This is a genomic window from Paracoccus denitrificans, from assembly GCF_900100045.1.
GTDB lineage: Bacteria > Pseudomonadota > Alphaproteobacteria > Rhodobacterales > Rhodobacteraceae > Paracoccus > Paracoccus denitrificans.
The window spans coordinates 1-54,375 of sequence record NZ_FNEA01000010.1 but is presented as its reverse complement, the minus strand read 5'-3'; the positions used below and the strand labels follow the sequence as shown (position 1 = coordinate 54,375).

At 66.8% G+C, this 54,375-nt stretch carries 55 protein-coding genes (1 of these 55 only partly in view); 14 read left to right on the top strand and 41 right to left on the bottom strand.

Translation table 11 applies throughout. The annotated features are described in order from the left end of the window. The 3 genes in view from BLT64_RS10400 to lpdA are tightly spaced (at most 57 nt apart) and all read left to right on the top strand, a layout consistent with a single transcriptional unit that may run on beyond the window. Window positions 1-3: the final stretch of an MFS transporter gene (locus tag BLT64_RS10400; RefSeq protein WP_011746958.1), read on the top strand. The gene continues 1,248 nt to the left of window position 1, outside the view; 3 of the gene's 1,251 nt are visible here — the last part of the coding sequence; the start codon falls outside the window, past its left edge; its stop codon occupies window positions 1-3. Between the two features lie 57 nt (window positions 4-60). Then, the gene (locus BLT64_RS10395; protein WP_011746957.1) at window positions 61-642 is read left to right on the top strand and encodes a DUF924 family protein; all 582 of its coding nucleotides are present in this window, start codon (window positions 61-63) and stop codon (window positions 640-642) included. A gap of 45 nt (window positions 643-687) precedes the next feature. Continuing rightward, complete coding sequence (gene lpdA / locus BLT64_RS10390; protein WP_011746956.1) at window positions 688-2,079, top strand: dihydrolipoyl dehydrogenase; 1,392 nt, start codon at window positions 688-690, stop codon at window positions 2,077-2,079. Window positions 2,080-2,165: 86 nt separating this feature from the next. Here the strand turns inward: lpdA and BLT64_RS10385 are convergent, their stop codons facing one another. After that, complete coding sequence (locus BLT64_RS10385; RefSeq protein ID WP_011746955.1) at window positions 2,166-3,335, bottom strand: M20 aminoacylase family protein; 1,170 nt, start codon at window positions 3,333-3,335, stop codon at window positions 2,166-2,168. Between the two features lie 98 nt (window positions 3,336-3,433). Further along, window positions 3,434-5,263: an ABC transporter ATP-binding protein gene (locus BLT64_RS10380; protein WP_011746954.1), complete on the bottom strand. Its 1,830-nt coding sequence runs from the start codon at window positions 5,261-5,263 to the stop codon at window positions 3,434-3,436. A 220-nt stretch (window positions 5,264-5,483) separates the two neighbouring features. On the opposite strand from BLT64_RS10380, the gene BLT64_RS10375 reads away from it, so the two are divergent. From BLT64_RS10375 to BLT64_RS10365, 3 genes are read left to right on the top strand one after another with little or no spacing between them, the layout of a single operon-like run. Beyond that, window positions 5,484-7,184, top strand: a complete 1,701-nt coding sequence (locus tag BLT64_RS10375; RefSeq protein ID WP_011746953.1) for a peptide ABC transporter substrate-binding protein — start codon at window positions 5,484-5,486, stop codon at window positions 7,182-7,184. 7 nt (window positions 7,185-7,191) lie between these two features. Further along, the gene (locus BLT64_RS10370; protein WP_011746952.1) at window positions 7,192-8,199 is read left to right on the top strand and encodes an ABC transporter permease; all 1,008 of its coding nucleotides are present in this window, start codon (window positions 7,192-7,194) and stop codon (window positions 8,197-8,199) included. Beyond that, window positions 8,192-9,163 (top strand): ABC transporter permease, encoded by a 972-nt coding sequence (locus tag BLT64_RS10365; RefSeq protein WP_011746951.1) that lies wholly within the window; start codon window positions 8,192-8,194, stop codon window positions 9,161-9,163. The genes BLT64_RS10370 and BLT64_RS10365 overlap by 8 nt, the downstream gene beginning before the upstream one ends. An 85-nt stretch (window positions 9,164-9,248) precedes the next feature. Here BLT64_RS10365 and BLT64_RS10360 read toward each other — a convergent pair whose 3' ends face one another. Genes BLT64_RS10360 through BLT64_RS10350 form a run of 3 tightly spaced genes read right to left on the bottom strand, consistent with a single transcriptional unit; the run spans window position 9,249 to window position 11,418 of the window. Then, window positions 9,249-9,884 (bottom strand): thiamine diphosphokinase, encoded by a 636-nt coding sequence (locus tag BLT64_RS10360; RefSeq protein WP_011746950.1) that lies wholly within the window; start codon window positions 9,882-9,884, stop codon window positions 9,249-9,251. A gap of 17 nt (window positions 9,885-9,901) precedes the next feature. After that, on the bottom strand, window positions 9,902-10,114 hold the full coding sequence (locus BLT64_RS10355) for a DUF2842 domain-containing protein (protein ID WP_011746949.1): 213 nt from the start codon (window positions 10,112-10,114) through the stop codon (window positions 9,902-9,904). A gap of 11 nt (window positions 10,115-10,125) precedes the next feature. Next, on the bottom strand, window positions 10,126-11,418 hold the full coding sequence (locus tag BLT64_RS10350) for an adenylosuccinate synthase (protein ID WP_011746948.1): 1,293 nt from the start codon (window positions 11,416-11,418) through the stop codon (window positions 10,126-10,128). A gap of 387 nt (window positions 11,419-11,805) precedes the next feature. Here BLT64_RS10350 and BLT64_RS10345 point away from each other — a divergent pair, with 387 nt between their 5' ends. Both BLT64_RS10345 and BLT64_RS26345 read left to right on the top strand, forming a co-directional pair. Next, window positions 11,806-12,027: a hypothetical protein gene (locus BLT64_RS10345; RefSeq protein WP_011746947.1), complete on the top strand. Its 222-nt coding sequence runs from the start codon at window positions 11,806-11,808 to the stop codon at window positions 12,025-12,027. A gap of 20 nt (window positions 12,028-12,047) precedes the next feature. Then, on the top strand, window positions 12,048-12,293 hold the full coding sequence (locus BLT64_RS26345) for a hypothetical protein (RefSeq protein ID WP_011746946.1): 246 nt from the start codon (window positions 12,048-12,050) through the stop codon (window positions 12,291-12,293). 139 nt (window positions 12,294-12,432) lie between these two features. Here BLT64_RS26345 and BLT64_RS10340 read toward each other — a convergent pair whose 3' ends face one another. The 4 genes from BLT64_RS10340 to recA all read right to left on the bottom strand — a co-directional run bounded on the left by BLT64_RS10340 (window position 12,433) and on the right by recA (window position 17,535). Then, window positions 12,433-13,227 carry a class II glutamine amidotransferase gene (locus tag BLT64_RS10340; protein WP_011746945.1) on the bottom strand — a complete coding sequence of 265 codons (795 nt, stop codon included), beginning with the start codon at window positions 13,225-13,227 and terminating at the stop codon, window positions 12,433-12,435. Between the two features lie 66 nt (window positions 13,228-13,293). Further along, a complete protein-coding gene (locus tag BLT64_RS10335; protein WP_011746944.1) occupies window positions 13,294-13,584 on the bottom strand; it encodes a DUF1330 domain-containing protein in 291 nt (96 codons plus the stop codon). Then, entirely contained in the window at window positions 13,581-16,238 is a 2,658-nt protein-coding gene (gene alaS / locus BLT64_RS10330) for an alanine--tRNA ligase (RefSeq protein WP_011746943.1), read from the bottom strand. Before alaS ends, BLT64_RS10335 begins: the two co-directional genes overlap by 4 nt. A 226-nt stretch (window positions 16,239-16,464) precedes the next feature. After that, window positions 16,465-17,535 (bottom strand): recombinase RecA, encoded by a 1,071-nt coding sequence (gene recA / locus BLT64_RS10325; RefSeq protein ID WP_011746942.1) that lies wholly within the window; start codon window positions 17,533-17,535, stop codon window positions 16,465-16,467. A 243-nt stretch (window positions 17,536-17,778) separates the two neighbouring features. On the opposite strand from recA, the gene BLT64_RS10320 reads away from it, so the two are divergent. Then, a complete protein-coding gene (locus BLT64_RS10320; protein WP_011746941.1) occupies window positions 17,779-18,363 on the top strand; it encodes a hypothetical protein in 585 nt (194 codons plus the stop codon). 23 nt (window positions 18,364-18,386) lie between these two features. Here BLT64_RS10320 and BLT64_RS10315 read toward each other — a convergent pair whose 3' ends face one another. From BLT64_RS10315 to BLT64_RS10295, 5 genes are all read right to left on the bottom strand, one after another. Continuing rightward, window positions 18,387-20,429: an ATP-binding response regulator gene (locus BLT64_RS10315; protein WP_011746940.1), complete on the bottom strand. Its 2,043-nt coding sequence runs from the start codon at window positions 20,427-20,429 to the stop codon at window positions 18,387-18,389. Window positions 20,430-20,486: 57 nt separating this feature from the next. Beyond that, window positions 20,487-21,638 (bottom strand): RsmB/NOP family class I SAM-dependent RNA methyltransferase, encoded by a 1,152-nt coding sequence (locus BLT64_RS10310; RefSeq protein ID WP_011746939.1) that lies wholly within the window; start codon window positions 21,636-21,638, stop codon window positions 20,487-20,489. A 75-nt stretch (window positions 21,639-21,713) separates the two neighbouring features. After that, the gene (locus tag BLT64_RS10305; protein ID WP_011746938.1) at window positions 21,714-22,517 is read right to left on the bottom strand and encodes a lysozyme family protein; all 804 of its coding nucleotides are present in this window, start codon (window positions 22,515-22,517) and stop codon (window positions 21,714-21,716) included. Window positions 22,518-22,841: 324 nt separating this feature from the next. Next, window positions 22,842-24,290 (bottom strand): IMP dehydrogenase, encoded by a 1,449-nt coding sequence (guaB, locus tag BLT64_RS10300; protein ID WP_011746937.1) that lies wholly within the window; start codon window positions 24,288-24,290, stop codon window positions 22,842-22,844. Between the two features lie 69 nt (window positions 24,291-24,359). Beyond that, on the bottom strand, window positions 24,360-25,331 hold the full coding sequence (locus tag BLT64_RS10295) for a TDT family transporter (protein ID WP_011746936.1): 972 nt from the start codon (window positions 25,329-25,331) through the stop codon (window positions 24,360-24,362). Between the two features lie 166 nt (window positions 25,332-25,497). Between BLT64_RS10295 and BLT64_RS10290 the strand changes: the two genes are divergently transcribed. Beyond that, window positions 25,498-26,655 carry an OmpP1/FadL family transporter gene (locus BLT64_RS10290; protein WP_011746935.1) on the top strand — a complete coding sequence of 386 codons (1,158 nt, stop codon included), beginning with the start codon at window positions 25,498-25,500 and terminating at the stop codon, window positions 26,653-26,655. 200 nt (window positions 26,656-26,855) lie between these two features. Here the strand turns inward: BLT64_RS10290 and murD are convergent, their stop codons facing one another. From murD to BLT64_RS10245, 9 genes are all read right to left on the bottom strand, one after another. Then, a complete protein-coding gene (gene murD / locus BLT64_RS10285; RefSeq protein ID WP_011746934.1) occupies window positions 26,856-28,256 on the bottom strand; it encodes a UDP-N-acetylmuramoyl-L-alanine--D-glutamate ligase in 1,401 nt (466 codons plus the stop codon). A gap of 82 nt (window positions 28,257-28,338) precedes the next feature. Continuing rightward, the gene (gene mraY, locus BLT64_RS10280; protein ID WP_011746933.1) at window positions 28,339-29,421 is read right to left on the bottom strand and encodes a phospho-N-acetylmuramoyl-pentapeptide-transferase; all 1,083 of its coding nucleotides are present in this window, start codon (window positions 29,419-29,421) and stop codon (window positions 28,339-28,341) included. Beyond that, window positions 29,421-30,806 (bottom strand): UDP-N-acetylmuramoyl-tripeptide--D-alanyl-D-alanine ligase, encoded by a 1,386-nt coding sequence (locus tag BLT64_RS10275; RefSeq protein WP_011746932.1) that lies wholly within the window; start codon window positions 30,804-30,806, stop codon window positions 29,421-29,423. Before BLT64_RS10275 ends, mraY begins: the two co-directional genes overlap by 1 nt. Continuing rightward, complete coding sequence (locus BLT64_RS10270) at window positions 30,803-32,272, bottom strand: UDP-N-acetylmuramoyl-L-alanyl-D-glutamate--2,6-diaminopimelate ligase (protein ID WP_011746931.1); 1,470 nt, start codon at window positions 32,270-32,272, stop codon at window positions 30,803-30,805. Before BLT64_RS10270 ends, BLT64_RS10275 begins: the two co-directional genes overlap by 4 nt. Window positions 32,273-32,301: 29 nt before the next feature. Continuing rightward, window positions 32,302-34,107, bottom strand: a complete 1,806-nt coding sequence (locus BLT64_RS10265; RefSeq protein ID WP_011746930.1) for a peptidoglycan D,D-transpeptidase FtsI family protein — start codon at window positions 34,105-34,107, stop codon at window positions 32,302-32,304. Continuing rightward, complete coding sequence (ftsL, locus tag BLT64_RS10260; RefSeq protein ID WP_011746929.1) at window positions 34,104-34,487, bottom strand: cell division protein FtsL; 384 nt, start codon at window positions 34,485-34,487, stop codon at window positions 34,104-34,106. The genes BLT64_RS10265 and ftsL overlap by 4 nt, the downstream gene beginning before the upstream one ends. Beyond that, window positions 34,487-35,455: a 16S rRNA (cytosine(1402)-N(4))-methyltransferase RsmH gene (gene rsmH / locus BLT64_RS10255; protein ID WP_011746928.1), complete on the bottom strand. Its 969-nt coding sequence runs from the start codon at window positions 35,453-35,455 to the stop codon at window positions 34,487-34,489. The genes ftsL and rsmH overlap by 1 nt, the downstream gene beginning before the upstream one ends. A gap of 1 nt (window position 35,456) precedes the next feature. After that, window positions 35,457-35,966: a division/cell wall cluster transcriptional repressor MraZ gene (gene mraZ / locus BLT64_RS10250; RefSeq protein ID WP_011746927.1), complete on the bottom strand. Its 510-nt coding sequence runs from the start codon at window positions 35,964-35,966 to the stop codon at window positions 35,457-35,459. A gap of 640 nt (window positions 35,967-36,606) precedes the next feature. Further along, complete coding sequence (locus BLT64_RS10245) at window positions 36,607-37,710, bottom strand: Mrp/NBP35 family ATP-binding protein (protein ID WP_011746926.1); 1,104 nt, start codon at window positions 37,708-37,710, stop codon at window positions 36,607-36,609. A gap of 330 nt (window positions 37,711-38,040) precedes the next feature. Between BLT64_RS10245 and BLT64_RS10240 the strand changes: the two genes are divergently transcribed. Together BLT64_RS10240 and BLT64_RS10235 are read left to right on the top strand one after the other, a co-directional pair. Further along, complete coding sequence (locus BLT64_RS10240) at window positions 38,041-38,271, top strand: DUF1127 domain-containing protein (protein WP_041529762.1); 231 nt, start codon at window positions 38,041-38,043, stop codon at window positions 38,269-38,271. A 548-nt stretch (window positions 38,272-38,819) separates the two neighbouring features. Then, window positions 38,820-39,593, top strand: coding sequence for a 23S rRNA (adenine(2030)-N(6))-methyltransferase RlmJ (locus BLT64_RS10235; protein WP_011746924.1), 774 nt, complete (start codon window positions 38,820-38,822; stop codon window positions 39,591-39,593). Here BLT64_RS10235 and BLT64_RS10230 read toward each other — a convergent pair. Genes BLT64_RS10230 through gatC form a run of 4 tightly spaced genes read right to left on the bottom strand, consistent with a single transcriptional unit; the run spans window position 39,581 to window position 42,517 of the window. After that, on the bottom strand, window positions 39,581-40,207 hold the full coding sequence (locus BLT64_RS10230) for an N-acetylmuramoyl-L-alanine amidase (RefSeq protein WP_011746923.1): 627 nt from the start codon (window positions 40,205-40,207) through the stop codon (window positions 39,581-39,583). The genes BLT64_RS10235 and BLT64_RS10230 overlap by 13 nt on opposite strands. Then, entirely contained in the window at window positions 40,204-40,728 is a 525-nt protein-coding gene (locus BLT64_RS10225) for a hypothetical protein (protein WP_011746922.1), read from the bottom strand. The genes BLT64_RS10230 and BLT64_RS10225 overlap by 4 nt, the downstream gene beginning before the upstream one ends. Before the next feature lie 23 nt (window positions 40,729-40,751). Continuing rightward, complete coding sequence (gene gatA, locus BLT64_RS10220) at window positions 40,752-42,233, bottom strand: Asp-tRNA(Asn)/Glu-tRNA(Gln) amidotransferase subunit GatA (protein ID WP_011746921.1); 1,482 nt, start codon at window positions 42,231-42,233, stop codon at window positions 40,752-40,754. Further along, a complete protein-coding gene (gatC, locus tag BLT64_RS10215; RefSeq protein ID WP_011746920.1) occupies window positions 42,230-42,517 on the bottom strand; it encodes an Asp-tRNA(Asn)/Glu-tRNA(Gln) amidotransferase subunit GatC in 288 nt (95 codons plus the stop codon). The genes gatA and gatC overlap by 4 nt, the downstream gene beginning before the upstream one ends. 131 nt (window positions 42,518-42,648) lie before the next feature. Here gatC and BLT64_RS10210 point away from each other — a divergent pair, with 131 nt between their 5' ends. Beyond that, window positions 42,649-43,341: a metal-dependent hydrolase gene (locus BLT64_RS10210; RefSeq protein ID WP_011746919.1), complete on the top strand. Its 693-nt coding sequence runs from the start codon at window positions 42,649-42,651 to the stop codon at window positions 43,339-43,341. Here BLT64_RS10210 and BLT64_RS10205 read toward each other — a convergent pair. From BLT64_RS10205 to BLT64_RS10150, 13 genes are all read right to left on the bottom strand, one after another. Next, window positions 43,338-44,171, bottom strand: coding sequence for an urea carboxylase-associated family protein (locus BLT64_RS10205; RefSeq protein WP_011746918.1), 834 nt, complete (start codon window positions 44,169-44,171; stop codon window positions 43,338-43,340). The genes BLT64_RS10210 and BLT64_RS10205 overlap by 4 nt on opposite strands. 225 nt (window positions 44,172-44,396) lie before the next feature. Then, window positions 44,397-44,558, bottom strand: a complete 162-nt coding sequence (locus tag BLT64_RS26820; RefSeq protein ID WP_157137424.1) for a hypothetical protein — start codon at window positions 44,556-44,558, stop codon at window positions 44,397-44,399. A 129-nt stretch (window positions 44,559-44,687) separates the two neighbouring features. Next, window positions 44,688-45,467, bottom strand: a complete 780-nt coding sequence (locus tag BLT64_RS10200; RefSeq protein ID WP_011746917.1) for a succinate dehydrogenase iron-sulfur subunit — start codon at window positions 45,465-45,467, stop codon at window positions 44,688-44,690. A gap of 70 nt (window positions 45,468-45,537) precedes the next feature. Beyond that, window positions 45,538-45,864, bottom strand: a complete 327-nt coding sequence (locus BLT64_RS10195; RefSeq protein ID WP_011746916.1) for a hypothetical protein — start codon at window positions 45,862-45,864, stop codon at window positions 45,538-45,540. Further along, complete coding sequence (locus BLT64_RS10190; RefSeq protein ID WP_011746915.1) at window positions 45,864-46,220, bottom strand: hypothetical protein; 357 nt, start codon at window positions 46,218-46,220, stop codon at window positions 45,864-45,866. The genes BLT64_RS10195 and BLT64_RS10190 overlap by 1 nt, the downstream gene beginning before the upstream one ends. Further along, a complete protein-coding gene (gene sdhA / locus BLT64_RS10185; RefSeq protein ID WP_011746914.1) occupies window positions 46,220-48,022 on the bottom strand; it encodes a succinate dehydrogenase flavoprotein subunit in 1,803 nt (600 codons plus the stop codon). Before sdhA ends, BLT64_RS10190 begins: the two co-directional genes overlap by 1 nt. A 9-nt stretch (window positions 48,023-48,031) precedes the next feature. Then, complete coding sequence (gene sdhD / locus BLT64_RS10180) at window positions 48,032-48,421, bottom strand: succinate dehydrogenase, hydrophobic membrane anchor protein (RefSeq protein ID WP_011746913.1); 390 nt, start codon at window positions 48,419-48,421, stop codon at window positions 48,032-48,034. 16 nt (window positions 48,422-48,437) lie between these two features. Further along, window positions 48,438-48,830: a succinate dehydrogenase, cytochrome b556 subunit gene (gene sdhC, locus BLT64_RS10175; RefSeq protein ID WP_011746912.1), complete on the bottom strand. Its 393-nt coding sequence runs from the start codon at window positions 48,828-48,830 to the stop codon at window positions 48,438-48,440. Between the two features lie 312 nt (window positions 48,831-49,142). Further along, window positions 49,143-50,177: a MaoC family dehydratase gene (locus BLT64_RS10170; RefSeq protein WP_011746911.1), complete on the bottom strand. Its 1,035-nt coding sequence runs from the start codon at window positions 50,175-50,177 to the stop codon at window positions 49,143-49,145. Between the two features lie 9 nt (window positions 50,178-50,186). After that, window positions 50,187-50,393, bottom strand: a complete 207-nt coding sequence (locus BLT64_RS10165) for a DUF1737 domain-containing protein (RefSeq protein WP_011746910.1) — start codon at window positions 50,391-50,393, stop codon at window positions 50,187-50,189. Window position 50,394: 1 nt separating this feature from the next. After that, entirely contained in the window at window positions 50,395-50,946 is a 552-nt protein-coding gene (locus BLT64_RS10160; RefSeq protein ID WP_011746909.1) for an NnrU family protein, read from the bottom strand. A 45-nt stretch (window positions 50,947-50,991) separates the two neighbouring features. Further along, a complete protein-coding gene (locus tag BLT64_RS10155; protein ID WP_011746908.1) occupies window positions 50,992-51,831 on the bottom strand; it encodes an HpcH/HpaI aldolase/citrate lyase family protein in 840 nt (279 codons plus the stop codon). An 80-nt stretch (window positions 51,832-51,911) separates the two neighbouring features. After that, window positions 51,912-52,646 (bottom strand): sulfite exporter TauE/SafE family protein, encoded by a 735-nt coding sequence (locus BLT64_RS10150; protein ID WP_011746907.1) that lies wholly within the window; start codon window positions 52,644-52,646, stop codon window positions 51,912-51,914. Window positions 52,647-52,831: 185 nt separating this feature from the next. Here BLT64_RS10150 and mdh point away from each other — a divergent pair, with 185 nt between their 5' ends. Further along, window positions 52,832-53,794, top strand: a complete 963-nt coding sequence (mdh, locus tag BLT64_RS10145; protein WP_011746906.1) for a malate dehydrogenase — start codon at window positions 52,832-52,834, stop codon at window positions 53,792-53,794. 59 nt (window positions 53,795-53,853) lie between these two features. Here the strand turns inward: mdh and BLT64_RS10140 are convergent. Next, the coding region (locus BLT64_RS10140; protein ID WP_367888671.1) for a calcium-binding protein at window positions 53,854-54,375 on the bottom strand (522 nt) is incomplete at its 5' end.

The following is a 54,375-nucleotide window of genomic DNA, read 5'->3' as shown; positions in this document are numbered from 1 at the left end:
TGACGGGGTTGCGGCAGGCGGCATGCTCTGCAACCATCCGGGAAAACGGAGGGCGCAGCCATGACCGACACCGTGACACCCGAGGGCATCAACCGCTTCTGGCTCGACGAGGTCGGCGAGGAGGGCTGGTATGCCCGCTCGGACGATCTGGACGAAACCATCCGCCAGCGCTTCCAGCCGGCCTGGGCGCGCGCCGCCGACCTGGTGCCCGGCTGGGCCACGACGCCCGAGGGCGCGCTGGCCGGGCTGATCCTGACCGACCAGTTCCCGCGCAACATGTTCCGCGAGGATGCCCGCGCCTTCGACACCGACCCGCTGGCCCGCAGCCTTGCCCGCGAGGCCATAGCCAACGGCTTTCACCTGCGCATCGAACCGCCCGGCCGGCAGTTCTTCTACCTGCCCTTCGAGCATTCCGAGGATCTGGCCGACCAGGAGCGCGCGGTCAGCCTGTTCGCCGAATTCATGCCCGGCGAGAACCTGCGCCATGCCGAGTTGCATCGCGACGCCATCGCCAGGTTCGGCCGCTTCCCCTGGCGCAACGCGGCGCTGAACCGCGTGCCCACGGCGGCGGAAAGCCGCGTGATGGAGGCCGGCGGCTATGGCGCGCTGGTCTCGGGCAAGCTGTCGCTTGCTGACGTCTGAAAATTGGTTTAACGCTGAACTATCTTTTCTGATAGGGGGACATCCATGGCGCAGAGCTTTGACATGGTGGTGATCGGTTCCGGCCCTGGCGGCTATGTCTGCGCCATCCGCGGCGCGCAGTTGGGGCTGAAGGTGGCCTGTATCGAGCGCGAGCATCTGGGCGGCATCTGCCTGAACTGGGGCTGCATCCCGACCAAGGCGCTGCTGCGTTCGGCCGAGGTCTTTCACCTCATGCACCGCGCCAAGGAGTTCGGGCTGTCCGCCGACAAGATCGGCTACGATCTCGGCGCCGTGGTGCAACGCTCGCGCGGCGTGGCCAAACAACTCGCCGGCGGCGTCGGCCACCTGCTGAAAAAGAACAAGGTCACCGTCATCATGGGCGAGGCCAGCCTGACCGCCCCCGGCAAGATCAGCGTCAAGACCGACAAGGGCACCGAGGAAGTCACGGGCAAGGCCATCGTGCTCGCCACCGGCGCCCGCGCCCGCGAATTGCCGGGACTGGAGCCGGACGGCGACCTGGTCTGGAACTACAAGCACGCCCTGCAGCCGCCGCGCATGCCGAAAAAGCTGCTGGTCATCGGCTCGGGCGCCATCGGCATCGAATTCGCCAGCTTCTTCAACACGCTGGGCGCCGACACCACCGTGGTCGAGGTCATGGACCGCGTGTTGCCGGTCGAGGATGCCGAGATCTCGGCGCTGGCCAAGAAACAGTTCGTCAAGCAAGGCATGAAGATCCTGGAAAAGGCGGCGGTCAAGAAACTCGACCGCGCCAAAGGCAAGGTCACCGCCCATATCGAGACCGGCGGCAAGACCGAAACGCATGAGTTCGACACGGTGATCTCGGCCGTCGGCATCGTCGGCAACGTCGAAAACCTCGGGCTGGAAAAACTGGGCGCCAAGATCGACCGCACCCATGTCGTCACCGACGAATATTGCCGCACCGGCGTCGAGGGGCTCTATGCCATCGGCGACGTGGCCGGCGCGCCCTGGCTCGCGCACAAGGCCAGCCATGAAGGCGTCATGGTGGCCGAACTGATCGCCGGCGGGCACCCGCATCCGATCAAGCCGAATTCGATCCCCGGCTGCACCTATTGCAACCCGCAGGTCGCCTCCGTCGGCCTGACCGAGGAAAAGGCCAAGGCCGCCGGCTACGAGGTCAAGGTCGGCCGCTTCCCCTTCATCGGCAACGGCAAGGCCATCGCGCTCGGCGAACCCGAGGGGCTGATCAAGACCGTCTTCGACGCCAAGACCGGCGAGCTTCTGGGCGCCCACATGGTCGGGGCCGAGGTGACCGAGCTGATCCAGGGCTATGTCGTCGGCCGCACGCTGGAGACCACCGAGGCCGAACTGATGGAGACGGTCTTCCCGCACCCGACGCTGTCGGAAATGCTGCATGAGGCCACGCTCTCGGCCTATGGCCGCGCCATCCATTTCTGAACGGCAAAGGGGCCTCGCGGCCCCTGATTTCTCCGTTTCACAAATACTCTCGGGGGTCCGGGGGCAGACAGCCCCCGGTCCGGCCGTCACGCCAGGATCGGCATCCGCGCCTCGACCATGCCGGCATACCAGCTCGACCCGGCCGGAATCGCATTGTCGTCGAAATCATAGGCGGGGTGATGCACCATGGCGGTGTCGCCATTGCCGACGAAGATATAGGCGCCGGGACGTTCGTTCAGCATATAGCTGAAATCCTCGCCCGCCATCAGCGGCTCCATCTCCATGTTCACCTCGCCCGCCACCTGGCGCGCCACCTCGGCCGCGAACCCGGTTGCTTCGGGGTGGTTCATCGTCACCGGATAGCCGCGGTCGTATGTCACCTCGGCCGCGGCGCCGAAGGCCGCGGCGGTATGGGTGGCGACGCGCTTGATGCCCTCTTCCAGCTGGTCGCGCACCTCGGGGGCAAGGCTGCGGGCGGTGCCCTTCAGCTTCACCACCTGAGGGATGACGTTATGCGCGGTGGAATCGGTCTGCACCACGCAGACCGAGATCACGCCGCTTTTCAGCGGATCAACATTGCGCGCCACGATGGATTGCAGCGCCACGATGATCTGCGCCGCGACCAAGGTGGTGTCGATCGCCTCATGCGGCTTGGCGGCGTGCCCGCCCTTGCCGGTGACCACGATGTCGAACTGGTCGGCGGCGGCCATCATGGCACCCTCGCGGATGGCAAAACTGCCGGTCGGATAGCCGGGCATATTGTGCATGCCATAGAATTCCTGGATGCCCCAGCGATCCACCAAACCGTCCTGCACCATGGCCAGGCCGCCTGCCCCGCCCTCTTCGGCGGGCTGGAAGATCACCACGGCGGTGCCGTCGAAATTGCGCGTCTCGGCCAGGTATTTCGCCGCGCCCAGCAGCATGGCGGTATGGCCGTCATGGCCGCAGGCATGCATGACCCCCGGATTTTTCGAGGCATATTCCGCCCCGGTCTGCTCGTTGATCGGCAGCGCATCCATGTCGGCACGCAGCCCGATCACCCGGCCGCTGCTGTTGCTGCGGCCCCTGATGACGCCCACCACGCCGGTGCGGCCGACGCCCTCGTTCACCTCGTCCACGCCGAAGCCGCGCAGCAGCTCGGCCACGCGGCCGGCGGTGCGGTGGACCTGATAGTCGAGCTCGGGATTCTCGTGGAAGTCGCGGCGCCAGGCGGTGATCTCGGGCAGCAATTCGGCAAAGCGGTTCTTGACGGGCATGTGACGATCTCCTTCGGCCGGCAGGTTACGCCTTTCGCACCGCACCGCAAGGCCGCGCAGCCGGGCGCGCGGCATTGCGTGGCGCAGGTGCCCGCGCCTTATCCATGCGTCGCCGGCTCGGCCAGCACCAGATGGCCGGGCGCCACCTCGCGATAGACCGAGGGCGCGGGCACATGGCCGACGGGATGGATCGGCGAGGGGATGGGACGAAAGCGCAGGTCCTCGCCGATCTTGCGGCGGCGCGGATCGGCGACCGGCACGGCGGCCATCAACTGGCGGGTATAGCCGTGCTGCGGGTTCTCGAAGACCTGCCTGCGGGTGCCGATCTCGACGATGCGGCCCAGATACATGACGCCGACATGATGGCTGACGCGCTCGACCACCGCCATGTCATGGCTGATGAACAGCATCGAGATGCCAAGGTCGCGCTGCAATTCCATCAGCAGGTTCAGCACCTGCGCCTGCACCGAAACGTCCAGCGCCGAGACCGCCTCGTCGGCGATGATGAGCTTCGGGTTCAGCGCCAGGGCGCGGGCGATGGCGATGCGCTGGCGCTGGCCGCCCGACAGCTCGTGCGGGTAACGCTTCATGAAGCCGCGCGGCAGTTCCACCCGGTCGAAAAGCCGGGCGATGCGGTCTCGGCGCTCGACGCGGTTGCCGATGCCGTAGTTCAGCATCGGCTCCTCGATCTGGTCGAGCAGGCGCATCTGCGGGTCGAGGCTGGCGAACGGGTCCTGGAAGATCATCTGCATGTCGCGCCGCGCCTTGCGCAGATCAGATGCACCCAGGGCCAGGATGTCGCGCCCGCCAAGGCTGACCTGGCCCGAACTCGGCTCGACCAGCCGCAGGATCGAGCGTCCGGTGGTGGACTTGCCGCAGCCCGATTCGCCCACCAGCGACAGGGTCTCGCCGGCATTGACGGTAAAGGAGACGTCCTCGACCGCATGGACCTGCGCCACGGTGCGGCGCAGGATGCCGCCCTTGACCGCAAAGCGGGTGCAAAGGTTCCTGACCACCAGCAGCGGCGCGGGCGCAGGCGGGATCACGGGCTCGGGCCGCGCCACCTGCCCCTCGCGCATCAGCCGCATCGGCTCGGGCGCATCGCGCCCGGTCATCTCGCCCAGCCGCGGCACGGCGGCAAGCAGCGCCTGGGTATAAGGCTCGCGCGGGGCTTCGAAGATCTGGCCGACCGGGCCTTCCTCGACCTTGTTGCCGCGGAACATGACCACGACGCGGTCGGCCATCTGCGCCACCACCGCCATGTCATGGGTGATGAACAGCACCGCCATGCCGGTCTCGCGCTTCAGGCGGTCGATCAGGGTCAGGATCTCGGCCTGGATGGTCACGTCCAGCGCCGTGGTCGGCTCGTCGCAGATCAGCAGGCGCGGGCGGCAAGCCATCGCCATGGCGATGACGACGCGCTGGCGCATCCCGCCCGAAAGCTCGTGCGGATACTGCCGCAACCGCCGCTCGGGTTCGGGGATGCGCACCTCGTGCAACAGCTCCGGCGCGCGGGCGCGGGCCTGGGCGCGCGTCAGGCCGCGATGCACGATCAGCCCCTCGGCCAGCTGCTCGCCCACGGTAAAGACCGGGTTCAGCGCCGTCATCGGCTCCTGGAAGATCATCGCGATCTCGTTGCCGCGAATGTCGCGCATCGCGGCGGGCGGGGCCTTGGCGAGGTCGATCTCGTCCCGCTCGCGCTGGAACAGCAGCCGGCCATTGGCGATCTCGCCGCCGCCGAATTCCACCAGCCGCATCAGCGACAGCGAACTGACCGATTTGCCCGAGCCGGATTCGCCCACCACGCAAAGGCATTCGCCGGGCCGGATGTCGAAGGACAGATCCTCGACGCCCGTGACCGGGCCGTCATGGGTCTGGAACTCGACCCGCAACCCCTCGATCCTGACCAGCGGCTTCGTGTCCAGCATTCGCGCCCCCTGACCATCGCTGCGGCATTCAGGCTAATGCGCCGCCACCGCATTGCAACCTGAAACCGGGACGGAAACTTGTTTCTTGCTTTTCAACCGGGACCTGTCTGAAACTCGGCGCATCCGAGGGACAGCAAGACCGGGGAAACGGCAAAGGCAGAAGACCACCAAAACCGGCAGCACCAGACGTCCCGCGCAAATCCACCAACAGGAGAGAGCGATGAAACTGAAAACCCTGATGCTGGGCGCGGCGGCCACCGCCGCCATGGCCCCGGCCGCATTCGCCGAGCGGGGCAGCGACGGGCAGGTCAATGTCATCATGTGGCAGGCGCCCTCGACGATGAACCCGTATCTGTCGGCCGGCACCAAGGACATCATCGCCGGCAGCGTAGTGCTGGAGCCGCTGGCCAGCTTCACCCCCGAGGGCGAGGTGGTGCCGCGCCTGGCGGCCGAGATCCCGTCAGTCGAAAACGGCGGCATTTCCGAGGATCTGAAGACGGTCACCTGGAAATTGCAGCCGGACATAAAATGGTCGGACGGCACGCCCTTCACCGCCGAGGACGTGGCCTTTACCGCGGAATATTGCATGAGCCCGAACGGCGGCTGCGCCCAGCTTGCCAAGTTCGAGGGCGTCGAAAAGGTCGAGGCGGTCGATGAGCTGACCGTGCGCGTGACCTTCGTCTCGCCCCGGCCCGATCCCTTTTCGGCCTTCGTGGGGGCGCAATCGCCGATCCTGCAAAAGGCGCAGTTCCAGAATTGCCTGGGCGAGGCGGCGCCGACCTGCACCCAGCAGAACTTCAACCCCGTCGGCACCGGCGCCTTCGTGGTCAAGGAATTCCGCACCAACGACGTGATCTCGTTTGCCGCCAATCCCGAATATCGCGACCCGGCAAAGCCCGCCTTCGCCACGCTGCTGATGAAGGGCGGCGGCGATTCGGCGGCGGCGGCGCGCGCCGTGTTGGAAACGGGCGAGTTCGACTATGCCTGGAACACCCAGCTTGCCCCGGACGTGATCGCCGGCATGGAGGCGGCCGGCAAGGGCAAGAACGTCGCCGCCTTCGGCAGCCTGGTCGAGCGCATCCATGTCAACCTGACCGATCCTTCGCCCGGGCTGCCCGAGGGCGAGCGCTCGACGGTCAAGCATCCGCATCCGATCCTGACCGACCCGGCGGTGCGCAAGGCGCTGTCCATGGCCATCGACCGGGAATTGCTGACCGAGATCGGCTATGGCCCGGCCGGGCAGCCGACCTGCAACCTGGTGCCGGCGCCCGCCGCCTGGGCATCCGAGAATACCGAATGCTTCACCCAGGACATCGAGGGGGCAAAGGCGTTGCTGGACGAGGCGGGCTGGACCGTCGGCGCGGGCGGCGTGCGCGAAAAGGACGGCAAGCGGCTTACGCTGCTGTTCCAGACCTCGGTCAACGCGGTGCGCCAGGACTTCCAGGCGCTGATCAAGCAATGGTGGTCCGAGATCGGCGTCGAGACCGAGCTGAAGGTGGTGGACCCCTCGGTCTTCTTCGGCGGCGATGCCGGCTCGCCCGACACGTTCCAAAAGCTCTATGCCGATGTCGAGATGTATGCCAACAACTTCGAGGGCTCGAACCCCGAGCCCTATCTGGCGCGGCAGACCTGCGACAAGGCGCCGGGGCCGGAAAACCAGTGGCAGGGCGAGAATACCAGCCGCTATTGCGACCCGGAATACGACCGGCTGATCGCCGAGATGACGCAGATCGTCGATCCGGCCGAGCGCGGCGCCATGGGCCGGCGCCTGAACGAGATGCTGACCAAGGACAGCAACGCCATCATCCCGCTGGTCTATCGCGGCACGACCTCGGCCCATGCCAACAGTCTGGGCGGGGTGGCGCTGAACGCCTGGGACAGCGAGTTGTGGAACGTCGCCGACTGGCATCGCGTGAAGTGACGCGGCGATGCTGAGCTTTGCCCTGCGCCGCCTGCTGCTGGCGGTGCCGACGCTGCTGTTCATCTCGCTGGTGATCTTTCTGCTGCTGGAGGCATCGCCCGGCGATCCGCTGGGCGACGTGCCGCTGACCGTGCCGCCCGAGGTCAAGGAGCGGATGCGCGAGGCGCTTGGCCTGGGCCAAGCGTGGTATATCCGCTATGTGTTGTGGCTGAAGCAGTTCTTCTGGGTCGAGCCCCTTTATTGGTTCGACCGCGCCTTCGGCACCGGCTTCAGCGAGGGGATGCAGCGCATCATCAGCTTCCAGAGCCGCAGCCCGGTCTTCGACGTGATCGCCGAGCGGCTGCCCCAGACGCTGACCGTCGTCGGCATGTCCTATCTGGTCGGCGTGATGATTGCGCTGCCCATCGGCATCATCTCGGCCTATCGGCAATATTCCTGGTTCGACCAGATCGGCACGTTCATCTCGATGGTCGGCTTCTCGCTGCCGACCTTCTTTACCGGGGTGGTGCTGATCATCGTCTTCGGCATCAAGCTGCAATGGTTCCCCTCGATCTACGACACCACGCATCGGGTCACGGATTGGGACAGCTTCGTGGTGCAGTTGCGCCAGATGGCGATGCCGGTCACGGTGCTGGCGCTTTACAACGCCGCGCAGATCAGCCGCTTCATGCGCGCATCCATGCTGGACAACCTGCGGCAGGATTACGTCCGCACCGCCCGCGCCAAGGGCCTGTCCGAGCGGGTGGTGGTGCTGAAGCATGTGCTGAGGAACAGCCTGATCCCGGTGGTGACGGTGATCGCGCTGGGGCTGCCGGCGGTCTTCGGCGGCGCCATCATCACCGAGCAAGTGTTCAAGGTGAACGGGCTGGGGCAGCTGCTGATCCTGGCGATCCATGCCAACGACATGCCGATGGTGATGACGCTGACCTTCATCTTCGCGGTGCTCATCGTCGGCTTCACCCTGATCGCCGATCTGCTCTATGGCGTGCTGGACCCGAGGATTCGCTATGACTGACCGGCTGCTCATCGAGGAAAGCGCCGTCAATGCCCCCGCCCCGGGGGCCGAGGCGCTGCCGCCCGCCGATCCTCCGCCCCAGGCGCCCGCCCGCAGCCAGTGGCGCGACATCTGGCGGCAGTTCCGCAACCATCGCGGCGCCATGCTGGCGCTGGTGCTGTTCGTGGCGATCCTGCTGTTCGTCGGGCTCGGGCCGCTGGTCTGGACCATCGATCCGGGTTTCGTCGATATCCGTGCCCGCAACCAGGGTTTCAGTGCGGCGCATCCCCTGGGCACCGACCAGCTTGGCCGCGACATGCTGGCGCGGCTGATGGCCGGAGGGCAGGTTTCGCTGGCGGTCGGGCTGACCGCCATGGCCGTCGCGCTGACACTGGGCAGCCTGATCGGCATCAGCTCGGGCTATTTCCGCCGGCTGGACGCGCCGCTGATGCGGCTGACCGAGCTGTTCCTGGCCCTGCCGCTGCTGCCCCTGCTGCTGCTGATGGTGACATTGTTCCGCGAGCCCCTGGGCCGGGCCATGGGTCCGGCGGGCGGCACCTTCCTGCTGATCGTCAGCGCCATCGGCATCACCTCGTGGATGCAGACGGCGCGCATCCTGCGCGGCGAGGTGCTGGGCCTCAAGGAGCGCGAATTCATCCTGGCCGCGCAATCCATCGGCACGCCGGCACCGCGCATGATCCTGCGCCATGTCCTGCCCAACGTGATCTCGCCCATCGTGGTGGCGGCGACGCTGGGCATCGCCACGGCGATCATCACCGAAAGCGCGCTGTCCTTTCTGGGGCTGGGCTTTCCGCCGGACTTCCCGACCTGGGGACGGCTGCTCTATGACGCGGTGGACCAGATGCAGATGTATCCCTGGCGGGTGGTGTTGCCGGGGCTGCTGATCTCGCTGACGGTGCTGTCGGTGAACTATATCGGCGACGGGTTGCGCGATGCCATGGACCCGCGGATCCGGGGGCGCTGAGCGGCGCGGTCGCATGAGTATTTGGGGAACAGAGAAGGCCCCGGCCGGCTTTTCCGAACGGGTATACGGGAAACGGCGAAAGCGATCAGAGGGCGCGGGCGAGCGTCGCCAGTTCCGAGCGCGGCAGGATCAGCAACATCGGGCCGTCGCATTCCAGCGTGACCGGACCCGTGGCCTGGTTCGAGGTGCCGCTGCGGCCGCCCGGCGCGAAGGCCAGGCCGTCGATGGGCCATTTCAGGCCCTGCGAGCGGCCGGTGGCCGGGCCCATCGGGAAAAGCGAGACCCGCGTGCCGGGCGCGAGATCCAGCGCGAGGCGCGGCGGGGCAAGCGTGATCACGTCCTCGCCCGCGATCAGGATGCAGGGCGGGCCGATACGGCGGGCGAGCACATTGAGCACCGACAGGAAATGGTCATGGCGCGCGCCCGAAAAGCCCAGGGCGACGACGAAGGGAGCATCGAGATTGGACAAGCATTTCTCGAAATCGGTGCTGTTCTGCTCGGCGATGGGGTGCTGGTTCGCCAGCGGGATCTCGGCCCGGGCGCGGGCGGAAATGCTGTCGAAATCGCCCCAGACCGCCGCCGGCATCAACCCGTGGCTCAGCGCGGTATCGGCGCCGCTATCGGCGGCGGCCACCACCGGCGCCAGGGCCAGCGCCTGCTCCAGATCGGCGCGGCCGACCGGCGCACCGCCGATCAGCGTGACCGGGCGGGCACTAGCCAACTTGGTCCCTTGCTGGCTCATTCGCCCTTGCCGATGCCGGTGAACACCTTGCGGAAAGGCAGGGCCCAGAGGATGCCCAGGGCGACATAGACCGCAAGCTCGACCAGGATCGGCTGGCGGCCCCAGGTCCGGTCCATCCAGTTCACCAGGCTTACCGCCACCACGATATAGAGCGGCAGCCCGACAAGCAGGATCACCAGCGACCAGCGTTTGCGCGTCTTGAGGTCCATGTCAGCCCGCGTCAGTCCGCGAAGGGATCGGTCACGAGGATGGTATCGTCCCGCTCGGGCGAGGTCGAGAGCAGCGCGACGGGGCACTGGATCAGTTCCTCGATGCGGCGGACGTATTTGATCGCATTAGCGGGCAGGTCGGCCCAGGACCGCGCGCCTTGCGTCGATTCCTGCCAGCCCTCCATTTCCTCGTAGACGGGCTTCGCCTTGGCCTGAAGCGAGGCGGCGGTGGGCAGGTGGTCGTAATGCTGGCCGTCCACCTCGTAGCCGGTGCAGATCTTCAGCGTCTGGAAGCCGTCCAGCACGTCCAGCTTGGTCAGCGCAATGCCGTCCACGCCCGAGATGGCGCAGGTCTGGCGCACCAGAACCGCATCGAACCAGCCGCAGCGGCGCTTGCGGCCGGTCACGGTGCCGAATTCATGGCCGCGCTCACCCAAGCGCTGGCCGTCGGCATCGTCAAGCTCGGTGGGAAACGGGCCTTCGCCGACGCGGGTCGTATAGGCCTTGACGATCCCCAGCACGAAGCCGATGGCCGAAGGGCCAAGCCCGGTGCCGCTGGCCGCCATGCCCGACATGGTGGTCGAGCTGGTCACGTAAGGGTAGGTGCCGAAGTCGATGTCCAGCAGGCTGCCCTGCGCACCCTCGAACAGGATGCGCTTGCCGGCCTTGCGGTAGTCGTTCATCACCTTCCAGACCGGCTGGGCGTATTGCAGCAGTTTCGGCGCGATTTCCAGCAGCTTGGCGCGCAGTTCCGCCCGGTCGATGGGCGCTGCACCCAGGCCCTGACGCAGCGCATCGTGATGGGCAAGCAGGCGGTCGAGGCGGGAATCCAGCGTCTCCTCATCGCCCAGGTCGGCGACGCGGATGGTGCGGCGGCCGACCTTGTCCTCATAGGCCGGGCCGATGCCGCGGCCGGTGGTGCCGATCTTGGATGCGCCCGCGGCCTCTTCGCGCAGCTTGTCGAGATCCTGGTGCAGCGGCAGGATCAGCGGGGTGTTCTCGGCGATCATCAGGTTCGCCGGGCTGATCTCGACCCCTTGCGCGGAAAGCTTGTCGATTTCGGCAAACAGGGACCAGGGGTCCAGCACAACGCCGTTGCCGATGACCGCCATCTTGCCCTTGCGCACGATGCCCGAGGGCAGCAGCGACAGCTTGAACACCTGATTGCCAATGACCAGCGTGTGGCCAGCGTTATGACCGCCCTGAAAGCGCGCGATCACATCGGCGCGTTCCGACAGCCAGTCGACGATCTTGCCCTTGCCTTCGTCGCCCCATTGCGCGCCGACGACCACCACATTGGCCATTGTGCTTTCCCCTTGCGGTCATGAATGCCGCGAACCGTATAATGGCCGAAGCCCTTGGGGGAAAGTGCATTCCGCCCTGCCCACGAAATGCGCACCCTGCCCGGTCGGCGCGCAGATCTGTGGTTCGACACGGGGAAACCGGCCGGCTTTCCGGTGCGCCAGGCCAGGTTCGCGGCCGATGTCCGGCGCAGGGCCGAAAATGGCGCTGCGGCAGCATGATCAGCCCGGAAAACGGGTGATGCATCGGCTGGACGGGGGCGCGGCCGAACGCCGCAAAGGCGCTGCTGCAATGCAGCATTGCAAAAGAAGCCATGGTGATGGCCGCAAAGAGGCCCTACATTCGTCGTCAGGGGAGGAAACCATTCGCCAATACCGAAAGGGTTTCCAATGGCTACCATCGCAACCAACCGCTTCTCGCCCCGCCTGCCCGACCTGTTCGCCGCTGTCCGCAAGCGGCTTTCGCGCGGGGCCGCGGCCTATATCACGAAGCATTCGCGCCGCGCCGAGATCGAGGCGCTGGAAGCAAAATCCGATGCCGAACTGGCCCGGATGGGCCTGACCCGCGACCGGATCGTGCATTACGTCTTTGCCGACCGCATCTGGTTCTGACCTGCGAAGGGGCGCAAGATATGTGCGCCCATGCCCTTGCCGGTCGTCGCAATGGTCGGCGGCGCATTGATGACAAAGCGGTCCTCGATTGCGCGGACCGCTTCCCGCGCCGCTGGTGCCTGGCGTTGCATGACGGATTGTTCGGTTCGAGATGGCCAGCCTCGATCCCGGCAATGCCCTGCTGGATAAGCATGGGCAAAGGATTAGGCGAGATCAGGGATTTCCTGATCCGCGAAAGCAGGCGGGTGCTTTCCATACCGATCTGATCGGTTCACGGCCACGCTGATGACAGCATTCCCAAGAATTTGGAAACAGTGAGGCGCCGACTGGCGGCGGAGTCGAGCGAGCATCCGGCGCATCGGCATGAGCCGGCTTTCTGCGGACCCGCGGGGCCTGGGCGAAGTCTCAGGCAGCAGCGCGAAGCGGCTCGGGCCGGAAGGGCGTGATCGTCACCTCGGCACCATCGAAGATGCAGAAGCTTTGCGCGGGGACCTCCAGCCAGTCCGCCTCGTCGCTCTCCAGCGGTTCGGAGACCACCGCGCGGCCGCCGCGGGTGTCGGACCAGCGATGGAACAGCGTCGGCGCATGCTCGTCGCTGGCATAGCGCAGGGCGTAGAGCTTGGTCCCGTCCGAAAAGGCCGCCGTCAGCCGCACATGCGGCGCGGTGCCCCTTTGCCGGGCCAATGCCTCGAATTTCGCGGTGGCGCGGGCCATGGCGCCGGCAGGGTCGCCGCCCAGCCCTTCACCCAAGGCCATCAGGAACAGCGCCTCGCTATCGGTGGCGCCCTTGCGATGGGCATAGAGTTCGTCGGGGATCAGCACTTCGGCATGGCGGCGATAGCTGTCGTAACCGCCGAACTGCCCATTATGCATGAAGCACCAGCGGTCCACGACAAAGGGATGGCAATTGTTGCGGCTGGTCGCGGTGCCAGTCGAGGCCCGCACATGCGCAAGGAACAGGTGCGATTTCACCGTGGCGGTCAGGCTGCGCAGGTTGCTGTCCGACCAGGCCGGCATGATGTCGCGGTAAAGGCCGGGCTCTTCACGCTCGCCATACCAGGCAATGCCGAAGCCGTCGGCATTGACCGGAGTATGGCAGCGCGTCGCACCATGGCTTTGCCGGACCAGCGAATGGCCGGGCCGGCAGATGACATCCTCAAGATAGATCGGACTGCCGAGATAGGCTGCCCAGCGGCACATGTCCTGCCCCTTTCCGTGCTTTTTCCTAGGGCTAGCACGAAAAGCCTAACGAATCACCAAAAAGTCCTAGGCCGGATTCTCTTCCACGATCACAAGGTCGCGCTCTGCCGCCCCTTTCGCATGCTCCAGCGCAGCCTGATATTCGGCCGAGCGGTAGCAAGCCACCGCATCTTCCAGGCTGGGAAACCGCGCCACGACATTGCGGGCGCGGTCCTTGCCCTCAAGCTGGACATAGCGCGAGCCGCGCGCCAGGAATGCCCCGCCATGCGCGGCTATCGCCGGCCCCGCCAGCCGGGCATATTCGCCATAGGCCTCGGGGTCGGTCACGTTCACATGGGCGATCCACAGCGCGGTCATGCTTTCTCTCCGATCAGGGTTTCGACGGCGGAAATGGCGCTGTCGGCGGCAGCAAGGCTGGGTGCCCCGCCCTGGGCGCGGTCGGGCCGGCCACCGCCGCCTTTGCCGCCCAGTGCCGCCGTCGCGGTCTGCACCAGTTCGACGGCGCTGATCCGGCCGGTCAGGTCGGGCGTCACGCCCGCCGCCACCGTCGCCTTGCCGTCTGCCTCGGCCAGCACCACCACGGCGCCCGAGCCGAGCCGCGACTTCATCTCATCGACCAGCGGGCCGAGTTCCTTGCCGCTCACACCCTCGACGCGGCGGGCGATAAGCTTGATGCCGTTGATTTCACGGGGCTTGTCCTCGGAGCCGCCGCCCATGGCAAGCTGGCGCTTGAGCTGCGCGACCTCGTTCGCCAGCGCCTTGCGCTCATCGGCAAGCGCGCGGACCTTGCTCACCACGTCACCCGCCTGCGCCTTGACAATGCCGGCAATCTCATTGAGTTCGCCGTCCACGCGGCGCAACTCGTCCATCGCCGCCTGGCCGGTCAGCGCCTCGATGCGGCGGATGCCGGCGGCCGATGCGGTTTCCGAAGTCAGGGCAAACATGCCGATATCGCCGGTGCGCGCGACATGGGTGCCGCCGCAAAGCTCCAGCGAATAGGTCTGGCCGCCGGTGCCCTTGCCCGAGCCCGGCAGTTCGCCCATCGAGACCACCCGAACCTCATCACCGTACTTCTCGCCGAAAAGCGCCTGCGCGCCCAATGCACGGGCATCGTCGGGGGTCATGATCCGGGTCTCGACCGGACTATTCTGGCGGATAAAATCGTTCACCTCGCGCTCGACCTGCGCCAGTTCCTCGGGCGTCATCGCCTTGGCATGGCTGAAGTCGAAGCGCAGCCGGTCGGGTGCGTTCAGGCTGCCGCGCTGCGCGACATGCTCGCCCAGGGCGCGGCGCAGCGCCTCGTGCAGCAGGTGCGTGGCCGAATGGTTGGCGCGGATCGCGCTGCGACGGTCGTGATCGACGGACAGCTGCGCACCCTGGCCGCGCTGGATCGTGCCCAGCGTCACCTCGGCGATATGGATGAAGACGCCGCCGGTCTTTTTCGTATCGGTCACGCGGGCGGCGCCGGTCTCCGTCTTGATCAGGCCAGTATCGCCGACCTGGCCGCCGGCCTCGCCATAGAACGGCGTCTGGTTCACCACGATCTGGACCTGCTGCCCCTCGCCGGCTTCCTCGACCGCAGCGCCGTCCTGAACCAATGCGAGGACCTGGCCCTCGCTGATCTCGGTGTCATAGCCGAGGAATTCGGTGGCGCCATGCTCTTCGGCGATGTCGAACCAGATCGCGGCATCCTTGGTCTCGCCAGAGCCGGCCCAGGCGGCACGGGCCTTGGCCTTCTGCTCCGCCATCGCCGAATCGAAACCGGCCGTATCGACCGCCCGACCCTTTTCGCGCAGCGCGTCCTGGGTCAGATCCAGCGGGAAACCATAGGTGTCATAGAGCTTGAAGGCCGCCTCGCCCGGCAGGTTCGCACCTTCGGGCAGCTTCGCCAATTCGTCGTCCAGCAGCCGCAGGCCACGGTCCAGGGTCTGCTTGAAGCGGGTCTCCTCCAGCTTCAGCGTCTCTTCGATCAACGCCTGCGCGCGGCCGAGTTCGGGATAGGCCGCGCCCATCTCGCGCACCAGCGCCGGGACCAGGCGGTGCATCACCGGATCCTTGGCGCCCAGCATATGGGCGTGGCGCATGGCGCGGCGCATGATGCGGCGCAGCACATAGCCGCGTCCCTCGTTCGAGGGCATCACCCCATCGGCGATCAGGAAGCTGGTCGAGCGCAGATGATCGGCGATGACGCGGTGATGCACCTTGCCGGGACCGTCCGGGTCGGCGCTGGTCGCATGCGCGCTGGCCTCGATCAGGCCACGCATCAGGTCGGTATCGTAATTGTCGTGCTTGCCTTGCAAGAGCGCACCGATCCGTTCCAACCCCATGCCGGTGTCGATCGACTGCATGTCCAGCGCGCGCATCGTGCCGTCCTCGAACTGCTCGTTCTGCATGAAGACGAGGTTCCAGATCTCGATGAAGCGGTCGCCGTCCTCATCGGCCGAGCCGGGCGGGCCACCCCAGATCTGCTCGCCATGGTCATAGAAGATCTCGGTGCATGGACCGCAGGGGCCGGTCGGGCCCATCTGCCAGAAATTGTCGCTGGTCGGGATACGGATGATGCGGTCGTCGGAAAGCCCCGCGACCTTCTTCCAGATATCGGCGGCTTCGTCATCGGTATGATAGACGGTGACCAGCAGCTTGTCCTTGGGGATGCCGAAATCCTTGGTCAGCAACTCCCAGGCAAAGGGGATGGCACCGTCCTTGAAGTAATCGCCGAAGCTGAAATTCCCCAGCATCTCGAAGAAGGTATGGTGGCGCGCGGTATAGCCGACATTGTCGAGGTCGTTATGCTTGCCGCCGGCGCGCACGCATTTCTGCGCGGTGGTGGCGCGCTTGTAGTCGCGCGTTTCGACCCCGGTGAACAGGTTCTTGAACTGCACCATGCCCGAATTGGTGAACATCAGGGTCGGGTCGTTCCTCGGCACAAGCGGGCTCGACTCGACGACACGGTGGCCGTTGCGTTCGAAATAGTTCAGGAAAGTCGAGCGGACATCGTTCAAGCTGGGCATATCGGGCCTTCATCGCAAAGCGGTCTTCCGGCCAGAGACCGGTTTGCCGCCCGGTCTAGCCCCAGCCATGGCGGCTGTCCAGCAATCCTGCATGGCCTCGCGCAGACGACGCCCAACTCCGCGCCGGACAACCCGACCCGCGACACCAAGCCAAGGCGAAGTCTCAGAGCCAGGAATGTGCGCGAGACCACGTCCCGCGCACCTTATGAGCGAGGGCGATGCAGGATCAATCCTCGGCCATCACCTCATCGCCATCGTCCGCGACGCCGAAATCCAGGCCGTGGCTGGCGCGGATCTTGTCCTCGATCGCATGGGCCATATCGGGATGATCGCGCAGGAATTGCTTGGCATTCTCACGGCCCTGGCCGATGCGCTCGTCGCCATAGGAGTACCACGACCCCGATTTTTCGACCACGCCGGCCTTGATGCCCAAGTCGATCAGTTCGCCGACCTTCGAGATGCCCTCGCCATACATGATGTCGAACTCGACCTGACGGAAAGGTGGCGCGACCTTGTTCTTGACCACCTTGACGCGAGTGGCGTTGCCGGTCACCTCGTCACGGTCCTTGATCGAGCCGGCGCGGCGGATATCCAGGCGCACCGAGGCATAAAACTTCAGGGCATTGCCGCCGGTCGTCGTCTCTGGGCTTCCGAACATCACGCCGATCTTCATGCGGATCTGGTTGATGAAGATCACCATACAGTTCGACCGGCCGATGCTGGCGGTCAGCTTGCGCATCGCCTGGCTCATCAGCCGGGCCTGGCTGCCCATCTGCATGTCGCCCATGTCACCTTCGATCTCGGACTTGGGGGTCAGCGCCGCGACCGAATCGACCACCACCAGGCTGACCGCACCGGAACGCACCAGCGTATCGACAATCTCAAGCGCCTGCTCGCCCGTATCGGGCTGGCTGATCAGCAACTCGTCCAGATTGACGCCCAGCTTCTTGGCATATTGCGGGTCCAGCGCATGTTCGGCATCGACAAAGGCGCAAACGCCGCCTTTCTTCTGCTCTTCCGCCACGACATGCAGCGTCAGCGTGGTCTTGCCCGAGCTTTCCGGCCCGAATATCTCGATGATCCGGCCCTTGGGCAGACCGCCGATCCCCAGCGCGATGTCGAGCCCCAGCGAGCCGGTCGAGGTGGCCTCGATCTCGGCCACCGGATTGTCGGCGCCCAGCTTCATGATCGAGCCTTTGCCGAACTGCCGTTCGATCTGGGCCAATGCGCTGTCTAGCGCCTTCTGCTTGTCTGCGGATCGCTTGTCGTTCATGTCGAAAAGTGTTGCCCCTGCCATGCGGTCCTCATGCTTATTTCATACCCCGCCATCCGGGGCAATCAGCGCCCGCCCGCCACTTTGTTCACGGGTTGTTCCTATTTGCGCCTCATTGCGCCGAAATGCAAGTCCTGGTTCGCGAATCGAAAGATGCATCGCATCTTCCCGGTCCAAGTTGTCGCAAAAGAATTAAGAAACGGTTTACAGTCACAGAACTGGTGGCTATCCCGGCGCGCGTGCCGCAATGGCTGAAAGTTTTCGAGTATGCTGATATTCTGGGAAAGACGGCTGGTTTTCCTCGCGACGCCGAAAGCCGGCTCCACCGCTGTCGAAACCGCGCTAGAGGCCCTTGCCAGTGTCGTCGTCCAGCGCCCGGCCGAGTTGAAGCATGCCGATCTGCGCACCTACCGGCACCATATCGAACCCTGGTTGCGCTCGGTCACCGGCGAGAAATTCACCACCATCGCCCTGATGCGCGAACCGATCGGATGGCTTCGCAGCTGGTATCGCTTTCGCCTGCGCGACGATGACGAAGACCCGAACCACGCCATGATCGGCCTCAGCTTCGCGGATTTCGCGCAAGCCTATGCCGATCCCGGCGGCCCGGACGTCGCGCGCGTCGGCGCACAGGCGGATTTCCTGACCGCGGAAGTCGATCGTGTCGATTGCATCTTTCGCTACGAGGACATGGATGCCTTTACCCATTTCCTCGAGGATCGGCTGGATTGCGAGATCAGCCTGCCACGCGTCAACGTCCCGCCCGCCGTCGATGTCAGCCTGAACCCCGAGCAGGAAGGTTCGCTGCGCAAGATCATGGCGCGGGACTTCGCACTTTACGCTTCGCTCTGATCGGCGTCCGGCCGCCCGGAGGCCTAGCGCGCGCCCTCCAGTTGCCGCGTGACCAGAGCGGTCAGGTCCGAAAGCGAAAAAGGCTTGGCAAGGAAGGCCGCATCGGGCACCGGAGGTCGCCCCTCCGAAAAGATGTCCTCGGCATAGCCCGACATGAAGATCACCTTGGTGTCGGGCCGGTCACGCAGCGCGGTGCGGACCCAGGCCGGACCGTCCATCCCGGGCATCACCACATCGGTGACGAAGACGTCGACCGCCAACCCCCGATCGGCCAGCAGCGACAGCGCATCCTCGGCGCAGGCGGCCTCGAGCACATGGAACCCCTGCAACTTCAGCGCACGGCTGGCAAAGGCACGAACCGGGGCCTCGTCCTCGACCAGCAGCACGGTCGCCTCGACATCGCGGCGGACGCGGATCGGCCCGGCCGGCGCCGGTCGCTGCGTCTCTTCGGGCACCGCGCGGTCATGGGCCGGAAAGAACAGCGAAAAGCAGCTGCCTTCACCCGGGGTGCTGTCGCAGAAGATATAGCCGCCGGTCTGCTTCACGATGCCGTAGGCGGTCGAAAGCCCCAGACCCGTGCCCTCGCCGGTGCGCTTGGTCGTGAAGAAGGGCTCGAAGATCTTGGCGAGATCGTCGGGGGCGATGCCGCAGCCCTGGTCGCGAACCTGGACCCGGACGTAATCCCCGGCGGGCAAGACGGCGCGGCCCAATTCGGCCCGGGTCTCCAGCCGGACATTGTCGGTGCAGATGGTGATGTCGCCGCCCTCGGGCATGGCATCGCGGGCATTCACCACCAGGTTCATGATCACCTGTTCAAGCTGGCGGCGGTCGGCATGGACCATCCGCAGCGCGGGATCGTGGTCAAAGGTCAGCACGATCCGTTCGCCCACCAGACGGTTGAGCAGATGGGTCAGTTCCGAGAGCGTGTCGCGCAGGTCCATGATCTGCAGCTTGAGCGTTTGCTTGCGCGAAAACGCCAGCAATTGCCGCACCAGAGCCGCCGCACGATTGGCATTCTGGCTGATCTGGTCGAGGTCGGCATAATCGGGATCGGCCTTGTCGTGGCGCAGCATCAGCAGGTCGCAATGCCCGGTGATCGCAGTCAGGAGGTTGTTGAAGTCATGGGCGATGCCGCCGGCAAGCTGCCCGATGGCCTGCATCTTCTGACTCTGGACGAACTGCGCCTCGAGCGTCTTGAGCGCGCTGGCGTCCGAGAGCACGGCGGTGACATGCCCGCCCCGGCCGCGCGTCAGCGACAACTGCACGAAACGGTCGGGCCCCTCGGCCTTGACATGCAGCACCTCGCTGCCGCCGATCGTGCGACCCGCACCGACATCCGAGACCCAGCCCGCCAGTTCTCGCCCCAACCCGTCCAGCAGCGCGGCCAGGTTCTGCCCCAGGATATCCCCGCCCAGCAGTTCGCAAGCGGCCATATTGGCGCGAACGATATTGGCGCCCGGGTCGAGGATCAGCAGCGAGACCGGGAGCAGGTCGAAATCGTCCTCCTCTACCCGAGGAGGCAAGGGAGTGGGCGGCGACGGGCGTTCGGGTGCGGCAGCCTGCCATAGCTGGATGGTCGAGCCGGGCGCTCGCGTCACCAGGTATTCCCCGGCATCGCCCAGATCGGCGCGCATCCTGCCCCGGCGCGACAGGCCCAGGCCCAGACCGTTCCAGAGCATTGCCGGATCGGCGTGGCGACGGCCCAGCGCGTCATGGATATAACGACCGACCAGATCGCCGATTCGCTCCACCCCCACCTGATTCTGCGCCAGAACCAAGCCATCCGGGTCGACCGCAAAGGCCGTCAGGTCATGCTCCAGGACAGCCGGCAGCACGCGGTCCAGATCGCGCCGCACCGCCAGCCCGCGCCGGAGATGCCGCACCGAGATGACACCACCCAGCAGATACCAGGCGGTCACGGCCGCACCCACGGCCAAGAAGGTGACACCGCCCCCCGCATCCTGGGGTCGCAACGCCAGCCAAAGCGCACCGATCACCGCAGGCAGCGTCAGGAAAGGCAGCACGATCTGCGCCGAGCGCAAGGCTTCCGACCGTTCCGAATTCATCCCGCCCCTCGCGTCCAGCCGTTTTCCGCTGCATAACGGAGGCGCGTTAACGGAGGGTTAACGGCGGCGCATCAGGGCCAGATAAAAGCCGTCCGAGGCGGTCAGCGGTGTAAAACGCCGCGCCAGGACCTGCTCGAACCGCCGGTTTCGCGCCAGAAAACCTTGCACCTGATCGTCGTTCTCGGCATCCAGGACCGAGCAGGTCATATAGGCCAGATGCCCGCCATCGGCGACGAACCCCGCCGCCTGATCCAGAATCCGGCACTGCCGGGCCGCAAGCTGCTCCAGATCGTCGCGCGTCAGGCGCCATTTCGCATCCGGGCCGCGCCGCCAGGTTCCGCTGCCCGAACAGGGCACGTCGGCAACGACCGTATCGAACCGGCCCGCAACCTTGCCCGGCGCCGCAAGACGGATGCGCACCCCTGCCCTTTCGGCGCGTGCGGGCAGATCGGCCATGCGCCCCGCATCGATGTCATGCGCGGTGACCGGCCCCGCACCCTGCGCGGCAAGCGCCAGCGCCTTGCCGCCGCCACCGGCGCAGAAATCCAGCAGGCTGCCTTGCGCCGGCAGCAGCGCGCAGGCCATCTGGGGCGAAAGATCCTGCAATTCGACCAGCCCCTCGCGATAGGCATGGCAGCCGGCCAGCCGCCGGGCGCCCTCGGTGATGCGCAGGGCCGTCGGCAAATCGGGATGGGGTGCGGTGGCGATCCCCTGCTCGGCCATCGCGGCGGCGGCACGGGCCGGATCGGCACGGCGCAGGTTGACGCGCAGCCAGACCGGCGCGCGATCCCGCATGGCCAGTGCCACGGGCTCGGCATCCCCGCCAAGCGCCTTGCGCCAAAGCGGCAAGAGCCAGTCGGGCAGATCCAGCGCCTCGTCCGGCGTGGGCGCACGGCCAGCCTGACCCTCGCCCTCGGAAAGCACCGAGGGCGCGTGCCCTTCACCGGTGAACAGGGTTGCGGGGTCGATCCCCTCTTCGCGGCACATGCCCAGCAGCAGCCCGCGCCCGGAGAGCGCGCCGCCCAGGGCGGCACGCGAACGCAATCGGCGCAAGGCGTCGAAGACCAGGTCCCGCACCGCCGCGCGGTCGCCGGAGCCGGCAAAGCGGCTGGCCCGTGCCCAGCGGATCAGCGCCGCTTCGGCGGCCTGCCCGTCGAGAATGCGGTCAAGAATGTCGATGGCCGCGGCGGCACGGGCGGCGGGCGTCATGTCAGGTTGCGTCCCTGGCGCGGCAGATGGCGGATCCCGGCCAGAAATGACGCCGGCCCGGCTTTGTCAATCCCGTCAGGGCGGCACTGACGACCGCCAGAGCGAGGCATCCTCATCCCCGGTGGCCGCCATGCGAACGGCGATCAGCGGGGCGCTCCCCGCCCGCAGGGGAGAGCGCCCCGAGGCCAGAACCGCCAGCGAACCGGGCTGCCCGGTGCCCCCACTGCCCAACGGGGCACCAAGCAGCATCACGCTGTCCCGTACGCGCTTTCTCCGGCCCGAATCGATCGAGGCGAAGCTGTTATAGGTCTGGGGCGTGCCGGTCATGCCTGCAGGCCCACGCTCGCGCAGCATCCGGTGCAACGTATCGAAGCGGGCCAGGTAGCGCTGCGCATGGGCAGGGGTGCGGGAGTGGAACGCCCCCGCCGCCACCCGCCAATCGCCCATCTCGTCATGAAGCTGGCGCAGGAAACGGGCGGCATAGCGGGCGTTTTCCAGCGGATCGAACATCCGTGCTACCGAAGGGAAATGCGCGCCATGCCAGCGATAGTTCAACTGAAAGCAGCCGATGTCGATATTGGTGCGCCCCCGCGTCACGCGATCTTCGGCAAAGGCGACGGCGCTGGCAGGATCGTCGAACCAGGCGCCCTCTCCCTCGGCATTGGCGCTCCAGGCCCAGGGGCGCACGATGCCGTCCAGCCGGCGCCCGGTTTCCGTCAGGGCCAGCGCGCCAAGGATATCGGCAGGCACCCCGATTTCCGCAGCCGCCTGCTGCGCGGCCCATTCGCAGGCATCGGCAGGAGGCAAGGCCAGCCCTCGCAACGGCATGAGGGCCAGCGCCAGGGCCAGGATGCGGAAAAGAGACGAGAAACCAGACATGAGAGGCCGCAAATGACGATATGCGACCGTCTCTAGAGCAAAGCCGTTAAGATTCGATGAGCGCCCAAGATCAGCGACGCCCGCGCCCTTGCAGCGACCACCCTACAGCGATCAATCCGGCTGCATGGGGCAAAGAGCATCGGCGGCCGTCCTGCACAGGGATGTCAGGGTCACCTTGAGGCCGCCCAAGGGTTGGACGGCATTGCGGCGGGAATCGCGATGTCCCGCCGACAAGCGCCGGATGATCCTGAAAAACTTCGGGGCTCATACCCGAAAAAGCCGCTGGGCCGGCCCCGCCACTCGGCGGCGGCTCGGCCCAAGGGCTCAACCCAGGCGATAGTTCGGGCTTTCCCGCGTGATCTGCACGTCGTGGACATGGCTTTCCTTGAGCCCGGCGCCGGTAATGCGCACGAACTCGCAGCCGCCGCGCATCTCGGCCACGGTCGCATTGCCGGTATAGCCCATGGCGGCGCGCAGGCCCCCGACCAGTTGGTGGATCACCGCGGCGGCCGAGCCCTTGTAGGGCACCTGGCCCTCGATCCCCTCGGGGACCAGCTTGTCCGAGGCCGCGTCCTTCTGGAAGTAACGGTCGGCCGAGCCGCGTGCCATGGCACCCAGCGAGCCCATGCCGCGATAGGACTTGAAGCTGCGGCCCTGATACAGGATCACCTCGCCCGGGCTCTCATCCGTGCCGGCGATGGCCGAGCCGACCATGGCACAGGACGCCCCCGCTGCGATCGCCTTGGCGAAATCACCCGAGAACTTGATACCGCCATCGGCGATGACCGGCACGTCGCCCGCACCGCGCGCCGCGTCCATGATCGCGGTCAGCTGCGGCACGCCCACACCCGCCACGATCCGCGTGGTGCAGATCGAGCCCGGGCCGATGCCGACCTTGATCGCATCCGCACCGGCATCGACCAGCGCCCGCGCGGCATCGGCCGTCGCCACGTTGCCGGCCACCACCTGAACCTGGTTCGAATAGGCCTTGATGCGGGAAACGGCACGGGCCACGCCCTCGGAATGGCCATGCGCGGTGTCGATCACCACCAGGTCCACCCCGGCCTCGATCAGCGCCAGGCTGCGCTCATAGCCCTCGTCGCCGACGGTCGAGGCGGCCGCGACGCGCAGCCGGCCCAGTTCGTCCTTGCAGGCCAGGGGGTTCAGCACCGATTTCTCGGTATCCTTCAGCGTCAGCAGGCCGGTCAGCTTGCCTTCGGCATTGGTGATCAGCAGCTTCTCGATCCGGCGGGCCTTCATCAGGTCGATGGCCTCGGCCCGGTCGGCGGGCTCGCGCAGGATGGCGAGGTTGCCCGAGGTCATCACCGCCCGCACCGGCATGTCGTCGCTGTTGGCAAAGCGCATGTCACGGTTGGTGATGATGCCGACCACCCGGCCGGCCGCGTCCACCACCGGAAAGCCGGTGACGTTGTAACGCTCTTGCAGGGCCTTCGCGTCGGCGATGGTCTGTTCGGGCGTCAGGGTGATCGGATCGTAGACGATGCCCGATTCGAAGCGTTTCACCCGGCGGACCTCGTCGGCCTGCTGCTCGGCGGTCAGGTTGCGGTGGACCACGCCGATGCCGCCGGCCTGGGCCATGGCGATGGCCATGCGGCTTTCGGTGACGGTATCCATGGCGCTGGAGAGCAGCGGAATGTTCATTCGGATCTGCCTGGTGACATAAGTCGTCACGTCGGCGGTCGAGGGCATCACCGAGGACGCCGCAGGAACGAGGAGAACATCGTCGAAGGTCAAAGCCTCACGAATCTGCATGGGAGCATCCTTGTCAGGGGTTCGTTTGGCAGTTTCCCATTTCACGCGCCGGCGGGAATGTCCAGCCTGTCAGGCGATGGCCGCGTTGGTTTTCATGGCAAGCCTGCCGCTGGCCCAGGCCCGCCACACCCGAAACAGGATCGGCAGCACCACGAGGCTTGCCGCAACCAGCAGGATCTGCGCCGGCAGCGACCAGCCTGACGCAAAGCCCGAGACCGCGGTCCACAGCCCCGCCGTCGCCGCCAACGGGAAGGTGAATGCCCCCCAGAGCGGCGAGAACCCGGCCTCGACCAGCCAGCGCAGGCGCAGGGCGGCCAAGGCCAGCGCGGCGGCCGTGGCCCAGGCCAGCCCCAGAGCCACATCCTGCCAGCCAAGCGCGGCGGCGACATTGCCCAGCATGGCGATGGGCGCCAGATGGATCATCAGCAGTGGGCGCAGGGGCGCCGGCAGCCGCTCGGTCAGCGCCTGATACAGGCTGACGGTCCAGACGAAGCCGGCGATCGCCGCCATGGGCCACCACAGCGCCTGGGCAAGCCCCAGCCAGCCGAAACCGGCCGCCGCCTGCGCCGCGACGATGGGACCGACGAAGGTCAGCTGCCAGACCGGCGTCACGCGCCCCTGCCCCGGGGTGCGGGCCATGACCGGGATCGCCACCGCCCAGAACACCGCTTGCGCCGCCATGCCGGCGATCAGCACCACCCGGGCCAGCGCCGGCGCAAAGGGTGCAAGCAACTGCGCCGCGACATAGATGCCGACCAGCGCCGCGGCGATGCCGGCGCGGCCGGGCAGGATGCGCAATTCCTCGGCCAGGACGGCAGGGCGGCGCGCGAGCTTGCCGCCATAGGCGAGGGTCGCAAAGACCCAGGCCGCGACGGCCATGCCCATCATCATCCCCGAAAGCCCCTGCGGCAGCCCGAAGCGCGCCGTGGCGGCACGCCAGGCCAGAGCAAGGCCGAGCGCGCCCAGCAGCGGCGGAAAGATCGCCGGCGGAACCCGGCGCCAGAGCCCGGGCGGATTGATGCGAGGCGGGGCAAAGCGCATGACGGACCTCCTGTCCCTTACGTCATAGCGTTGCCGGCGGGCCACGCCAGAGCGGCCGGTTGCGTCAAGACGCCGCGTTACCAAGCCCCGGCAATTGACGCAAGCGGGCAGCCTGCCGCAGGCTGAATCCAGAGGTCCGAAAGGATCTGTTCTTGGGAGGAAAATCATGAAAAGGATCATCACCGGCATCGGCGCCCTGCTGGCCACGGCCGCGCCCGTTCTTGCCGGCGGGATCGAACGCGCGCCGCAATCGCTGGCGCCGCTGTTCGAGCAGGGGAATTACCTGGAGTTGAGCTTCGGCGGGGTCAATCCCACCGTGCGCGGCAGGGATGTGGCGGGCGTCTCGACAGGCGACGTGGCCCAAGGCTATGGCTTCTTCGGGCTGGCCTACAAGCATCAGTTCAACGAGAACCTGTCCGGCGCGCTGATCGTCGAACAGCCCTTCGGTGCCGACGTCCTCTATCCCACGGCGAATTCGCCGGTGCTGGGCGGCACGCGGGTCGAGGTGAACTCGACCACCTATACCGCATTGCTGCGCTACAAGTTCGAGAACAACTTCTCGGTGCATGGCGGTATCCGCGGCTCGCATGCGGATGGCAACGTCCGGCTGCAAGGCGCAGGCTATGCGAACTCCTCGGGCTATAATCTCGATATCGACGGCGCCTGGGGCGTAGGCTGGGTCGCTGGCGTCGCCTATGAGATGCCTGAGATCGCGGCGCGGGTATCGCTGACCTACAATTCGCCCATCGAGCATGATTTCGAGATGACCGAAAGCGGCGGCCTGCTGGCAGCAACGGGCCAGGGAACCGTCAGGGGCGAGCATACCGTCAAGACGCCGCGCAGCTGGACTCTGGAAGGCCAGACCGGCATCGCGGCGGATACACTGTTATTCGGCTCAATCCGCTGGGTGAAATGGTCCGAATTCAAAGTGGAAAACGCGCATTTCCCGATCTCTCCCGAAACCTTCCCCGGCATCGTACCGCCTGGGACCAACATCCCGCTTGTCGAGTTGGAGGACACGACCACCTACACGATCGGGGTCGGCCGTAAATTCACCGACAACTGGTCGGGTTCGGTCTCGTTCCTGTATGAGCCAAGCGAGGGTAACACGGTTTCGCCGCTGGCCCCGGTGAACGGCCGCAAGGCGGTGACGGTGGCCGCGATCTATACCATGGACAACATCAAGATCACCACCGGCATCAACTACACCAAGCTGGGTGATGCTACACTGGGTGTCGGCCAGAGCGGCAACAAGACGGAGGTCGCCAGGATGGACGACGGCGAGGCTTGGGCGGTCGCAATGCGCATCGGCTACTCGTTCTGATCCATGCCACAAGGATCAGGGCCCCGGTTCTCGCCGGGGCCTTTTTCATGCGCGCTCGGCTCCTGATCGGGCGGTTCCATGAGTATTTGGGGAACGAAGAAGTCGGGTGCCGTGCGCCGATCGGCATGATGAGGTTGTCGCCATGCCCTGCATACGCCGGCTGGCGGTCCGGGGGCGTGAGTATTTGGAAACGGTAGGGCTCAGGCCTGCAGCGCCTTGACCAGGGCGGTGAAATGCTCGCCCCGTTTCTCGAAGTTCGGGTATTGGTCGAAGCTGGCGGCGGCGGGGGCGAGCAGCACGGTCTCGCCCGGCTGGGCCTCGGCCGCGGCGCGGGCGACAGCCTGCTCCATGGTTTCGACGATCTCATAGGGGGTCTGGCCGATCTGGAGCGCGAAGTCGCGGGCGGAATGTCCGATCAGATAGGCCTTCACCACCGGGCCGAGGCAGGGGGCCAGCGCCTCGATGCCGCCATCCTTGCCCATGCCGCCGGCGATCCAGCGGATGCGCGGGAAAGCGGCCAGCGCCTTGGCGGCGGCATCGACATTGGTGGCCTTGCTGTCGTTGACCCAGGCCACGCCGCCGATCTCGGCCACGGTCTGGCTGCGATGCGGCAAGCCCTGGAAGCTGTGGAAGGCGCGCTCGATCTCGCGCGGGGCGATGCCGACGGCGCGCGCCGCGGCATAGGCTGCGCAGGCGTTCTGGTGGTTGTGTGCGCCCGGCAGGCCCTGGATGCCGCGCAGGTCGATCGAGGCGACCTGGCGGCCCTTGCGGTATTCCGCGAGGTAGCCCTTGCGGGCAAAGACCGACCAGCCGAAGCCTTCCAGCTTCTGGCCGGACGAGACGCGGATCACCCGGTCGTCGGCGGCACCCATGCCGAGCTGGCCGGCGAGATAGCGCCCCTCTACCTCGTCCACGCCGATCACGGCGCGATCCGGCCCGCCCTCGGCGAAAAGCCGGCGCTTGGCGGCGAAATAGCCGCCAAGACCGCCATGGCGGTCCAGATGGTCGGGCGAGAGATTGGTGAAGACCGCCACGTCGGGGGTCAGGGCGCGGGCAAGGTCGGTCTGGTAGCTGGAGAGCTCCAGCACCACCACCTCGCCGTCATGGGCCGGATCGAGCGACAGCACGCCGGTGCCGATATTGCCGCCGATCTGGGTCGGACGGCCGGTTTCCTTGAGGATGTGGTGGATCAGTGCCGTGGTGGTGGACTTGCCGTTCGAGCCGGTGACGGCGATGACACGCGGGGTGGTGTCGAAGCGCTCCCATTCGGCGGTGGCGAAGCTGCGGAAGAACAGGCCGATATCGTTGTCCACCGGCACGCCGAGCGCGTAGGCCCTGGCGATGACCGGATGCGGTTTCGGATAGAGATGCGGGATGCCGGGGCTGGCGATCAGCGCCGAGATGCCGTCCCAGTTCTGGTCCTGGGTCAGGTCGAGGAGATGCAGGCCCTCTTGCTCGGCCTGTTCGCGCGTGTCGACGCCGTCGTCCCAGGCGACGACCCGGGCGCCGCCGGCGGCAAGCGCAGCGGCGGTGGCGCGGCCCGAACGCCCGAGGCCGAGCACGGCGATGGTCTGGTTCTGGACGCCCTGGACCGGAATCATGCTGTTTCCTTCGCTGTCGCAGGCCGGGGGCGCTTCGCCCCCCGGACCCCCCGAGGGTATTTGGAAAACGGAAAAAAGCCTGTCAGCGCAGCTTCAGCGTCGCAAGCCCGATCAGTGCCAGGATCAGCGCAATGATCCAGAAACGGATCACGATCTGCGCTTCGCCCCAGCCCTTCTTTTCGAAATGGTGGTGGATCGGGGCCATCAGGAAGACCCGCTTGCCGGTGCGCTTGAAATAGAGCACCTGGATGATGACCGACAGCGCCTCGACCACGAAGAGCCCGCCGACGATGGCCAGGACGATCTCGTGCTTGGTCACCACGGCGATGGCGCCGAGCGCGCCGCCCAGGGCAAGGCTGCCGGTGTCGCCCATGAAGACGGCGGCGGGGGGCGCATTATACCACAGGAACCCCAGGCCGCCGCCGATCAGCGCGGCGACGAAGACCGCGAGTTCGCCGGTGCCGGGGACGAAATGCACGCCGAGGTAATTGGCGAAATTGGCGTTGCCGACCATATAGGCGATCACCGAAAAGCTGGCCGCCGCGATCATCACCGGCATGATCGCCAGCCCGTCGAGCCCGTCGGTCAGGTTCACCGCATTGGCCGCGCCCAGGATCACCAGCACGGTAAAGGGCACGTAGAGCAGGCCCAGGTTGATCAGCGCATCCTTGAAGAAGGGTAGCGCGAGCTCGCCGCTGAGTGCGGCCGGGTGCAGCCAGGCAGCCGCGGCACCGGCGGCGGCGGCGATGCAGAGCCCGATCAGCAGCCGGACCTTGCCCGACAGCCCGGCATGGTGCTGCTTGGTGACCTTGGCGTAGTCGTCGGCAAAGCCGATGGCGGCGAAGCCCAGCGTGACCAAAAGCACGATCCAGACATAGCCGTTGTCGAGCCGTGCCCAGAGCAGCGTGCCGATGGTCAGCGCGGCAAGGATCAGGAGCCCGCCCATGGTCGGCGTGCCGGCCTTGGAGAAATGGTTCTCGGGTCCGTCGTCGCGGATCGGCTGGCCCTTCTTCTGCTTGCGGCGCAAGAGGTCGATCAGCGGCCGGCCGAAGAAGAAGCCGAAGAGCAGCGCGGTAAAGAAGGCGCCGCCCGCGCGGAAGGTGATGTATCGGAACAGGTTGAAGAAATCCCCGCCGTCGGAGAGGTTCGTGAGCCAATAGAGCATTACGCTGTCCTTTCGCCAGGGGGCGTGCTTTGGCGCGTTCGCCGCAGCGCGTCAACCACCGTCGAGACCTTGGAGGACTTCGAACCCTTCACGAGCACGATATCGCCGGACGCGACCAGTTCGCCTACTTTCCCGGCCAGTTCGGCGGCCGTCTCGGCATGCATTCCGCGCCGGCCTTGCGGCAGCGCCTCGTGCAGGGCGCGCATGCGCGGGCCGGCGGTATGGACCAGGTCGACGGCTTCCATCGCGGGGTCCCCGGCCATGCCGGCATGGAGCGCGATCTCGTCCGGGCCGAGTTCCAGCATGTCCCCCAGGATCGCCACCCGGCGCCCGCCGGTCAGCCGCGCCAGCGTCGCGAGGCCGGCGGAAAGCGAGGTCGGATTGGAGTTGTAGGCATCGTCGATCAGCCGGATGCCGTCCAGATCCTCGACGGCGCCGCGACCCAGCGGCGGGCGCCAGTCGGACAGGTGCTTCGCCGCCTCGGCCACATCCGCCCCGGCGGCGGAAAGCGCGGCCAGCATGCCGACCGCGTTCATCACGAAATGCGTGCCGGCGCTGGCGAGCATGAAATCCACCGTCTCGCCCAGCACGCGAGCGCGGACCCGGGTCACGCCGTCCAGGGTCTCGGCCTTGAGCGGCCTGGCCATGCCCTGCTGGCCGAAGCCGATCACGATGGCGGCGGCATCGTCGGCACAGTCGCGCAGCAGTTGCGTGACGGGCAGATCCTCGGGGATGATGGCGGTGCCGGGCTGGATCAGACCGCGAAAGATCGCGCCCTTTTCGCGGGCGATGCCCTCGATGGCGCCGAAGGCTTCCAGATGCGCGGCGGCAACGGTGGTGACCATGGCGACATGCGGGCGGGCAAGGCGGGCAAGGGGCTCGATCTCGCCCGGATGGTTCATGCCGATCTCGACAATGGCGAAGTCGGTGTCCTCGGGCATGCGCGCCAGCGTCAGGGGCACGCCCCAATGGTTGTTGTAGCTGGCCTCGGCCGCGTGGACCCTGCCCTGCCCGGCCAGGGCGACGCGGGCCATCTCCTTGGTCGAGGTCTTGCCGACCGAGCCGGTGATGGCGACGACCTTGCCCCGCATCCGGGCGCGACCGGCGCGGCCCAAGGCCTCCAGTGCCGGCAGGACATCGGGGACGACCAGCAGTGGCGCATCCGGCGCCACGCCTTCGGGGATGCGGCTGACCAGCGCGGCGCAGGCACCCTTCTCGAGCGCCCGGGCGACGAAGTCATGGCCGTCGCGGGCGGCTTGCAGGGCGACAAACAGGTCGCCCGGCCGGATGGTGCGGGTGTCGATGGAAACGCCGCCGACCGCGAAATCACGGGTGGCACGGCCGCCGGTGGCCTCGGCGGCATCCTGCGAGGTCCAGAGCGTCATATCTTGCCATCCAATGCCGCGACGGCCACCGAGGCCTGCTCGGCATCGTCGAAGGGGTAAACGTCGCTGCCGATGATCTGGCCGGTCTCGTGCCCCTTGCCGGCGATCAGCAGCGCATCGCCCGGTTGCAGGGCATCGACGCCGCGCAGGATCGCCTCGGCGCGGTCGCCGACCTCGATGGCGTCGGGACCAGCGCCGGCCATGACCTCGGCACGAATCGCAGCCGGATCCTCGGAGCGGGGGTTGTCGTCGGTCACATAGACCACATCGGCGAATTGCCGCGCCGCCTCGCCCATCAGCGGGCGCTTGAGCCGGTCGCGATCGCCGCCGGCGCCGAAGACCACGACGATGCGGCCCATGACATGCGGGCGCAGCGATTGCAGGGCCGAGGCCAGCGCGCCGGGCTTGTGGCTGTAATCGACGAAGACCGCCGCGCCGTTTTCCCGCACCGCGGCCAGTTCCATGCGACCGCGCACGGTGGTCAGGCCCGGCAAGGTCTCGATCACCCGGGGCGCCTCGTCCCCGGCGGCGATGGCAAGGCCGGCCGCGGCGAGCACGTTTTCCGCCTGGAAACCGCCGATCAGCGCCAGCCGCACCAGATGCGCCTGCCCGTGGAAGCCGAAGCGCAGATCCTGCCCGGTCGCGTCATAGCGCTGGCCGAGGATGCGCAGGTCCGCCCGTTCGTCCTTGCCGATGGTGGTCAGCTTCAGGCCACGCTCGCCCGCGATCTGCGCCATCTGCCGGCCGCGAGGATCGTCGATATTGATGACCGCCCCGGCGCCTTCTTCAAGGATATGGTCGAAAAGCAGTGCCTTGGCGGCGAAATATTCGTCGAAATCCTTGTGGTAGTCCAGGTGGTCCTGGCTGAAATTGGTGAAGGCGCCGGCCTTCAGCCGCACCCCGTCCAGACGGCGCTGGTCCAGCCCGTGCGAACTGGCCTCCATCGCCGCATGGGTGACGCCCGCAGCGGCGGCCTCGGCCAGCACGCGATGCAGGGTGATCGGCTCGGGCGTGGTATGGGCAAGCTTGGCCTGATAGTCGCCCTGCACGCCCATGGTGCCCAGGCTGATCGCCTTGTGGCCCAGCGCCTGCCAGATCTGCCGTGTGAAACTGGCGACCGAGGTCTTGCCGGAAGTGCCGGTGACGGCGACCATCGTCTCGGGCTGGGCCGCGAACCACAAGGCGGCAGCGCCGGCCAGTGCTGCGCGCGGGTCCTCGGCCACGACCAGCGCGGCATCGGCACCGACAAGCTCGGCCGCCGCGATCTCGGCGCCCTTGCGGTCGGTCAGGATCGCGCCGGCGCCCTGGCGCAGCGCGTATTGGATGAACTCGCCCCCATGCGTGGCCGAGCCCGGCAGTGCCGCGAACAGATGGCCCGGCCTGACCTGCCGCGAATCGACGGCAAGGCCCGTCACCTCGGGGTCGCGCCCCTTGTCCCCCCTAAGCCCCAAAAGGGACAGCCGCATCGCCCGCTCGGTCACAAAACCTCCGCTCATCAGTTCGAGACGAGCTTTAGCCGATCCGGCAAAGGCCGTTCAACCATCGGCAACTGCGTTTCCGTGCTGGGGCGCAGGCCCAGCAGCGGGGCGACGCGGCGGATCACCTCGGCGGCCACCGGGGCAGAGGTCGCGCCCGCCGTCCGGCTTTCGCCGCCCGCACCGATGGTCGAGGGTTCGTCCAGCGACAGCACCAGCACATATTGCGGATCGCTGGCCGGAAAGACCGAGGCGAAGGTCGAGACCACCTTGTTGCCGTAATAGCCGCCTGTCGGGCGCGGCTTGTCGGCGGTACCGGTCTTGCCGGCGACCTCGTAGCCCTCGACATTGGCGCTGCGGCCGCTGCCCCGGACCACCACCTGGCGCAGCATCTGCACGGCGATGCGCGCCGCCTCGGGCGAAAGCACCTGCTCGCCCCCGCGCTGGCTGCGGTCGTGGATCAGCGTCGGCATCACCCGCTTGCCGCCATTCGCGACGGTCGCATAGGCGGTCGCAAGATGCAGCGGGCTGGCCGCCAGGCCATGGCCGAAGGCCACGGTCGCCGAGGTCACGGCGGGCCAGCGCTTGGGCACCAGCGGCTTGCCGGTCGGTGCCTCGCTCATCTCGATCGGCGTCGGATCGAAGAAGCCCAGCTTTTGCAGGAAATCCCTCTGCCGGTCCGGCCCCAGAAGCTGGGCGACGCGGACGGTACCGACGTTCGACGACTTCACGATGATATCCGTCACCGAAAGCGTGCCGTAATTGTGTCCCCGGAACTCGTTGATCAGGTATTTGCCGATCTTCATCGGCGCCTTGGCATTGATCATCGTGGTCGGGCTGACCAGCTTGAGGTCGATGGCCTGCGCCACCGGGAAGATCTTGAAGGTCGAGCCAAGCTCGTATTGGCCCTGCACCGCGCGGTTGAACAGCGGGCTGTCCGAGGGATCGCCCTTGAGCAACGGGCGCGGCCGGTCGTTCGGGTCGAAATCGGGCAGGCTGGCCATGGCGACGATCTCGCCGGTCTTGATCTCCATCAGGATGCCGGTGGCGCCCTTGGCGTTCATGACCTTCATGCCGTTGCCCAGCACCTCCTCCATCGCGGCCTGGACGGTCAGGTCCAAGGACAGCATCAGCGGCGCGCCGTCGTTGGCCGGGTCGCGCAGCCAGTGATCGAAAGCCTTTTCGACGCCGGCGACGCCGACGACCTCGGCGCTGGCCACGTCCTCCTTGCCGAAGGTGGCGCCGCCAAGGATATGGGCGGCGATATGGCCGTTCGGGTAAAGCCGCATCTCGCGCGGGCCGAACAGCAGGCCAGGCTCGCCGATGTCATGCACGGCCTGCATCTGCTCGGGGCTGATCTTCTTCTTGATCCAGACGAAGGTGCGCTTGCCGGTGAAATCCTTGTCGAGCCGCTCGACCTCCAGATCGGGAAAGATGCGGACCAGTTCGCGCGCCGCGCGCTCGGGCTCGACCATCTGCTGGGGATGGGCGTAAAGCGAATGGGTCAGCAGGTTCGTGGCCAGCACCCGCCCGTGCCGGTCGGTGATGTCGGCGCGCTGCGAGATGATCTGTGCGCCGGTGGTCTGGACGCGCGGCTCGCTGGGCTGGCTGGCGGCCAGCACGCCCATCTTGGCGCCCACGGTGCCGAAGGCCAGCGCAAAGGCGCAGGACATGAAGAACAGCCGGGTCCGGGCGCTGCCGCGCGCCCTTTCCTGGATCGCGGCATGCCTCTGGGCGCGGTTCTCGGCCTCGATGGCATCGGGGTTCTCGCCTGTTTCGCGGGCGCGAAGGATGCGGGCCAGCGGGCGCAGCGGGGTGCGGATCATGGCGTGCTCTCCTGTGGTCTGCGGGGCGGGAAGCCGGCGGGACGTTCGACCGGCATGTCTGCATCGGCGCCCGGCTCGCGCTCGGGCGCCTTGGGCGTGGGAAAGGCCACCTGCCCGACATCGACGAACTGGTCGGAACCGAAGGGCACCAGCTTCAGCCGCTCGAAGTTCAGGTCGACCAGCTGGCGCAGACGCCCGGGTCGGTTGAGATAGGCCCATTCGGCGCGCAAGACGCCCAGATCCTCGCGCAGCCGGCCGATCTGGCGCTGGATATCGCTCATCTCGCTGATGGCGGCCTGGGTGCGGTAATTCTCGCGATAGGCCCAGAAGGCCAGCCCCATCACGGAAAGCGCGGTCAGAAGGTAAAGCACCGAACGCATCACGCCCTCCTTTCCGACAGCAGCGGCAGGCCCAAGGCCGCGGGATCGACCCGGCCGGCCGGCGCCTCGGTGCGGATGCCGACCCGCAGAAGCGCCGAGCGCGCACGCGGGTTCGTCGCCAGCTCCGCCTCGTCCGGGCCGATGGCGCGGCGGAAGGGCAGCGTGAAGGCCGGCTCCTCGCGCGCGGCCTCGGGCGCATAGCGGCTGCCGCCGCCGGCGCTGTTCGAGCGCGCCTGCATGAAACGCTTGACGATGCGGTCCTCAAGCGAGTGGAAGCTGACCACCGCCAGCTTGCCGCCCGGCCGCAGCGCCCGTTCGGCCGCCGCAAGCCCGGCGACCAACTGGCCGAATTCGTCGTTCACCCAGATGCGGATCGCCTGGAAGGCGCGGGTCGAAGGGTGGCTCTGCCCCGGCTTCGGGCGCGGCAGGCAGGCGCTGACGATGTCGGAAAGCTGGCCCGTGCGGCTCAGCGGCCGCGCCGCGACGATGGCCTTGGCGATGCGGCGCGAGGCGCGTTCCTCGCCATAGAGATACAGCACGTCGGCGATCACCTGCTCGGGCGCGGTGTTCAGCAGCTCGGCCGCCGTGGGTCCATCGCCGCCCATGCGCATGTCCAAAGGCCCGTCGCGCAGGAAGGAAAAGCCGCGCTCGGGCTGGTCGAGCTGCATCGAGCTGACGCCAAGGTCCAGCACCACGCCATCCACCGGCCCGCCGGCCAGGCTGTCCAGATCGGAAAATGTGCCCTCGACCAGCCGCAGCCGGTCGCCGTATTCGCCCGCCCAGGCCTCGGCCATGCGAAAGACCGCCGGGTCGCGGTCGATACCGATCACGCGATCAGCGCCCTGCTCCAGCAAGCCGCGCGCATAGCCGCCGGCGCCGAAGGTGCCATCGACCCAGGTGCCCTCCACAGGCGCAACGGCCCGCAACAGCGGGCCAAGCAGGACGGGGATATGCGGCGCCTCGGCCATCCTAACCCTCGTCCCTCGCAGTGGCGGGGGCCAGCAGCGACAAGGGATCGGCGCCCGGCTCCAGTTCGGGCACGCGGGCCTCCAGCGCGCGCTCTTCCTCGGCATAGGCCTCGGGGGTCCAGACCTTCAGGCTGTCGCCGGCCGAGATGAAGAAGGCGCTGTCGGTCAGCCCGATCTTCTCGCGCAGCTTCTGCGGCAGGACCAGACGGCCGTCACCGTCGATCTCGGCCTCGTCGGCATGGCCCTGATAGATGTTTTCCAGAAGGTTGCGGGCGGCCGAGCCGCGCGGCATGGCGGCGATGCCGTCCTCGATCTCTTCCATCGCCTGGATGGTGAAAAGCTGCAGCCAGTTCCAGTCCCGGGTGCCGTAGACGATGACCAGCTGCGCACGCTTGCCGGCCTGCCAGTCGGGATCGGATGCCTCGAAGACCCGGCGGAACTTGGCCGGGATGGAAACGCGGCCTTTCGCGTCCACCTTGACCTCTTCCGAGCCTCTGAACCTGCGTGCCAAGGGCCCGCGCTCCTTCCACTGTCCCGGCCTTTCCGGTTTGCCCGAAAAGGAAAGGCGGACCGGGCTGCTGCCACTGCCCGATCCGCCGCCCTCGTTCCCATCTCTGGGCCCCGTAGTTTCGGGGATCGCGCCCTGCGTTCCGCGCCACCTGGGGGAGGTGCTGCTCACGCGCCGCAGAGGTCGTTTCGGAAGCGGGTTGCCTGTATGAAAGCTGCTTGTCGCCTTTTGGGGTCTTGGCGCCCCTGTTAGCCCGTTCCGTGATCAAAGGGATGCCATGGGAATTTACGGGACGCAATGGATTTGTTTGGGCAAAGCACGAGCACAGGCGGGCTCTCGCCAGCGAATGCGGGTCGAACGGGTTCACGCCGGCGCTACTCCAGGGGAAGGTATCGAATATCGAGAGAGCGCCGCCACTAAATGTAGTAGCCAGCCACAATGTGGCAAATAAATCCCACCATTTCCCAGAATCGTCCCGCGCCCGCCCGGGGCGGGGCTTTCTACCGCAAGAGGAAGGAAGAGAATCGCCGATTCGGGTGCCGGTCACAGGCAATCACGGCGTGGTGATTCGGAATTTTGGGGTTGTTCCCATGTTTTCCCCGACCCGTTCCCGTGCTTTCCCGAACGGGTCCGCAAGGCCGAGTCAGGCCATGCCGCCGTCGATCAGCCGCTCGGCCAGCCGGGCAAAGGATTGCGCCACCGGGCCGTCGCCGGCCGCGATCGGCGTGCCCGCATCGCCCGACAGCCGCAGGTCGAGGTTCAGGGGGATCTCGCCCAGGAAAGGCAGCCCCAGCGCCGCGGCCTCGGCGGCGACGCCGCCATGGCCGAACAGATGCGCCTCATGGCCGCAATTCGGGCAGATATAGGTGGACATGTTTTCGACCAGCCCCAGCACCGGGGTCTTGAGCTTGTCGAACATGTCGATGGCGCGGCGGGCGTCGATCAGCGCCACGTCCTGCGGGGTCGAGACGATGATCGCCCCGCTGACCTGCGCCTTCTGGCACAGCGACAGCTGCACGTCGCCGGTGCCGGGCGGCAGGTCGACCAGCAGCACGTCCAGCTCGCCCCATTTCACCTGGTTGAGCATCTGCTGCAACGCGCCCATCAGCATCGGGCCGCGCCAGACCACCGCCTCGCCTTCCTTCATCATCAGGCCCAGCGACATGACGGTGACGCCATGGGCGTGCAGCGGCTCGATCATCTGGCCGTCGCTGGTCGGGCGCTGCCCGGTCAGGCCCAGCATCCGCGGCTGCGAGGGACCGTATATATCGGCATCCAGCAAGCCGACCCGGCGCCCCTTGCGCGCCAGCGCCACCGCGAGGTTCGAGGTCAGCGTCGATTTGCCGACCCCGCCCTTGCCCGAACCGATGGCGAGGATGCGCGCCACGCCGCTGACCGGGGCCGGTCCCGCCTGGGGCGTCGGGTGGCGGCCGATCTTCAGGCTGGGCGGAGCCCCCTCGCCGCCCGAACGCGCCGTCACCTGCGGCGCCGCGCCGCGCGGCACGGTCGGAGCGGTGGTGACGATCTGCACCTTCTCGACCCCCGGCAGGGCCGAAAGCGCACGCTGCGCCTCGGCCTCGACCGGACCGAGAGAGCGGGCGGCGGCATCGGCCGCCTCGATGACGAATCGCACCACGCCCGATTCGACGCTGAGCGCGCGCACCAGATCGGCGGAAACCAGGTTTCCGCCCCCCGGAACTGCGATCCGCGCAAGTTCCTCAAGCACACGTTCGCGTGATATCGTCATCGCTACCCCCAGATCGAAGCGTCCACAGCATGGCAATTCGTGCCGGGGTCGGCAACCCGGGCAAAAAGGCTGATACCGCTAACCCCCTGTGACCCCGCGTAAAATACGACCCATTTGCTAGAGAAACTTGGAAGAGACTGCGCAAGATCTGAAAAACTCACGGTTTATTAACGCTTTGTAACGGTGTCCCAGAAACAGCCATGCCGATTCTGCATAGCAGCATCTCGGCCTCGACCATTGTGCAGATGCAGAAAAGGGACCATGTTCGTCTCAACAGCGCGACAGGGAAAACCGACCGCGCCATCCGCAAGACGAAAAAGAGTGTATGAAATGGCTGTTCTCGATCTGATCCATGGCGGTATGCACCGCAACGACATCGCCGGCAACGGCGCGATCGCGAAATTCGTGGCCAACGTCCGTGAGAACATGGCCCGCCGCGCGGTCTATCGTCAGACCCTGCGCGAACTGGGCGAACTGTCCAACCGCGATCTGGCCGATCTGGGCCTGAACCGCGGCAATATCCGCAGCGTGGCTTACGAAGCCGCCTGGGGAAAGAAGTAAGCGAATAGAACACCCGACCCACTCCTCCTCCCTTGGGTCCGGGTTCAGGCGGCATCCTCCCTCCTCCTCCCTGAGGATGCCGCCGCTCAGATACGGCGAAGTCTGTTCCTCCTCCCTCAGGCTTCGCGTTCCAGGCGGCTCCCCCTCCTCCTCCCTGGGGATGCCGCCACCCCATACGGCGAGACCCCTCCTCCTCCCTGGGTCTCGCGGTTCCGGCGGCCGCCTCTCTCCTCCTCCCGGAGGCGCCGCCAAACCGATACGGTGAAGCCCCTCCTCCTCCCTGGGCTTCCCGGTTCAGGCGGCACCCTCCCTCCTCCTCCCTGAGGGTGCCGCCAAGAAATACCGCCGCAAGGCGGAACGGAATGCGACGGTCCTCTCCTCCTCCCTGGGATCGTCAGCACGCGGTAATGGCCTCCTCCTCCCTGCCATTGCCGCACCCCATACGCGGCCCCTCCTCCTCCCTGGGCCAGCGTTGCGCGGCGGTGCCCCCTCCTCCTCCCTGGGCACCGCCGCTTTTCATTTCCGGCCCATCGGGTTAATCGCGGGACATGTTGTCCTATCAGCACGCCTATCACGCCGGGAATCTGGCCGACCTGTACAAGCACGCGCTTCTCGCGTCGATTCTGGCTTACCTGACCGCCAAGCCGAAGCCGCTGAGCTACCTGGAAACCCATGCCGGCCGCGGCCTTTACGACCTGTCGTCGCCCGAGGCCGACAAGACCGGCGAGGCGGCGGCGGGCATCACCCGCGCCCTTGCCGAAAACTGGCTGCCGGCCGATCATCCGCTGTGCCTTGCGCTGGATGCGGTGCGCGCCCGCCATGGCGCCTCGGCCTATCCCGGATCACCGTTGATCGCACGGCATTTCCTGCGACCGGGCGACGTGGCGCATCTGGCCGAACTGCACCCGGCCGAGCACGAGGCTTTGGCCGAGATCGCCGGCTTTGCGCATCTGCACCGACAGGACGGCTTCCAGATGGCGCAGGCAATCTGCCCGCCCACCCCGCGCCGGGGGCTGCTGCTGATCGACCCCAGCTATGAGGTCAAGGCCGATTACGACGCCATCCCCCGCCAAATCGCCAAGCTGGCGCGCAAATGGAACGTGGGCGTGATCGTACTGTGGTATCCGATCCTGACCGACCTTCGCCATGCGCCGATGGTCGAGGCTTTGCGCCGCAACCACCCCGAGGCACTGGTTTCCGAAGTGCGTTTCCCGCCGGCACGGCCCGGACATGGCATGGTCGGCTCGGGCATGGTCGTGCTGAACCCGCCCTATGGCCTGGCCGAGGAAGCCCTGCGAATCGAGGCGCTCTACGACCGATAGGCCAAAGCCGCGGCCAGCCGCCGATCCGTGGCATCTTCGGGGCCTTCGGCCCAGGGACGGAAGCGCAGGCGAAAAGCCGCAAGCTGGGCCGGTTCCTTCGCATAGCCGATGCGGCTCAGGCTTTCGGCCAGCGACAGGTCGCGACCCTCACCCTCCGGCCAGACCGCCAATCCCTGCAAGGCCAGCCGCCGCCAGTCGAAACGCGGACCGGGGTCGATCTTGCGCCCCGGCGCCATGTCGGAATGGCCGATCACGCCCTCTGGCCCGATCGGCCAGCGCGCCATGATGCCGCGCAGCAGCGCCTCCAGTGCCGCCATCTGCGGCTCGGGGAAGGGCCGGTCGCCCGGATTGGCCAACTCGATGCCGATGCTGCGCGAGTTCACGTCCTCGCACCCCTGCCAGGACCCGGCGCCCGCATGCCAGGCGCGGCGGTCCTCGGGCACCAGCGCCTCGGTCAGCCCGTCCTCATGGACCAGCCAATGCGCGCTGACCTCGGCTTCGGGATCGCAAAGCCGGGCGCGGGCCGAAGGCCCATCCGCCATGCCGGTGTAATGGATCACGACCAGCGAAGGCCGCTGCCCGCGCCGGTCGCCGTGATTGGGCGAAGGGCTCAAAGCCCCGACTGGCGCAGCGGGCGCGGGTCCCAGCCGCAGACGAAGCCGTCACCGTCCGGGTCCAGCCCGCCCGGGTCGATCACCGGCCCGCCCGCCGAGATAAAGGCGCTTTGCGCCGCATCGGCGCTGCCATAGCTGCGACAGGCCCGTGCCGCCGCCGATTCGGAACCGCCGCTGCGCTGATATTTCCGCGTGCCCGGCGCCTGCGTTTCCTGCTGTGCGTACCGCAAGAGCGAGGGTGGGACGGCCTGCGCCCTGACCGGCGCGGCAGGCGCCGCGGCCTGAGCCGGCTGCTTTTTGGCCGGCGTCCCGGCGATATCGGCAGCGGTCGGCGCCTGCGCCGGCAATTGCACGGGAATGGCGGTCGGCACCGGGCCCTTGCCATGCAGCGCGACCTCGCGCGCCTGCAGGTATTCGGCATAGGGCGAGCCGTTGTGCATGGCGCTGTAATTCGGGTTCCAGCCCGTATTCTCGCCACAGGCAGCAAGGCCAAGCACCGCAAGGATCGCCAGGTTCCGCATCGGTCTCTCCCGTTTGAAGCCGGTTACCACCAGCGCGAGGGTTTCGCCGTAAACCCTGCCGCAGATTCGAGGCTTTGCGCAAGGTTCAAGAGCCCGCCTTCGTCCCAGGGACGGCCGATCAGCTGCATGCCCAGCGGCAGACCTTGGCGGTCCAGCCCCACCGGCACCGAAATCCCCGGCAACCCAGCCAGGTTCACCGTGACGGTAAAGACGTCGTTGAGATACATCTCGACCGGATCCTTGCCCGACATCTCTCCCAGGCCAAAGGCTGCGCTGGGGGTGGCGGGCGTCAGGATGGCGTCGATACCGTCGGCAAAGACCTGGTCGAAGTCGCGCTTGATCAGCGCGCGGACCTTGCGGGCACGGTTGTAATAGGCGTCGTAAAAGCCCGCCGACAGCACATAGGTTCCGATCATCACCCGGCGCTGCACCTCGGGGCCGAAACCCTCGGCACGGGTCTTTTCATACATCTCGACCACGCCGTCACCCGCCCCCAGCCTGGCGCGGCGGCCATAGCGCACCCCGTCATAGCGCGCGAGGTTCGAGGAAGCCTCGGCCGGCGCGATGACGTAATAGGCCGGCAGCGCGTATTTCGTATGCGGCAGGGTGATGTCCACCACCTCGGCGCCGGCGTCGCGCAGCATCTCGGCCGCCTTGTGCCAAAGCGCGTCGATCTCGTCCGACATGCCCTCCATGCGGTATTCGCGCGGAATGCCGATGCGACGGCCGCGAATGTCGCCGGTCAGCGCCGCCTCGTAATCCGGCACCGCGCGCTCGGCGCTGGTCGAATCCTTGGCATCGACCGAGGCCATGGCGCCCAGCATGATCGCCGCGTCGCGCACCGTCTTGGTCATCGGCCCGGCCTGATCCAGCGAGCTGGCGAATGCGATCACGCCCCAGCGGCTGACCCGGCCATAGGTCGGCTTCAGCCCGACCGTGCCGGTAAAGGCCGCCGGCTGGCGGATCGAGCCGCCGGTATCCGTGCCGGTCGCGGCCAGGCACAGGTCGGCCGCCACCGCCGCCGCCGAGCCGCCCGAGGATCCGCCAGGCGTCAACTGCCGGTCGTCTACCTTCCACGGATTGACCACCGGGCCATAGCAGGCGCTTTCGTTCGACGAACCCATGGCGAATTCGTCCATGCTGAGCTTGCCCAGCATCACCGCGCCCGCATCCCACAGGTTCTGGGTCACGGTCGATTCATATTGCGGCAGGAAACCGTCGAGAATGCGGCTGGCCGCCTGCGACGGCACGTCGCGGGTGCAGAACAGATCCTTGATGCCCAGCGGAATGCCGCACATGGCGGGCGCGTCACCCGCGGCGATGCGCTTGTCGGCCGCGGCCGCCATCTCGCGCGCCTTTTCCGGGGTCTTGTGGCACCAGGCGTTCAGCGCACCGGCAGCCTCGATGGCGACCAGGCAGGTCTCGGTCAGTTCAGCGCTGGTGAAATCGCCCTTGCGCAGCCCGTCGCGGGCTGCGGCGATGGTCAGTTTGTTCAGGTCGCTCATTCCACCACCTTCGGCACGGCAAAGAAGCCCTCGCGCGCATCGGGCGCGTTCTTCAGGATCAGGTCCTGCATCTCGCCATCGGTGACGATATCCTGGCGGCGCTTGAGGCGCATCGGCTCGACGCCGGTCATCGGCTGGACGCCTTCGACATCGACCTCGTTCAGCTGTTCCATGAAATGCAGGATGCCGTTCAGCTCCTGCGCCAGCGCGGGCAGGTCGGCGTCCTTGACCGCAATCCGCGCCAGATGCGCGACCTTGCGGGCTTCGTCCTCGGTGATCGCCATGAGAGGCTCCTTTCGCTTGCGCCGGGTTTTACCGGGGTGACCGGGGCGGGGCAAGCACCCGCGCAGGCGGAACTTTACGCCCGCCCCCCGGCTTGGCAGGATGCGGCAGCGCAAGAACAAGGAGCCTTCCGATGAAACTGACCTGGCTTGGCCATTCCGGCTTTCGGCTGGAGATCGAACAGGCGGTGATCCTGATCGACCCCTGGCTGTCCGGCAACCCCATGTTCCCCGAGGACAGGCGCGACGAGGCTATCCAGGGCGCCACCCATATCCTGCTGACCCATGGCCATGGCGACCATACCGGCGACACGCTCTCGATCGCGCGTGAACTGAAGATCCCGGTCGTCGGCATCTACGACCTGATCAACACCTGGCAGACGCATCAGGGCATCGAGGGCCTGGGCTTCAACAAGGGCGGCACGGTCGACCTGGGCGGCGCCAAGGTGACGATGGTGAACGCCAGCCATTCCTCGTCCTTCGACGGCAACGAGGGGCCGGTCTATGCCGGCCACGAGTCGGGCTACATGATCGCCGGCGAGGGCCATGTGATCTATGTCTCGGGCGACACCGACATCATGGCCGACATGCAATGGATGGGCGAATATCACCAGCCCGACATCGGCATCCTCTGCGCGGGCGGGCATTTCACCATGGACATGGACCGGGCGGCCTGGGCGGCACGGAAATATTTCGACTTCAAGACCGTGATCCCCTGCCATTACAAGACTTTCCCGCTGCTCGCGCAGGATGCCGAGGTGCTGAAGGCCGGCCTGCCGGGCGTGCAGGTGATCGAGCCCGAGGTGATGCAGCCGATCCCGCTCTAGGGCCAGCGATAGGCGCTCGGCCCCGGCTGCGCACGCGCCGCGGACCGGGCCGGCGCGAATATCTCGACCAGCAGCGGGTGGCAGGCGGCGGCGTCGCTGGAATGCGCGCTGCCGCAATCGCCGCCCGGACAGGCCGAGAGCCCGCCGATCAGGTCGATCTCGGCGAAGAATTCGATGTAGTCGCCCGGGCGCACCGGGCTCGCCTTCATGAAATACTGCCCGGAATCGCGGGTGAAGCCGGTGCACATGAAGACGTTCAGCACGTCATGCACCAAGGGCTCTGCCTCATCTCGGGCAAGGCTCAGTTCCGCCATCAGCGCATTGGTCAGGTTGGAATGGCAGCAATGGTGATAGTCCTGCCCGCTCAGCAGGCGATGCGTATAGGGATCGCAGCGCGTCCCGATGACGTCATGGACCGAGCCGCCGTATTCATCGATGCCATACCATTCCAGCGTGTCCTCGGTCACCGTGGCCATCGGGCGCAGGTTGGGAAAGCTCGACCACATGCGGTCGCCGCGCGTCAGATGCGTGCCGTGCAATGCCCGGGTCTTGCCGGAATAGAACCGCTCGCGCGGATCGGCAGCGGACCACAGGTTCAGGTCGCCAACCTGCGGTCCCTCGACGCTGGTGATGCGAAAGAAATGCCCAGCCGGAACGTGAAAGCAGCGCGCCTCGCGCGGCGGGACCAGGCATTCGCCGGACTTGCGGGCGGTCAGCCGCAACGCCTGCAAACCCGGCAGGTCCGGGTCGGGCAGCGTCTCGTTCAGATAGCAGATGACCGGGCGGACAGCCCGGCGTTCGACGGCGTCTTCGGGAATGATGCGGGTCATGGGGCGATGCTATGCGCGCAGCGGTGGCATCGCAAGCCGTTCGCATCGCGCCCGCCAGCCCTGTCGCATGAGTATTTGGAGAACAGAGAAGCCGGAAAGGCGGGCCTGGCTTCTCTGTTCCCAAAATACTCAGGAAAGCGCGAAGCAAACGCCTTGCGGGAATGACAAAAGCGCGGCCGCGAAGCCGCGCAGGAAGGCCCGCGATGACGAGCGAGAAGACCGCGTTCAGGCGGCGTGACGGATGTCGGCTTCCAAGGGCATCGGATCGAAGCTGAAATAACCGTACATCTGCTCCAGCACGGCCAGCGCCGCGTGGCTCTCTGCCTTGGCCGGCTTCAGCACGGCCAGCTTGGCGGTCTGTTTTTGCGTTTCGGCAAGGGTTTTCATCCGAAAATCTCCGGGTCGAAGTGTGCTCTCCCCGTCAGAAAAGATAACGCCGCACCGCAGAAAAATCCAGCTCTGCGACGCGGCGTCAAACGGCATATCATGGCATACCGGCCATGACCGACATGCAAATCAGACGATCCGGTCCACCATCATGTGCTTGATCGAGGCGATCGCCTTGGCCGGGTTCAGCCCCTTGGGGCAGGTGTTGGTGCAGTTCATGATCGTGTGGCAGCGATACAGCTTGAACGGATCCTCAAGCGAGTCCAGACGCTCGCCCGTGGCTTCGTCGCGCGAGTCGATGATCCAGCGATAGGCGTGCAACAAGGCCGCCGGACCCAGATAGCGATCGCCGTTCCACCAATAGCTGGGACAGGCGGTCGAGCAGCTGGCGCACATCACACATTCGTAGAGGCCGTCCAGCTTCTTGCGGTCTTCGATCGACTGGCGCCATTCCTTGTCGGGGGTCGGCGTCTCGGTGATCAGATAGGGCTGGACCGAGGCGTGCTGGGCATAGAAATGCGTCAGGTCCGGCACCAGGTCCTTGACCACCGGCATATGCGGCAGCGGGTAGATGTTCACGTCGCCCTTGATCTCATCCATGCCATAGATGCAGGCAAGATGGTTGCCGCCGTCGATATTCATGGCGCAGGAGCCGCAGATGCCCTCTCGGCAGGAACGGCGGAAGGTCAGCGTCGGGTCGATCTCGTTCTTGATCTTGATCAGCGCGTCCAGCACCATGGGACCGCATTTGTCCATGTCGACGAAATAGGTGTCGATGCGCGGGTTCTCGCCGGTATCGGGGTCCCAGCGATAGATGTTGAAGCGGCGGACATTCGTGGCGCCTTCGGGTTTCGGCCAGGTCTTGCCGACCCGCATGCGGCTGTTCTTGGGAAGGGTAAGTTGGACCATTGGGTAACTCCTGGTGGTCAGACCGTCATCTTGCGACTAGGCCGTCATGCGGTGGCTGGGGCGGAGGGCGTCAATTCACCCTCCAGCCCGGTTGTTGGTAAAGAGGCCGCGTAGGCTGTTGCCCCGAGCGGCGGCGGACGCATTCGTTGAAGACCTGGGACGGATCGCGGCCCAGGATCTGGTCCGAGGACAGGTCGACCCGCACGAAGCCGCCCCGATAGCCGTGCGAGCCGATGCCCAAGCCGACCTCGGTGCGCGGTGCCCGGGCGTCCAACGCCTGGACCATGCAGAGGCGTTCGGCCTCTGCGACCGAAATCCGCACGGGCGCGGGCGCGCAGGCCGCCAGCCCCAGCAGCGCCGGGGCAAAGCCAAGGCCAAGCGCGCCGCGCCCGGCCATCAGGCGGCCTGCTTGGCCGCCGCCGCGGCACCGGCGATGCATTGCGTGGTCGCCGGGCGGCCAACGATGGCGGCCACCGCATTCCCAGCCCCTGCCGCACCGGCAGCGGCGATGCTGGCCAGTTCCGCCGAGGTGGCGTTCTGCAACACGCAATCGGTATAGGGCGCAACATTGGCGCCGGGCAGGCGCCGCGCCATCTCGCGGTTGACGACGACACGCGCCGAGGAGCGGATCGCCGCATCCGGCGGCGTCACCTGCGGCACCGGCAGAGGCGCGACCGGCGCCATGCCGGGGTTCTGGACCACGCAGCCCGAAAGGGCCAGCGCGGCGGCGGTCAGGATCAGGGGAAGACGCATCAATAAACCCTCGCTTTGGGTGCGATCTTTTTCAGGTCGATCCCGCCTTCGTCTTGCCTGGTCAGAGGTTCGAGATGCACGGGCCGATAGGCCAGTTTAACATCGTTGCCTTCGATCCAGGCAAGCGAGTGCTTGCGCCAGTTGGCATCATCCCGCTCGGGGTAGTCTTCATGGGCATGGGCGCCGCGGCTTTCCTTGCGCGCCTCGGCCGCGACGATGGTCGCCAGGGCGTTGGGCATCAGGTTGGTCAGTTCCAGCGTCTCCATCAGGTCGCTGTTCCAGATCAGGCTGCGATCCGTGACCTTGAGGTCGCTGAGCTTGCCCGCGATCACCCGCATCTTGTCGACGCCTTCGGCCAGCGTCTTGTCGGTGCGGAACACGGCGGCGTCGGCCTGCATGGTGCGCTGCATCTCAAGCCGCAGATCGGCAGTCGACACCGAGCCGTCGGCATTGCGGATGCGGTCGAAACGGTCCAGCGCCTTGTCCACCTGCTCCTTGTTGGTCGTGGGGATCTGCGCCTCGCGGTCGATCACCTGGCCGGCGCGGATCGCGGCGGCACGGCCAAAGACCACGAGGTCGATCAGCGAGTTCGAGCCCAGCCGGTTCGCGCCATGGACCGAGGCGCAGCCGGCCTCGCCCACCGCCATCAGGCCAGGGAAGACCTGGTCGGGATTGTCCTGCGTCGGATTCAGCACCTCGCCCCAATAGTTGGTGGGGATGCCGCCCATGTTGTAATGCACGGTCGGCAGGATCGGGATCGGCTCGCGCGTCACGTCCACGCCGGCAAAGATCTTGGCCGATTCCGAGATGCCCGGCAGCCGCTCGGCCAGGCTTTCCGGCGGCAGGTGCATCAGGTTCAGGTGCATGTGATCCTTGTGCGGGCCGACGCCGCGGCCCTCGCGGATCTCGATGGTGATGCAGCGGCTGACCACGTCGCGGCTGGCGAGATCCTTGTAGGTCGGCGCGTAACGCTCCATGAAGCGCTCACCCTCGCTGTTGGTCAGGTAGCCGCCCTCGCCGCGCGCGCCTTCGGTGATGAGGCAGCCCGAACCGTAGATGCCGGTCGGGTGGAACTGCACGAACTCCATGTCCTGCAGGGGCAAGCCGGCGCGTGCCACCATGCCTCCGCCGTCGCCGGTGCAGGTATGGGCCGAGGTCGCCGAGAAATAGGCGCGGCCATAGCCGCCGGTCGCCAGCACCACCATCTTGGCGTTGAAGACGTGGATTGTGCCGTCGTCCAGCTTCCAGCACACCACGCCGGTGCAGGCGCCATCGGTGATGATCAGGTCCAGCGCGAAATATTCGATGAAGAACTCGGCCTTTTCCTTCAGCGACTGGCCATAGAGCGTGTGCAGGATCGCGTGGCCGGTGCGGTCGGCGGCGGCGCAGGTGCGCTGCACCGGCGGGCCTTCGCCGAACTCGGTGGTGTGGCCGCCGAAGGGGCGCTGATAGATCTTGCCTTCCTCGGTGCGCGAGAAGGGCACGCCGTAATGCTCCAGCTCATAGACCGCCTTGGGGGCCTCGCGCGCCAGGTATTCCATGGCGTCGGTGTCGCCCAGCCAGTCCGAGCCCTTGACGGTGTCATACATGTGCCACTGCCAGTTGTCCGGGCCCATGTTCGACAGCGAGGCGGCGATGCCGCCCTGCGCCGCGACCGTGTGCGAACGGGTCGGGAAAACCTTGGTCACGCAGGCGGTGCGCAACCCCTGTTCGGCCATGCCCAGCGTCGCGCGCAGGCCCGCGCCACCGGCACCGACGACCACGACGTCATATTCGTGCGTTTCGTATTTGTAAGCAGCCATGGCGGAACCTCAGAGGACGACGATCGCGCCAAGGCCCATCCGGGCCAGCGCATAGACGGCTGCGGCGATGACCGCCCAGCCGAAGATGACGGAAAAGATGATGGCCGCCTTGCGCGTGCCACCCTGGAAATAGTCGTCGATCATGATCCGCGTGCCCTTGATGAAGTGGACCATGCCCACGATCACGAACAGAGCGGTGATGAGCGCCGGGAAGGGACGGCCGAAATAGGCCAGCAACTGTTCCTGCGACAGGCCGATGGCGCGGGCCACGACGATCATGAACAGCGGCGTCAGCACGGTCAGCGCCACGGCCGAGACGGTCATGGCCCAGTGATGCTGGGTGCCTTCGTGGGCCGAGCCCAGGCCTTCGGCGGCTTTGCGGGGGGTGATGTAACGCATGATCCCTGCCCTTTCCTCAGAACACGAAAAAGACGATCAGCGTCAGCACGGCCAGCACGACCGAACCCGCGATCAGCGCCTGGCTCGACTTGTGCGCCTGCTCGATCTCCAGCCCGTAGCCGGCGTCGTAGAACAGGTGGCGCAGCCCGGCGAGCAGGTGATACCACAGCGCCCACATCGAGCCGGTCAGGATGATGAAGCCCAGCCAGGACCGCACCACCCAGTCGGCGCAGGCGAAGGCGCCGGGCGAGGTCACGGCAGCGACCAGCCACCAGGTGATCAGCACGATCCCGGCGACCAGGGCGTGGCCGGTGATACGGGTCATGATCGAAGTGATTGCGGCAAGTGGCAGGCGATAGACCTGCAAATGCGGTGACAGTGGCCGGTTGCCCCGGTTGACGTCAGCCATGATGCGCTCTCCTGCGTTCAGGCCCCGCACGCGACGGCTGGCGGCGAGGGCTGGCCGAAATTGGGTTTGCTTTTAGTCGTCTTGTCGCATCTGTCACGGGCGGATGCCAGACGTAAGGCGGATATCGGCAGATTTTCCATTTTTGTGATCACGCAAACGGCAGCTGTGATCACATGCGCCCGAAAACCCCTCCGAATGATTGCGGTATCAGGACGGACTCACCCGATTTCCCGGGATAACCGAGGGATTTTGTCATGTTCGCCACCCGCGCCGCCGCGACCAAGGGGCTGGCGGCGCCGGGCCTCCGAGGGGTCACTTCGGCATCAGGGCCCAGTAATCCAGGTCCAGCAGCACCTGCGGGGCGTATTTTCCGTCCTCGCCGCGCAGGGCGTGATCACCGGCCCGCCCCTTGTGCGCCACCAGCCGCAACCGGATCGCGCCGACGCCCGGCGCATGGGTGTCGGCCTTGTCCAGAACCTCGGACCAGGCGCGGATCGTATCGCCGGCAAAGCAGGGATTGGCATGGGCGCCGCCGTTCAGCGCCACGATCATCTGCGCATTGGCCAGCCCATTGAAGCTGAGCGCGCGGGCCATGCTGATGACGTGGCCGCCATAGATCAGCCGCTGGCCGTCCTCGCGGAAGGTGGCGTCGAAATGCACCTTGGCGGTGTTCTGCCACAGCCGGGTGGCCAGCATGTGCTCGGCCTCCTCGATGGTGACGCCGTCGACATGGTCGATGACCTCGCCGATCTGGTAGTCGCCCCAACGATGCGGCTCGCCGGCCAGGTCGAAATCGTATTGCAGGAAATCCAGCCCCTCGGGCAGCACCAGATCGGCGGGCGCGACCGATTTCGCCAGTTCCGGCGCCACCGGCTCGGGCGCGGGCGCCGCGGCATCGCCCTTGCGCACCATGACCCAGCGCACATATTCCAGCACCACCTCGTCCAGCTGGTTCAGCCCGCGGGTGCGGACCCAGACCACGCCGGACTTGCCGTTCGAGTTCTCCTTGAGCCCGATCACCTCGGATTCCGCGCGCAGCGTGTCGCCCGGCCAGACCGGCTTCAGCCAGCGCCCCTCGGCATAGCCCAGGTTCGCCACCGCGTTCAGGCTGATATCGGGCACCGTCTTGCCGAAGACGATGTGAAAGGCGATCAGATCGTCCATCGGGCTGCCTTCCAGCCCCGAGGCCGCCGCGAACTCGTCCGAGGAATAAAGCGCATGCCGGGCCGGATAGAGCGCGTGGTAAAGCGCGCGCTCGCCCTCGGCCACGGTGCGCGGCACGGCGTGGCGGATCACCTGGCCGATGCGGTAATCCTCGAAGAAACGGCCCGGATTGGTCTTGCTCATGATGGTTCCCTATTGCTGGCCCAGCTTCATCTCGGGGTGGTAATCGGCATCGATCTGCTTGGTGACGGCCTGGGCGCAGCGCATCACGCCGCGCGCCGCGTCAAAGGCGTAGGCGGGGCCGCCGTGCAGTTCCCAGCCCTTGGACAGCGCCTCGCTGACCTTGTGGCAGAAGGCCGAGGTGTCGTCCTCGGTCAGCAGGCGATAGATTTTCGGCATCTCAGCCTCCGAACGGGTTATAGCCGAGCCAGGCGTGGATCAGCCCGACCACCAGCAGGACGACGACGGCGCCGGCCACCGCCATGATCTCCTTGCGCGCCGGGAAGGGGCCGGCGGGCGGCGTCCAGTCCGGCTGCGCGCGGTTGATGACGACCATCTCGACCAGCGCCCAGACGAGCAGCCCGCCGAACAGCACGAAACTGGGCAGGTCGCCGTTCGGCACCAGATGCGCAAAGGCCCACAGGGCAAAGCCGGTCAGTTGCGGGTGGCGGAGGTGCCGGGTGATCCGGGTCTTCATCCCGTCGGCCGCGAAGAAGTAGAAGGCCACCAGAACCAGCAGGTTGTTGATGCCCTTGAGCGGCGCCGAGGCGCCCCACCAATAGGGGCCGTCCGCCTGCCTGTAGCCGACCACCATCAGCACGACCGACAAGGCCAGCAGGCCGGCCACGACACCCTTGCCACGGTCGCCCATGACCGCGCGGCGCTGCGGCGCAAGGCGCTTGAACAGATGCGCGCCCCACCAGAGTGCGAGGCCAAGGATCAGGATGAACATCTGGCTATTCCTTTCCGCTGGATGTTAATGGCGCTTACTTTGCCATCACCCCGCGAGTTCGGCAATCGCTGCCGCCTTGGCCAGCGTGGCGCGGGCGGTCTCGACATGCAGGTTCTCGACGATCCTGCCATCCACCACGGCGACGCCCTTGCCCTGGGCCTGCGCCTCGTCGAAGGCCTCGATCTGGCGGCGGGCGAGATCGACCTCGGCCTCGGAGGGCGCAAAGACCTCGTTGGCGACGGCCAGTTGCGCCGGATGGATCAGGGTCTTGCCGTCGAAGCCCATGTCGCGGCCCTGTTCGCATTCGGCGCGCAGGCCCTCTTCGTCCTTGAAGGCGTTGAAGACGCCGTCCACGATGACGCGGCCATGCGCCCGCGCGGCCAGCAGGCACAGGCCCAGACCCGCCATCATCGGCAGCCGGTCGGCGCGAAACCGCGAGTTCAGTTCCTTGGCCAGATCATTGGTGCCCATCACCATGCCCTGCAAGCGCGGATGGGCGGCGATCTCGGCGGCGTTCAGCATGCCCTCGGCCGTCTCCATCATCGCCCAGAGCGGCGTGTCGGGCACCAGCGCCGCCACGCGGTCAAGATCGGCGCCGCGGCTGACCTTGGGCACCAGCACCGCATCGGCGCCGGCGGCAAAGGTGCGGGCATCGCCCTCGCCCCATTCGGTGTCCATGCCGTTGATGCGCACGATCCGCGCCCGGCCGCCGTAATCCGCCTGCAAGGCCCGGGCCAGCAATTCCCGTGCGCCCACCTTCTCGGCAGGCGCCACGGCGTCCTCGAGGTCGAAGATGATCGCATCGGCGGCCAGCGTCTGGGCCTTTTCCATGGCCCGCGCATTGGCGGCCGGAATGTAGAGGACGGAACGATAGGGACGGGTCATCGGGGCCTCGCGTAATAATCTTGCGCGAACCTGCCCGGAAAGGAAGCGAATCGCAAGCACCGATTTGCCGCACTGCGGCGTCAGATCCCGTCCCAGATCAGCTGGGCCGAAACCAGCATCAGCGCCCAGGTGATGAAGCCATAGAAGATTCGCGGCGACATGCGCCTGACCAGCCACAACCCGGCCAGCACGCCCAGCACGCCGGGCACCATCAGCACCGCGGCCACCGACAGGTTATGCGCCGAAAGCTGGCCCAGCATGGCATAGGGAATCAGCTTCACCGCATTGCAGATGGCAAAGAAGATGGTCGTCGTGCCGGCATAGGTCATCGGCGTCATGCGCAGGGGCTGGGCATAGACCTGATAGGGCGCCGCCCCGGAATGCGACACGAAGCTGGTATAGCCCGAGACCGTGCCCCAGAAGCTGCCCGCCCCCCAGCGCGGCGGCTTGGCGCTGGCGCTGACCCGGCTGCGCAGCAGGGCGTTCAGTGCGAAGGCCAGGCCGATCACGCCCACGATCAGCCCAACCTGCGCGTCGTCGACGTGATGCGCCGTGGCCCAGCCCAGCCCGATGCCGGTGATCGCCCCCGGCACCAGGGTCCGCAGCACCCGGCGATCGAAATCGCGGCGAAAGGCGATGAGCCCGCCGATGTCCGAGATGATATAGACCGGCAGCAGGATGCCCGCCGCCTGCACCGGCGACATGACCAGCGCCAGCAGCGGGACCGAGATGGTGCCGACCATGGACAGCCCCCCCTTGGCCAGCCCGATCGAAAAGGCGGCGATCACCGCCAGCACCCAGCCCAGCATCTCCATCGGTGCGCTCCTTCGTCCCTGACCCCGGACTAATCCAGCGCCGGGCCGGCGGCAATGCGGGACGGGTTTGCCCTGTTAGCGGTTGACAACGGCCGATTTTGCGCCCGGCACGCAGCCAAGGCTTGCGATTCTCATCCCGAGGGACTACGCCACCGCGCGAACCATCATGGAAATCGGAGGTTAACATGGCCCGACCCAAGATCGCACTCATCGGTGCGGGACAGATCGGCGGCACGCTGGCGCATCTGGCCGCGATGAAGGAGCTGGGCGACGTCGTCCTGTTCGACATCGCCGAGGGCACGCCCCAGGGCAAGGCGCTCGACATCGCGCAATCGGGCCCGTCCGAGGGTTTCGACGCCGTCATGAAAGGCGCCAACGACTATGCCGACATCGCCGGTGCCGATGTCTGCATCGTGACCGCGGGTGTGCCGCGCAAGCCCGGCATGAGCCGCGACGACCTGCTGGGCATCAACCTCAAGGTCATGAAATCCGTGGGCGAGGGCATCAAGCAGCATGCCCCGAACGCCTTCGTGATCTGCATCACCAACCCGCTGGACGCCATGGTCTGGGCGCTGCGCGAATTCAGCGGCCTGCCGCATGAAAAAGTCGTCGGCATGGCCGGCGTACTCGATTCGGCCCGCTTCCGGCACTTCCTGTCGCTGGAATTCGGCGTCTCGATGCGCGACGTGACCGCCTTCGTGCTGGGCGGCCATGGCGACACCATGGTGCCGCTGACCCGCTATTCGACCGTGGGCGGCATCCCCCTGCCCGATCTGGTCAAGATGGGCTGGACCACGCAGGAAAAACTGGATGCCATCGTGCAGCGCACCCGCGACGGCGGCGCCGAGATCGTCGGCCTGCTCAAGACCGGCTCGGCCTTCTATGCGCCCGCCACCTCGGCCATCGAGATGGCGGAAGCCTATCTCAAGGACCAGAAGCGCGTGCTGCCCTGCGCCGCCTATGTGAAGGGCGCCTATGGGCTGGACGGGCTTTATGTCGGCGTGCCGACCGTGATCGGCGCCGGCGGCATCGAGCGCGTCATCGACATCACGCTGGACAAGGACGAGCAGGCGATGTTCGACAAGTCCGTGGATGCGGTGAAGGGCCTGGTCACCGCCTGCAAGGGCATCGACGGCACCCTGGCCTGATCCGGCCACCCATCGGAACGAAGAACCCCGCGGGTGCGTCCCGCGGGGTTTTTTCTTGCTCAGACGAAGATGAAATCCGAGGCGTCGAGCTGGCCGCTGCCGATCCCGGCCAGCGTGATCGTGGTGCCGCCGAAGCTGACCACCGCATTGCCGGCCGACTGGGTGATGCTCAGGTCGTCGAAGCTGTCGTAACGCTCGCCCTGCCAGTTGCCCGAGACGATGCGGATCACATCCGTACCGTCCTGCCAGTCGGTGATCCGGTCCGCGCCATTGCCGACGGCGAACACGAAGACATCGGCCCCGACGCCGCCCGTCAGCGTGTCGTTCCCCGCACCACCGTTCAGCGTGTCGTTGCCGGCGCCGCCAAGAAGCCGGTCCGCGCCCGCACCGCCAGACAACTGGTCTCTGCCGGCTCCGCCCGACAGCGTGTCGTTGCCGGCAGCGCCGTTCAGGACGTTGTTCCCGGCATTGCCGGTCAGCCGGTCGGCGAAGCCCGAACCGTTGACGTTCTCGATGTTGCGCAGCACGTCGCGGCCCTGCCCGCCGCCGATCAGTTGCGCAACGGTCAGGCCAAGGTTCAC

Excerpts from the sequence above, each read along its gene's own strand:
- BLT64_RS10310 (WP_011746939.1), bottom strand. The coding sequence starts at position 21,638 with ATGACGCCCGCCGCCCGTGCCGCCGCGGCCATCGACATTCTTGACCGC.
- BLT64_RS10365 (WP_011746951.1), top strand. The coding sequence starts at position 8,192 with ATGACTGACCGGCTGCTCATCGAGGAAAGCGCCGTCAATGCCCCCGCC.
- BLT64_RS10375 (WP_011746953.1), top strand. The coding sequence starts at position 5,484 with ATGAAACTGAAAACCCTGATGCTGGGCGCGGCGGCCACCGCCGCCATG.
- BLT64_RS10350 (WP_011746948.1), bottom strand. The coding sequence starts at position 11,418 with ATGGCCAATGTGGTGGTCGTCGGCGCGCAATGGGGCGACGAAGGCAAG.
- mraY (WP_011746933.1), bottom strand. The coding sequence starts at position 29,421 with ATGCTCTATTGGCTCACGAACCTCTCCGACGGCGGGGATTTCTTCAAC.
- BLT64_RS10170 (WP_011746911.1), bottom strand. The coding sequence starts at position 50,177 with ATGAGCAAGACCAATCCGGGCCGTTTCTTCGAGGATTACCGCATCGGC.
- BLT64_RS10200 (WP_011746917.1), bottom strand. The coding sequence starts at position 45,467 with ATGGTCCAACTTACCCTTCCCAAGAACAGCCGCATGCGGGTCGGCAAG.
- BLT64_RS10210 (WP_011746919.1), top strand. The coding sequence starts at position 42,649 with ATGAAACTGACCTGGCTTGGCCATTCCGGCTTTCGGCTGGAGATCGAA.
- BLT64_RS10305 (WP_011746938.1), bottom strand. The coding sequence starts at position 22,517 with ATGTCTGGTTTCTCGTCTCTTTTCCGCATCCTGGCCCTGGCGCTGGCC.
- recA (WP_011746942.1), bottom strand. The coding sequence starts at position 17,535 with ATGGCAGGGGCAACACTTTTCGACATGAACGACAAGCGATCCGCAGAC.
- BLT64_RS10275 (WP_011746932.1), bottom strand. The coding sequence starts at position 30,806 with ATGACGCTCTGGACCTCGCAGGATGCCGCCGAGGCCACCGGCGGCCGT.
- murD (WP_011746934.1), bottom strand. The coding sequence starts at position 28,256 with ATGATTCCGGTCCAGGGCGTCCAGAACCAGACCATCGCCGTGCTCGGC.
- sdhC (WP_011746912.1), bottom strand. The coding sequence starts at position 48,830 with ATGGCTGACGTCAACCGGGGCAACCGGCCACTGTCACCGCATTTGCAG.
- gatC (WP_011746920.1), bottom strand. The coding sequence starts at position 42,517 with ATGGCGATCACCGAGGACGAAGCCCGCAAGGTCGCGCATCTGGCGCGG.
- alaS (WP_011746943.1), bottom strand. The coding sequence starts at position 16,238 with ATGCCCAGCTTGAACGATGTCCGCTCGACTTTCCTGAACTATTTCGAA.
- BLT64_RS10385 (WP_011746955.1), bottom strand. The coding sequence starts at position 3,335 with ATGCCCGTCAAGAACCGCTTTGCCGAATTGCTGCCCGAGATCACCGCC.
- BLT64_RS10270 (WP_011746931.1), bottom strand. The coding sequence starts at position 32,272 with ATGCGGCTGTCCCTTTTGGGGCTTAGGGGGGACAAGGGGCGCGACCCC.
- BLT64_RS10150 (WP_011746907.1), bottom strand. The coding sequence starts at position 52,646 with ATGGAGATGCTGGGCTGGGTGCTGGCGGTGATCGCCGCCTTTTCGATC.
- BLT64_RS26345 (WP_011746946.1), top strand. The coding sequence starts at position 12,048 with ATGTGCGCCCATGCCCTTGCCGGTCGTCGCAATGGTCGGCGGCGCATT.
- BLT64_RS10370 (WP_011746952.1), top strand. The coding sequence starts at position 7,192 with ATGCTGAGCTTTGCCCTGCGCCGCCTGCTGCTGGCGGTGCCGACGCTG.
- BLT64_RS10320 (WP_011746941.1), top strand. The coding sequence starts at position 17,779 with ATGCTGATATTCTGGGAAAGACGGCTGGTTTTCCTCGCGACGCCGAAA.
- BLT64_RS26820 (WP_157137424.1), bottom strand. The coding sequence starts at position 44,558 with ATGAAAACCCTTGCCGAAACGCAAAAACAGACCGCCAAGCTGGCCGTG.
- lpdA (WP_011746956.1), top strand. The coding sequence starts at position 688 with ATGGCGCAGAGCTTTGACATGGTGGTGATCGGTTCCGGCCCTGGCGGC.
- BLT64_RS10245 (WP_011746926.1), bottom strand. The coding sequence starts at position 37,710 with ATGACGATATCACGCGAACGTGTGCTTGAGGAACTTGCGCGGATCGCA.
- BLT64_RS10160 (WP_011746909.1), bottom strand. The coding sequence starts at position 50,946 with ATGTTCATCCTGATCCTTGGCCTCGCACTCTGGTGGGGCGCGCATCTG.
- BLT64_RS10155 (WP_011746908.1), bottom strand. The coding sequence starts at position 51,831 with ATGACCCGTCCCTATCGTTCCGTCCTCTACATTCCGGCCGCCAATGCG.
- BLT64_RS10315 (WP_011746940.1), bottom strand. The coding sequence starts at position 20,429 with ATGAATTCGGAACGGTCGGAAGCCTTGCGCTCGGCGCAGATCGTGCTG.
- BLT64_RS10345 (WP_011746947.1), top strand. The coding sequence starts at position 11,806 with ATGGCTACCATCGCAACCAACCGCTTCTCGCCCCGCCTGCCCGACCTG.
- BLT64_RS10240 (WP_041529762.1), top strand. The coding sequence starts at position 38,041 with ATGGCTGTTCTCGATCTGATCCATGGCGGTATGCACCGCAACGACATC.
- gatA (WP_011746921.1), bottom strand. The coding sequence starts at position 42,233 with ATGAGCGACCTGAACAAACTGACCATCGCCGCAGCCCGCGACGGGCTG.
- BLT64_RS10235 (WP_011746924.1), top strand. The coding sequence starts at position 38,820 with ATGTTGTCCTATCAGCACGCCTATCACGCCGGGAATCTGGCCGACCTG.
- BLT64_RS10295 (WP_011746936.1), bottom strand. The coding sequence starts at position 25,331 with ATGCGCTTTGCCCCGCCTCGCATCAATCCGCCCGGGCTCTGGCGCCGG.
- BLT64_RS10165 (WP_011746910.1), bottom strand. The coding sequence starts at position 50,393 with ATGCCGAAAATCTATCGCCTGCTGACCGAGGACGACACCTCGGCCTTC.
- BLT64_RS10290 (WP_011746935.1), top strand. The coding sequence starts at position 25,498 with ATGAAAAGGATCATCACCGGCATCGGCGCCCTGCTGGCCACGGCCGCG.
- BLT64_RS10340 (WP_011746945.1), bottom strand. The coding sequence starts at position 13,227 with ATGTGCCGCTGGGCAGCCTATCTCGGCAGTCCGATCTATCTTGAGGAT.
- sdhA (WP_011746914.1), bottom strand. The coding sequence starts at position 48,022 with ATGGCTGCTTACAAATACGAAACGCACGAATATGACGTCGTGGTCGTC.
- BLT64_RS10205 (WP_011746918.1), bottom strand. The coding sequence starts at position 44,171 with ATGACCCGCATCATTCCCGAAGACGCCGTCGAACGCCGGGCTGTCCGC.
- mdh (WP_011746906.1), top strand. The coding sequence starts at position 52,832 with ATGGCCCGACCCAAGATCGCACTCATCGGTGCGGGACAGATCGGCGGC.
- BLT64_RS10225 (WP_011746922.1), bottom strand. The coding sequence starts at position 40,728 with ATGCGGAACCTGGCGATCCTTGCGGTGCTTGGCCTTGCTGCCTGTGGC.
- rsmH (WP_011746928.1), bottom strand. The coding sequence starts at position 35,455 with ATGGCCGAGGCGCCGCATATCCCCGTCCTGCTTGGCCCGCTGTTGCGG.
- ftsL (WP_011746929.1), bottom strand. The coding sequence starts at position 34,487 with ATGCGTTCGGTGCTTTACCTTCTGACCGCGCTTTCCGTGATGGGGCTG.
- BLT64_RS10190 (WP_011746915.1), bottom strand. The coding sequence starts at position 46,220 with ATGCGTCTTCCCCTGATCCTGACCGCCGCCGCGCTGGCCCTTTCGGGC.
- BLT64_RS10395 (WP_011746957.1), top strand. The coding sequence starts at position 61 with ATGACCGACACCGTGACACCCGAGGGCATCAACCGCTTCTGGCTCGAC.
- BLT64_RS10380 (WP_011746954.1), bottom strand. The coding sequence starts at position 5,263 with ATGCTGGACACGAAGCCGCTGGTCAGGATCGAGGGGTTGCGGGTCGAG.
- BLT64_RS10335 (WP_011746944.1), bottom strand. The coding sequence starts at position 13,584 with ATGACCGCGCTGTGGATCGCCCATGTGAACGTGACCGACCCCGAGGCC.
- sdhD (WP_011746913.1), bottom strand. The coding sequence starts at position 48,421 with ATGCGTTACATCACCCCCCGCAAAGCCGCCGAAGGCCTGGGCTCGGCC.
- BLT64_RS10355 (WP_011746949.1), bottom strand. The coding sequence starts at position 10,114 with ATGGACCTCAAGACGCGCAAACGCTGGTCGCTGGTGATCCTGCTTGTC.
- guaB (WP_011746937.1), bottom strand. The coding sequence starts at position 24,290 with ATGCAGATTCGTGAGGCTTTGACCTTCGACGATGTTCTCCTCGTTCCT.
- BLT64_RS10265 (WP_011746930.1), bottom strand. The coding sequence starts at position 34,107 with ATGATCCGCACCCCGCTGCGCCCGCTGGCCCGCATCCTTCGCGCCCGC.
- BLT64_RS10195 (WP_011746916.1), bottom strand. The coding sequence starts at position 45,864 with ATGGCCGGGCGCGGCGCGCTTGGCCTTGGCTTTGCCCCGGCGCTGCTG.